Source organism: Crenobacter sp. CS_VA4 (assembly GCF_055597485.1).
In genome coordinates this window covers 1-55820 of sequence record NZ_JBVMAE010000020.1, presented here as the reverse complement: position 1 = coordinate 55820, position 55820 = coordinate 1, and the positions used below count along the sequence as shown (strand labels likewise).

At 60.7% G+C, this 55820-nt stretch carries 55 protein-coding genes, 1 tRNA gene and 1 riboswitch (1 of these 57 running past the window's edge); of the genes, 20 read left to right on the top strand and 36 right to left on the bottom strand.

The annotated features are described in order from the left end of the window. From metF to metK, 3 genes are all read right to left on the bottom strand, one after another. On the bottom strand, positions 1-404 hold the 5' end (the start) of the coding sequence (metF, locus tag ACZ2IA_RS17120) for a methylenetetrahydrofolate reductase [NAD(P)H] (RefSeq protein WP_470293800.1). 433 nt of this gene lie to the left of the window's left edge; the window shows 404 of its 837 coding nt (coding positions 1-404); the start codon lies at positions 402-404; its stop codon lies off the left edge, out of view. A gap of 402 nt (positions 405-806) precedes the next feature. Further along, entirely contained in the window at positions 807-2225 is a 1419-nt protein-coding gene (ahcY, locus tag ACZ2IA_RS17115; protein ID WP_470293799.1) for an adenosylhomocysteinase, read from the bottom strand. Between the two features lie 69 nt (positions 2226-2294). Beyond that, positions 2295-2360: riboswitch (S-adenosyl-L-homocysteine riboswitch) on the bottom strand. Positions 2361-2540: 180 nt separating this feature from the next. Further along, entirely contained in the window at positions 2541-3710 is a 1170-nt protein-coding gene (gene metK / locus ACZ2IA_RS17110) for a methionine adenosyltransferase (RefSeq protein WP_470293798.1), read from the bottom strand. Positions 3711-3792: 82 nt separating this feature from the next. On the opposite strand from metK, the gene ACZ2IA_RS17105 reads away from it, so the two are divergent. From ACZ2IA_RS17105 to ACZ2IA_RS17095, 3 genes are all read left to right on the top strand, one after another. Then, positions 3793-4683, top strand: a complete 891-nt coding sequence (locus tag ACZ2IA_RS17105; RefSeq protein ID WP_470293797.1) for a lysophospholipid acyltransferase family protein — start codon at positions 3793-3795, stop codon at positions 4681-4683. Next, complete coding sequence (locus ACZ2IA_RS17100; RefSeq protein WP_470293796.1) at positions 4684-5550, top strand: lipid A biosynthesis lauroyl acyltransferase; 867 nt, start codon at positions 4684-4686, stop codon at positions 5548-5550. A gap of 199 nt (positions 5551-5749) precedes the next feature. Next, a complete protein-coding gene (locus tag ACZ2IA_RS17095; RefSeq protein ID WP_470293795.1) occupies positions 5750-5932 on the top strand; it encodes a hypothetical protein in 183 nt (60 codons plus the stop codon). 74 nt (positions 5933-6006) lie between these two features. On the opposite strand, the gene ACZ2IA_RS17090 is transcribed toward ACZ2IA_RS17095, so the two are convergent. The 18 genes from ACZ2IA_RS17090 to tpiA form a co-directional block, all read right to left on the bottom strand. Further along, positions 6007-6303, bottom strand: a complete 297-nt coding sequence (locus ACZ2IA_RS17090; protein WP_470293794.1) for a DUF2818 family protein — start codon at positions 6301-6303, stop codon at positions 6007-6009. 116 nt (positions 6304-6419) lie between these two features. Then, complete coding sequence (nuoN, locus tag ACZ2IA_RS17085) at positions 6420-7874, bottom strand: NADH-quinone oxidoreductase subunit NuoN (protein ID WP_470293793.1); 1455 nt, start codon at positions 7872-7874, stop codon at positions 6420-6422. Between the two features lie 10 nt (positions 7875-7884). Then, the gene (locus ACZ2IA_RS17080; protein WP_470293792.1) at positions 7885-9378 is read right to left on the bottom strand and encodes an NADH-quinone oxidoreductase subunit M; all 1494 of its coding nucleotides are present in this window, start codon (positions 9376-9378) and stop codon (positions 7885-7887) included. A gap of 42 nt (positions 9379-9420) precedes the next feature. Beyond that, positions 9421-11472 carry an NADH-quinone oxidoreductase subunit L gene (nuoL, locus tag ACZ2IA_RS17075; protein ID WP_470293791.1) on the bottom strand — a complete coding sequence of 684 codons (2052 nt, stop codon included), beginning with the start codon at positions 11470-11472 and terminating at the stop codon, positions 9421-9423. Between the two features lie 35 nt (positions 11473-11507). Then, positions 11508-11813: an NADH-quinone oxidoreductase subunit NuoK gene (gene nuoK / locus ACZ2IA_RS17070; RefSeq protein ID WP_289830595.1), complete on the bottom strand. Its 306-nt coding sequence runs from the start codon at positions 11811-11813 to the stop codon at positions 11508-11510. 25 nt (positions 11814-11838) lie between these two features. Beyond that, positions 11839-12483, bottom strand: a complete 645-nt coding sequence (locus tag ACZ2IA_RS17065; RefSeq protein WP_470293790.1) for an NADH-quinone oxidoreductase subunit J — start codon at positions 12481-12483, stop codon at positions 11839-11841. Positions 12484-12492: 9 nt separating this feature from the next. Beyond that, positions 12493-12972 (bottom strand): NADH-quinone oxidoreductase subunit NuoI, encoded by a 480-nt coding sequence (gene nuoI, locus ACZ2IA_RS17060; protein ID WP_470293808.1) that lies wholly within the window; start codon positions 12970-12972, stop codon positions 12493-12495. A 29-nt stretch (positions 12973-13001) separates the two neighbouring features. Further along, positions 13002-14048: an NADH-quinone oxidoreductase subunit NuoH gene (nuoH, locus tag ACZ2IA_RS17055; protein WP_470293789.1), complete on the bottom strand. Its 1047-nt coding sequence runs from the start codon at positions 14046-14048 to the stop codon at positions 13002-13004. 3 nt (positions 14049-14051) lie between these two features. Next, positions 14052-16409, bottom strand: coding sequence for an NADH-quinone oxidoreductase subunit NuoG (nuoG, locus tag ACZ2IA_RS17050; protein WP_470293788.1), 2358 nt, complete (start codon positions 16407-16409; stop codon positions 14052-14054). Between the two features lie 3 nt (positions 16410-16412). Beyond that, complete coding sequence (gene nuoF / locus ACZ2IA_RS17045; protein ID WP_470293787.1) at positions 16413-17705, bottom strand: NADH-quinone oxidoreductase subunit NuoF; 1293 nt, start codon at positions 17703-17705, stop codon at positions 16413-16415. Next, the gene (gene nuoE / locus ACZ2IA_RS17040) at positions 17706-18179 is read right to left on the bottom strand and encodes an NADH-quinone oxidoreductase subunit NuoE (RefSeq protein WP_470293786.1); all 474 of its coding nucleotides are present in this window, start codon (positions 18177-18179) and stop codon (positions 17706-17708) included. After that, positions 18179-19432: an NADH-quinone oxidoreductase subunit D gene (locus ACZ2IA_RS17035; protein WP_470293785.1), complete on the bottom strand. Its 1254-nt coding sequence runs from the start codon at positions 19430-19432 to the stop codon at positions 18179-18181. The genes nuoE and ACZ2IA_RS17035 overlap by 1 nt, the downstream gene beginning before the upstream one ends. Continuing rightward, positions 19425-20018 carry an NADH-quinone oxidoreductase subunit C gene (locus ACZ2IA_RS17030; protein ID WP_470293784.1) on the bottom strand — a complete coding sequence of 198 codons (594 nt, stop codon included), beginning with the start codon at positions 20016-20018 and terminating at the stop codon, positions 19425-19427. Before ACZ2IA_RS17030 ends, ACZ2IA_RS17035 begins: the two co-directional genes overlap by 8 nt. 12 nt (positions 20019-20030) lie before the next feature. Further along, the gene (locus ACZ2IA_RS17025; RefSeq protein ID WP_289830603.1) at positions 20031-20507 is read right to left on the bottom strand and encodes a NuoB/complex I 20 kDa subunit family protein; all 477 of its coding nucleotides are present in this window, start codon (positions 20505-20507) and stop codon (positions 20031-20033) included. Then, positions 20498-20854, bottom strand: a complete 357-nt coding sequence (locus tag ACZ2IA_RS17020) for an NADH-quinone oxidoreductase subunit A (RefSeq protein ID WP_470293783.1) — start codon at positions 20852-20854, stop codon at positions 20498-20500. The genes ACZ2IA_RS17025 and ACZ2IA_RS17020 overlap by 10 nt, the downstream gene beginning before the upstream one ends. 96 nt (positions 20855-20950) lie before the next feature. Then, positions 20951-21036: transfer RNA gene (locus tag ACZ2IA_RS17015), tRNA-Leu, on the bottom strand. Between the two features lie 16 nt (positions 21037-21052). Continuing rightward, positions 21053-21403 carry a preprotein translocase subunit SecG gene (secG, locus tag ACZ2IA_RS17010; protein ID WP_470293782.1) on the bottom strand — a complete coding sequence of 117 codons (351 nt, stop codon included), beginning with the start codon at positions 21401-21403 and terminating at the stop codon, positions 21053-21055. Beyond that, positions 21369-22148 carry a triose-phosphate isomerase gene (gene tpiA / locus ACZ2IA_RS17005; RefSeq protein WP_470293781.1) on the bottom strand — a complete coding sequence of 260 codons (780 nt, stop codon included), beginning with the start codon at positions 22146-22148 and terminating at the stop codon, positions 21369-21371. Before tpiA ends, secG begins: the two co-directional genes overlap by 35 nt. Positions 22149-22310: 162 nt before the next feature. Here tpiA and pstS point away from each other — a divergent pair, with 162 nt between their 5' ends. From pstS to ACZ2IA_RS16980, 5 genes are all read left to right on the top strand, one after another. Continuing rightward, positions 22311-23348 carry a phosphate ABC transporter substrate-binding protein PstS gene (pstS, locus tag ACZ2IA_RS17000; protein WP_470293780.1) on the top strand — a complete coding sequence of 346 codons (1038 nt, stop codon included), beginning with the start codon at positions 22311-22313 and terminating at the stop codon, positions 23346-23348. Positions 23349-23496: 148 nt separating this feature from the next. Further along, positions 23497-24459 carry a phosphate ABC transporter permease subunit PstC gene (gene pstC, locus ACZ2IA_RS16995; RefSeq protein ID WP_470293807.1) on the top strand — a complete coding sequence of 321 codons (963 nt, stop codon included), beginning with the start codon at positions 23497-23499 and terminating at the stop codon, positions 24457-24459. Between the two features lie 17 nt (positions 24460-24476). Then, on the top strand, positions 24477-25325 hold the full coding sequence (gene pstA, locus ACZ2IA_RS16990) for a phosphate ABC transporter permease PstA (protein WP_470293779.1): 849 nt from the start codon (positions 24477-24479) through the stop codon (positions 25323-25325). Between the two features lie 12 nt (positions 25326-25337). Continuing rightward, complete coding sequence (gene pstB, locus ACZ2IA_RS16985) at positions 25338-26102, top strand: phosphate ABC transporter ATP-binding protein PstB (RefSeq protein ID WP_470293778.1); 765 nt, start codon at positions 25338-25340, stop codon at positions 26100-26102. 228 nt (positions 26103-26330) lie between these two features. After that, positions 26331-27803: an inorganic phosphate transporter gene (locus ACZ2IA_RS16980; protein WP_470293777.1), complete on the top strand. Its 1473-nt coding sequence runs from the start codon at positions 26331-26333 to the stop codon at positions 27801-27803. A gap of 550 nt (positions 27804-28353) precedes the next feature. Here the strand turns inward: ACZ2IA_RS16980 and recG are convergent. Beyond that, positions 28354-30399 carry an ATP-dependent DNA helicase RecG gene (recG, locus tag ACZ2IA_RS16975; RefSeq protein ID WP_470293776.1) on the bottom strand — a complete coding sequence of 682 codons (2046 nt, stop codon included), beginning with the start codon at positions 30397-30399 and terminating at the stop codon, positions 28354-28356. 856 nt (positions 30400-31255) lie between these two features. Here recG and ACZ2IA_RS16970 point away from each other — a divergent pair. Both ACZ2IA_RS16970 and ACZ2IA_RS16965 read left to right on the top strand, forming a co-directional pair. Then, positions 31256-31756 (top strand): hypothetical protein, encoded by a 501-nt coding sequence (locus tag ACZ2IA_RS16970; protein WP_470293775.1) that lies wholly within the window; start codon positions 31256-31258, stop codon positions 31754-31756. A 272-nt stretch (positions 31757-32028) separates the two neighbouring features. After that, complete coding sequence (locus ACZ2IA_RS16965) at positions 32029-32643, top strand: hypothetical protein (protein ID WP_470293774.1); 615 nt, start codon at positions 32029-32031, stop codon at positions 32641-32643. Positions 32644-32723: 80 nt separating this feature from the next. Here the strand turns inward: ACZ2IA_RS16965 and ACZ2IA_RS16960 are convergent, their stop codons facing one another. Beyond that, a complete protein-coding gene (locus tag ACZ2IA_RS16960; protein ID WP_470293773.1) occupies positions 32724-34469 on the bottom strand; it encodes an ATP-dependent nuclease in 1746 nt (581 codons plus the stop codon). 66 nt (positions 34470-34535) lie between these two features. On the opposite strand from ACZ2IA_RS16960, the gene ACZ2IA_RS16955 reads away from it, so the two are divergent. From ACZ2IA_RS16955 to ACZ2IA_RS16945, 3 genes are all read left to right on the top strand, one after another. Beyond that, positions 34536-35270 (top strand): recombinase family protein, encoded by a 735-nt coding sequence (locus ACZ2IA_RS16955; RefSeq protein ID WP_470293772.1) that lies wholly within the window; start codon positions 34536-34538, stop codon positions 35268-35270. Between the two features lie 2 nt (positions 35271-35272). Continuing rightward, positions 35273-35440: a hypothetical protein gene (locus ACZ2IA_RS16950; protein WP_470293771.1), complete on the top strand. Its 168-nt coding sequence runs from the start codon at positions 35273-35275 to the stop codon at positions 35438-35440. A gap of 94 nt (positions 35441-35534) precedes the next feature. Then, positions 35535-35840 (top strand): H-NS histone family protein, encoded by a 306-nt coding sequence (locus tag ACZ2IA_RS16945; protein ID WP_470293770.1) that lies wholly within the window; start codon positions 35535-35537, stop codon positions 35838-35840. Between the two features lie 57 nt (positions 35841-35897). On the opposite strand, the gene ACZ2IA_RS16940 is transcribed toward ACZ2IA_RS16945, so the two are convergent. Further along, positions 35898-37538: a P-loop ATPase, Sll1717 family gene (locus tag ACZ2IA_RS16940; RefSeq protein ID WP_470293769.1), complete on the bottom strand. Its 1641-nt coding sequence runs from the start codon at positions 37536-37538 to the stop codon at positions 35898-35900. A gap of 164 nt (positions 37539-37702) precedes the next feature. Between ACZ2IA_RS16940 and ACZ2IA_RS16935 the strand changes: the two genes are divergently transcribed. Beyond that, on the top strand, positions 37703-38299 hold the full coding sequence (locus ACZ2IA_RS16935) for a lysozyme inhibitor LprI family protein (RefSeq protein ID WP_470293768.1): 597 nt from the start codon (positions 37703-37705) through the stop codon (positions 38297-38299). 149 nt (positions 38300-38448) lie between these two features. Here ACZ2IA_RS16935 and ACZ2IA_RS16930 read toward each other — a convergent pair whose 3' ends face one another. From ACZ2IA_RS16930 to ACZ2IA_RS16895, 8 genes are all read right to left on the bottom strand, one after another. Continuing rightward, complete coding sequence (locus ACZ2IA_RS16930; protein WP_470293767.1) at positions 38449-38745, bottom strand: hypothetical protein; 297 nt, start codon at positions 38743-38745, stop codon at positions 38449-38451. A 12-nt stretch (positions 38746-38757) separates the two neighbouring features. Further along, positions 38758-38898 (bottom strand): hypothetical protein, encoded by a 141-nt coding sequence (locus ACZ2IA_RS16925; protein WP_470293766.1) that lies wholly within the window; start codon positions 38896-38898, stop codon positions 38758-38760. Between the two features lie 234 nt (positions 38899-39132). After that, positions 39133-40938, bottom strand: coding sequence for a recombinase family protein (locus ACZ2IA_RS16920; protein WP_470293765.1), 1806 nt, complete (start codon positions 40936-40938; stop codon positions 39133-39135). 268 nt (positions 40939-41206) lie between these two features. Then, positions 41207-41638 carry a DUF2147 domain-containing protein gene (locus ACZ2IA_RS16915; RefSeq protein WP_470293764.1) on the bottom strand — a complete coding sequence of 144 codons (432 nt, stop codon included), beginning with the start codon at positions 41636-41638 and terminating at the stop codon, positions 41207-41209. A gap of 105 nt (positions 41639-41743) precedes the next feature. After that, complete coding sequence (locus ACZ2IA_RS16910; RefSeq protein WP_470293763.1) at positions 41744-42490, bottom strand: metallophosphoesterase family protein; 747 nt, start codon at positions 42488-42490, stop codon at positions 41744-41746. 19 nt (positions 42491-42509) lie between these two features. Further along, entirely contained in the window at positions 42510-43352 is an 843-nt protein-coding gene (locus ACZ2IA_RS16905; RefSeq protein WP_470293762.1) for a PhzF family phenazine biosynthesis protein, read from the bottom strand. Positions 43353-43486: 134 nt separating this feature from the next. Further along, entirely contained in the window at positions 43487-43936 is a 450-nt protein-coding gene (locus tag ACZ2IA_RS16900; protein WP_470293761.1) for a hypothetical protein, read from the bottom strand. A 99-nt stretch (positions 43937-44035) separates the two neighbouring features. Next, a complete protein-coding gene (locus tag ACZ2IA_RS16895; RefSeq protein WP_470293760.1) occupies positions 44036-45064 on the bottom strand; it encodes a TRAP transporter substrate-binding protein in 1029 nt (342 codons plus the stop codon). A gap of 169 nt (positions 45065-45233) precedes the next feature. On the opposite strand from ACZ2IA_RS16895, the gene ACZ2IA_RS16890 reads away from it, so the two are divergent. From ACZ2IA_RS16890 to ACZ2IA_RS16880, 3 genes are all read left to right on the top strand, one after another. Continuing rightward, a complete protein-coding gene (locus ACZ2IA_RS16890) occupies positions 45234-47525 on the top strand; it encodes an ATP-binding protein (protein WP_470293759.1) in 2292 nt (763 codons plus the stop codon). After that, positions 47522-48127: a response regulator transcription factor gene (locus tag ACZ2IA_RS16885; RefSeq protein WP_470293758.1), complete on the top strand. Its 606-nt coding sequence runs from the start codon at positions 47522-47524 to the stop codon at positions 48125-48127. Before ACZ2IA_RS16890 ends, ACZ2IA_RS16885 begins: the two co-directional genes overlap by 4 nt. Before the next feature lie 748 nt (positions 48128-48875). Then, a complete protein-coding gene (locus ACZ2IA_RS16880; protein WP_470293757.1) occupies positions 48876-49487 on the top strand; it encodes a manganese efflux pump in 612 nt (203 codons plus the stop codon). Positions 49488-49681: 194 nt separating this feature from the next. On the opposite strand, the gene ACZ2IA_RS16875 is transcribed toward ACZ2IA_RS16880, so the two are convergent. The 4 genes from ACZ2IA_RS16875 to dusA form a co-directional block, all read right to left on the bottom strand. Continuing rightward, positions 49682-50068 carry a RidA family protein gene (locus ACZ2IA_RS16875; protein WP_470293756.1) on the bottom strand — a complete coding sequence of 129 codons (387 nt, stop codon included), beginning with the start codon at positions 50066-50068 and terminating at the stop codon, positions 49682-49684. Between the two features lie 8 nt (positions 50069-50076). Continuing rightward, positions 50077-51258 carry a radical SAM family heme chaperone HemW gene (gene hemW, locus ACZ2IA_RS16870; protein ID WP_470293755.1) on the bottom strand — a complete coding sequence of 394 codons (1182 nt, stop codon included), beginning with the start codon at positions 51256-51258 and terminating at the stop codon, positions 50077-50079. Beyond that, a complete protein-coding gene (gene rdgB, locus ACZ2IA_RS16865; RefSeq protein WP_470293754.1) occupies positions 51255-51848 on the bottom strand; it encodes an RdgB/HAM1 family non-canonical purine NTP pyrophosphatase in 594 nt (197 codons plus the stop codon). Before rdgB ends, hemW begins: the two co-directional genes overlap by 4 nt. A 383-nt stretch (positions 51849-52231) precedes the next feature. After that, positions 52232-53233 (bottom strand): tRNA dihydrouridine(20/20a) synthase DusA, encoded by a 1002-nt coding sequence (dusA, locus tag ACZ2IA_RS16860; protein WP_470293753.1) that lies wholly within the window; start codon positions 53231-53233, stop codon positions 52232-52234. Between the two features lie 205 nt (positions 53234-53438). Here dusA and rstA point away from each other — a divergent pair, with 205 nt between their 5' ends. The 3 genes from rstA to ACZ2IA_RS16845 form a co-directional block, all read left to right on the top strand. After that, complete coding sequence (gene rstA / locus ACZ2IA_RS16855; protein WP_470293752.1) at positions 53439-54161, top strand: two-component system response regulator RstA; 723 nt, start codon at positions 53439-53441, stop codon at positions 54159-54161. A gap of 3 nt (positions 54162-54164) precedes the next feature. Next, positions 54165-55493: a two-component system sensor histidine kinase RstB gene (gene rstB / locus ACZ2IA_RS16850; protein ID WP_470293751.1), complete on the top strand. Its 1329-nt coding sequence runs from the start codon at positions 54165-54167 to the stop codon at positions 55491-55493. A gap of 88 nt (positions 55494-55581) precedes the next feature. Next, on the top strand, positions 55582-55820 hold a 239-nt coding region (locus ACZ2IA_RS16845), incomplete at its 3' end, for a hypothetical protein (protein ID WP_470293750.1).

Sequence of the window (55820 nt, the reverse complement as noted above, 5' to 3'; positions counted from 1 at the left end):
ACTTCGACGTGGAACCAGTCGCCGTGCTCGGCGCGGATGAACTCGACCAGCTCGTTGGCGTAGCGCAGCTCGCCGATGCCGACCATGCCGGACGGGATGTCGCCGCGCAACGCGACCACGTGGCGGATGCCGTGGTTGCGGTATTCCTGCAGGATCTCGCGGATGTTCTCGCGGGTCGAGCCGATGCACGACAGGTGCGGTGCCGCTGCGTGGCCTTCGCCGCGGATCTCCAGCACCGCGGCCAGCGTGCCGTCGCGGGTGGTGCCGCCGGCGCCAAAGGTCACCGAGAAGAACTCCGGATTGAACTGCGCCAGCTGCTGGCGGGTGGTGCGCAGCTTGGCCACGCCCTCCGGGGTCTTCGGGGGGAAAAATTCGAAACTAAAGGTTTTTTTCTGCTCGCTCATGATCCCTGGCGGCACCGCTGTCCCAAGAGCCTGTTCAAAGTTTTTTTACGGACTGCGCTGGCCCGGCAAACGGCCAGATGCTAGGCGGGCGGCGATGGCCTTAGCCGTTCTAAGGTCAAGCCGACCAACAACGCAGCTGGCCGTTTGCCGGGCCAGCCCTTCGGGGCCGGCTCCTGTCGGCGCATCGCGTTGTCGTTCGTCCCTAGCAGTGAATGACACTGCGGCGGGACTCTCTCCTAGCGCTGCATCCGGCAGGAGCCGGCCGCAGCCGCAAAAAGACTTTGAACAGGCTCTAAGGCGCGGTGCTTCTCTCCACTTGTAGTTGCGTTCGGCCAACGTTGGCCGAAAAAAACGGACAAGGCATTCTACCCCGCCCTGTCCGTCTCGCTTTATACCTGCCGATTAATAGCGGTAGTGCGTCGGCTTATAAGGGCCTTCCTTCGGCACGCTGATGTAGGCGGCCTGTGCGTCGGACAGCACGGTCAGCTTGGCGCCGATGCGCTCCAGGTGCAGGCGGGCCACCTTCTCGTCCAAGTGCTTCGGCAGCACGTAGACCTCCTTGCCGTACTTGTCGCCGTGCTGGAAGATCTCGATCTGAGCCAGCACCTGGTTGGTGAAGCTGTTCGACATCACAAACGACGGGTGGCCGGTGGCGCAACCCAGGTTCACCAGGCGGCCTTCGGCCAACAGGATGATGCGCTTGGACGGTTGACCATCCTTGGGCGGGAAGATGATGTGGTCGACCTGCGGCTTGATGTTGTCCCACTGGTACTGGCGCAAGGACGCGACCTCGATCTCGCTGTCGAAGTGGCCGATATTGCAGACGATCGCGTTGTTGCGCATCTTGACCATGTGATCGTGGGTGATCACGCCGACGTTGCCGGTGGTGGTGACGAAGATGTCGCCCTGATTGCAGACGTCGTCCATGGTCACTACGCGGTAGCCTTCCATCGCCGCCTGCAGTGCGCAGATCGGGTCGATCTCGGTCACCCACACGGTGGCGCCCAGGCCGCGCAGCGACTGCGCGCAGCCCTTGCCCACGTCACCGTAACCGAGCACCACGGCGATCTTGCCGGCCACCATCACGTCGGTGGCGCGCTTGATGCCATCGACCAGCGATTCGCGGCAGCCGTACAGGTTGTCGAACTTGGACTTGGTCACCGAGTCGTTGACGTTGAACGCCGGGAACGGCAAGAGGCCGTCCTTCTGCAGTTGGTACAGACGGTGCACGCCGGTAGTGGTCTCCTCGGTCACGCCCTGGATGTGCGCCAGGCGCTTCGAGTACCAGTTGGCGTCCTTGTCGAGGTAGCGGGCGATCGCGGCGTACAGCGCCACTTCTTCCTCGTTGGTCGGCTTGGCGATCACCGAGCGATCCTTCTCGGCTTTGCTGCCCAGCAGCAGCAGCAGGGTGGCGTCGCCGCCGTCGTCGAGGATCATGTTGGCCGGCTGACCTTCCGGCCATTCGAAGATCTTGTGCGAGAATTCCCAGTATTCGTCGAGCGACTCGCCCTTGAAGGCGAACACCGGGATGTTGGCGGCGGCGATCGCGGCGGCGGCCTGGTCCTGGGTCGAGAAGATATTGCACGAGGCCCAGCGCACCTCGGCGCCGAGCGCCACCAGCGTCTCGATCAGCACGCCGGTCTGGATGGTCATGTGCAGGGAACCGGCGATGCGCGCGCCCTTGAGCGGCTTGCTGTCGCCGTAGTCGGCGCGCAGTGCCATCAGGCCCGGCATTTCAGTCTCGGCGATCGCCAGCTCTTTGCGGCCCCAGGCGGCGAGGCCCAGGTCGGCGACGTGAAAATCGGTGAATTGGTCAGCCACAGCGTTACTCCACGATGCGGCCGGATCAGGAGACGGCTCACCCGCCACCCCGGTATCCGGCAAGGGTTGGTTGGGTGAGCGCCGTTGGACTTTCCGGGCCTGGGGCCTAACGGCCTTGCAGCGCTCCCCGGAATCGGAGGCGATTATACGGCATCCCGGCCGGATATCGACAGCGTCGGGCGCTCGCCGGTGATCCGCGCGAGCCGACGTCAGCGCGAGCAACGGACGGCTTCCTGGCGGGTTCGGCCAACGTTGGCCGAAGCACAGACGAAAAAAACGGGCCAGCAGGCCCGTTTTCTTAAGCTCAAACAAGGATCACAGACCGGCGTCGGCGCGCAGCACGGCGGCCTTGTCGGTGCGCTCCCAGGTGAACTCCGGCTCTTCGCGGCCGAAATGGCCGTAGGCGGCGGTCTTGGTGTAGATCGGGCGCAGCAGGTCGAGCATCTTCACGATGCCTTTCGGGCGCAGGTCGAAGTGCTTGGCGACCAGCTCGGCGATCTGCTCGTTCGGGATCTTGCCGGTGCCGAAGGTATCGATCGAGATCGAGGTCGGCTGGGCCACACCGATCGCGTACGACACCTGGATCTGGCACTGGCGCGCCAAGCCGGCGGCGACGATGTTCTTCGCCACGTAGCGGCCGGCGTAGGCGGCCGAGCGGTCGACCTTCGTCGGGTCCTTGCCCGAGAACGCGCCACCGCCGTGCGGCGCGGCACCGCCGTAGGTGTCGACGATGATCTTGCGGCCGGTCAGGCCGCAGTCGCCCTGCGGACCGCCGATGACGAAGCGACCGGTCGGGTTGATCAGGAACTTGGTCTCCGGGGTGATCATGTCGGCCGGCAGCACCGGCTTGATGATGTCCTCGATCACCGCCTCGGTCAGCGTCTGGTGATCGATCTCCGGCGCGTGCTGGGTCGACAGCACCACGGTGTCGATGCGTTTGGGCAGACCGGTCTCGCTGTCGTACACGACGGTCAGCTGCGCCTTGGCGTCCGGACGCAGCCACGGCAGGCGGCCGTCCTTGCGCAGTTCGCTCTGGCGTTGCATCAGCCGGTGCGCGTAGTAGATCGGGAACGGCATCAGCGTCGGGGTTTCGTCGCAAGCGTAGCCGAACATCAGGCCCTGGTCGCCGGCGCCCTGGTCGAGATCGAGGCCCTCGCCTTCGTTAACGCCCTGGGCGATGTCCGGCGACTGCTTGTCGTAGCCGACCAGCACCGCGCAGCCGTGGTAGTCGAAGCCGAGATCCGAGCTGTCGTAGCCGATGCGCTTGATGGTGTCGCGCGCGACCTTGATGTAGTCGACGTTGGCCGTAGTGGTGATCTCACCAGCCAGCACCACCAGGCCGGTGTTCACCAGCGTCTCGGCGGCGACGCGCGCCTTCGGGTCCTGGGTAAAGATCGCGTCCAGAATCGCGTCCGAGATCTGGTCTGCTACTTTGTCCGGGTGGCCTTCCGAGACCGACTCGGAAGTAAACAGATATTCGCTCATTGTCTTGTATGTTCCCGCGTGAAGCCTGTGTCGCACTTGATGAGATGATAAAATAAGCCGCTTTCGACCACGTGACCGTTCAATGGCCCGCTTTGTACAGCTGTTGCTGACCTGGCTTGCCCACCTGCCGCTGCCATTGTTGCAACGTCTGGGCGCCGTCGCCGGGCGGCTGACCTATCATGCCTCCCCCCGCTTTCGTCAGCGGCTGAAGGATAATCTGGCATCCAGTAAAATCGTCCGAAACTATCAGGACTTTACTCGTTTCGTCAAACAGGTTGCCGATGAAACCGGCAAGGGTGCGCTGGAACTGGCGATCGCCTGGTGCCGCGAACCGGAGGCAATCGACCGGCTGGTCAAGCGTTGCGACGGCTGGGAACATGTCGAGGCGGCGCTCGCGCGCGGCGACGGCATCGTGTTCGTCACGCCACACGTCGGCAGCTACGACATCGCCGGCCGCTACGTCAGCAACCGCCTGCCCTTCCCGCTCACCGCGATGTACCGCCCGCCGAAACTCACTTGGCTCGAACCGGTGATGAACGCCGGACGGGTGCGCGGCAAGGGCAAGACCGCCCCGGCCAACGCTTCTGGCGTGCGCACCGTGGTGAAGGCGTTGAAACAGGGCGAGGCGACCATCATCCTGCCCGACCAGGTGCCGGGCAACGGCGAAGGCGTCTGGGCGCCGTTCTTCGGCCGGCCAGCGTACACGATGACGCTGGTGCCGCGGCTAGGCACGGTGAAGGGCGTCACCACGCTGCTGTTCGCCGGCGAGCGCCTCGCCAACGGCGCCGGCTTCGCGGTGCACATCGAGCCGCTGCCCGCGCCGTTCACCGGCGACAAGGACGCCGACGTCGCGCTGCTCAACCGCGCGGTCGAGGCGCTGATCCGTCGCTTCCCCGAGCAGTACCTGTGGAGCTACAACCGATTCAAATGCCCGGCCGGGGTCGAACCGCCGCCGGCTTCTGCGGAACACTGAATGAAACTCGCCTTTGCCATCCTCTGGCTGATCCACCTACTGCCGATCGCCGCGATCCGCGCCCTCGCCTGGCCGATCAGCCAGCTCGCCTACCTGTTGGCGCGCGAGCGGCGCAACGTCGGCATGACCAATATGCGGCTGTGTTTCCCGGAGCTGCCGGTGTCCGAGCACCGGCGCATCGTCCGCGCCAACTTCCAGCACATGACCCGGCTCTTGCTCGAGTACGGCGTGTGCTGGTACAGCCCGGCCGAGCGGCTGCGCTGGCTGGTCGACCTGAAGAACCTCCACTACGTCACCGAGCTGCGCGACGCCGGCCACGACGTGATCATCCTCTACCCGCACTTCACCGCGTTCGAGATGGGTTGCTACCGGCTCAACCAGGACGTCCCACTGGTCAGCGTCTACTCGCATCAGAAGAACCAGGCGATGGACGAGCAGATCTACAAGGGCCGCCAGCGCTACAACAACGTCAAGATCGTGTCGCGCCAGGAAAGCCTGCGCAGCATCATCAAGGCCATGCGCGCCGACCACACGCCGTTCCTCTACCTGCCCGACCAGGACTTCGGCCCGCGCGATTCGCTGTTCGTGAAATTCTTCCACACCGACGCGGCGACGATTCCGGGCCTGTCGCGGATCAGCAAGCTCGCCAATGCCAAGGTGGTGCCGGCGATCGCGCGGCGGGTCGGCAACCGCTTCGAGGTCGAGTTCTACCCGGCCTGGGACGAGTTCCCTACCGACGACGTGGCCGCCGACACCCGGCGGATGAACGCCTTCCTCGAGGAGCGCATCCGCGAATGTCCGGAGCAGTACTTCTGGCTGCACAAGCGCTTCAAGACTCGGCCCGAGGGCGAGGCGCGCTTCTACTAAGAGCCGCTAACAAAAACCCCTTGGCGTTGTTGTGCTGCCTTGCCGTACTACTTGTACTGTCTGCGACAGCACGACGAGCGCTGCCGCTTCGCGGAGTTCTGTTAGCGGCGCTAAGCCGACCGTCCGTCGGCCGCCGCTGCAGATGCAGATGGGCTGACCGATAAAGCGTTACCAATGACATAACGCTGAAGGGAGGACCATGGACATCAATGCACTGAACACCCAGAGCGGCAACGTGCTCGACCAGACGGCAATCTTCGCGATCAAGAAGCAGCGCGAAGCGGCCGAGCAGACCATCGGCTCGCTGGTCCAGGCCACCACCGAACAGATGAATCGCAACAACCCGGCCCATCTCGGTCAGTACGTCGACACCACCGCCTGACCGACCCCGCATGAAAAAACCGCCAGCGGCACGTGCCCTGGCGGTTTTCTATTCGGCCAACCCATGTCCACCGATCAGCTGTGCGGACGCTTCCAGAAGTAACGCAGCACGAAGCCCGGAAACGCGAACACCAGGAACAGCGCGAAGGTGGTCACGTAGAACTGCCAGTTCTGCGAGTGCACCGGGCCGAGCCGCGCCTCGAGCAGCCGCGCGAGGCCGCCGACCAGCAAGAACAGCACCACCAGCTCGAGCAATTGCCAGCCGAAATGCTTGTGCGTGAGCGACTTGACGCCGGCCAGCCGGCTGCTGACAAACGGCAGGTTGGCGGCCAGCACGGCCACGATCAACAGGGTGATGACGCTGACTTCCACGTAGTTTCCTCTTCCAGGTCCGGATTATTTGCCGACGCATCGCCCTCATGACAGCGGCGGCTGCGCCGGGGAGAACCCGGTCACAGCCGCCGTCAGGAACCACCGTCGCGGGCGGTTTACAGGGCGGTGAGCGACTGCTTCATCGCTTCGACACACAGCACCAGCAGACGTTCCGGCAGCGCGCCCAGCACCAACAGCGCCACGGCGTTGATCGACAGCACCAGCTTCATATCGCCGCGCACCACGATCGGGGTGGAGTCCTGCTGGTCGTCGAAGTACATGTACTTGACCACCCGCAGGTAGTAGAACGCGCCGATCAGCGACATCACCACCGCGACCACCGCCAGCCAGATCAGACCGATGTCGACCACCGACTTGATCACCGCCAGTTTGGCGTAGAAGCCGACCAGCGGCGGGATGCCCGCCATCGAGAACATCGCCAGCAGCATCAGGAAAGCGTACCAGCTGTTGCGCTGGTTCAGGCCCCTCAGGTCCTCCAGCTTCTCGCACTCGAAGCCGGCGCGCGACAGCGCGAGCAGGATGCCGAAGCCGACCAGCGACATCAGCACGTAGATGACAGTGTAGAACAGCGCCGCGCTGTAGCCCTCCGGCGTGCCGGCGATCAGGCCCAGGAGCAGGAAGCCCATGTGCGAGATGGTCGAGTACGCCAACAGGCGCTTGACGTTGGTCTGGGCGATCGCGGTGATGTTACCGATCGCCATCGACAGCACGGCGATGATCACCAGCATGCCCTGCCAGTCGGCGACCAGCGCCTCCAGGCCCTGCACCAGGATGCGCAGCACGAACACGAAGGCGGCCAGCTTCGGCGCGGCACCGATCATCAACGCCAGCGCAGTCGACGAACCCTGGTACACGTCCGGCACCCACATGTGAAACGGCACGGCACCGAGCTTGAACGCCAAGCCCGACACGATGAACACCAGGCCGAACACCAGCAGCACCCGGTTGGCCGTACCGCCGGCGATCGCCTTGGCGACGTCCTGCAGGTACAGCGTGCCGGTGGCGCCGTAGATCATCGACATGCCGTACAGCAACAGGCCCGAGGCCAGCGCGCCGAGCACGAAGTACTTCATCGCCGCTTCGGTGGCCGGGATTGAGTCACGTTGCATCGCGATCAGCGCGTACAGCGACAGCGACAGCAGTTCCAGCCCGATGTACAGCGACAGGAAGTGGGTCGCGCTCACCATCACGTTCATGCCCAACAGCGCGAACAGCGACAGGGTGAAGTATTCGCCCTTGAAGATGCCGCGGTCGGTCACGTACTGGCGGGTGTAGACCAGCACCACGAAGGTGGTGGCGTACATCGCCAGCTTGACGATGGCGCCCATCGGGTCGGCCACGAACATGTTCGAGAAGGTGTACACCGGGTACGGTGTATAGGTCGCCAGCTGCACCGCGGCACAGCCGAGCAGCGTCAACAGCGACAGGCCGTAGGTGATGCCACGCTTGGCGTCCGACACGAACAGGTCGACGATCAGGATCAGCGACACCGCCGCGAGCAAGAAAAGCTCAGATGCTGCCGGCATTAGGTTGAGATCAGCCCAATTCATTGAGTGTTCCTTAGAGCTTGCTTTGTGCGACGTGCGCGATCAGGTCGTTGACCGTCAGGTGCATCTTGGCCACGAACGCCTGCGGGAACAGGCCCATGCCGAGCACCGTGATCGCCAGTACGGCCAGGATCAGGAATTCGCGCTTGTTCACGTCCTTCATCTCGGCCACATGGTCGTTGGCCACGTCGCCGAAGATCACCCGCTTGTACATCCACAGCGTGTACGCCGCGCCGAAGATCAGCGTGGTGGCCGCCGCGAACGCGAACCAGAAGTTCACCTGTACCGCGCCCATGATCACCATGAACTCGCCGACGAAGCCGGAGGTGGCCGGCAGGCCGGAGTTGGCCATCGCGAACAGCATCATGAACGCCGCGAAGATCGGCATCTTGTTGGCGACACCGCCGTAGTCGGCGATGTTGCGGCTGTGCAGCCGGTCGTACATCACACCGATGCAGAAGAACATTGCGGCCGACACGAAGCCGTGCGAGATCATCTGCACCAGCGCGCCTTCGACGGCCCACTGGTTCAGGTTATTGCCGGTGAACATGAACAGGCCGAGCGTCACGAAGCCCATGTGCGAGATCGACGAGTACGCCACCAGCTTCTTCATGTCGGTCTGCACCAGCGCCACCAGGCCGATGTACACCACCGCGATCAGCGACAGGCCGATCATGAACGGCGCCAGCTCGCGCGACGCGTCCGGCAGGATCGGCAGCGCGAACCGCAGGAAGCCGTAGGCACCGATCTTCAGCGTGATCGCCGCCAGCACCATCGAACCGCCGGTCGGCGCTTCGACGTGCGCGTCCGGCAGCCAGGTGTGCACCGGCCACATCGGCACCTTCACCGCGAACGACAGGAAGAAGGCGATGAACAGCAGGATCTGCGTCGACAGCGCGATCTTCAGGTCGTGGTAGGCCAGGATGTCGAAGCTCTTGCCGGCCTGGTAGTACAGGTAGATGAACGCCACCAGCATCAAGAGCGAGCCGAGCAGCGTGTACAGGAAGAACTTGATCGACGCGTACACCCGGCGCGGGCCGCCCCAGACACCGATGATCAGGTACATCGGGATCAGCATGCCCTCGAAGAACACGTAGAACAGGATCGCATCGAGCGCGGCGAACGCGCCGTTGATCAGGCCCGACATGATCAGGAAGGCGGCCATGTACTGCGCGACGCGCTTCTCGATCACCTGCCAGCCAGCCATCACCACCATCAGGGTGGTGAAGCTGTTGAGGAGGATGAACAGCATCGAGATGCCGTCCACGCCCAGGTGGTAGTGGATGTTCAGCGCGTCGATCCACGGCTTCATCTCGACGAACTGCATGCCACCGTTCAGGTTGTCGAAGCCGGTGTAAAGCGGCAGCGAAACGGCCAGGCCGGCCAGCGCCCCGGCCAGCGCAATCCAGCGCGCCAGCGCGGCACGCTGGTCGCCACCGGTAGCGAGCACCAGAATGCCCGCCACGATGGGTGTCCAGACCGCCAGACTGAGTAGATTCTCGAACATGGTTGAGCCTATTGTATTTTTCTAATCCCTAGCGCCCGTGCATCAACGCAGGATGAGCTGGGCAAACCAGATCGTCACCAGCGCAAGCACCCCGACGATCATGGTAGTGGCGTAGCTGTAGATGAAGCCGGTCTGCAGGCGACGCACCACGCCGGAGAACGCGCCGACCAGCTTGGCCGTGCCGTTCACGATCAGGCCGTCGATCAGCAGCATGTCACCGACTTTCCAGAACAGCGTACCCAGCGCACGCGAGCCCTTGGCAAACACCGCGAAGTAGATCTCGTCGAAGTAGTACTTCTTCTCGAGCAGGGTGTTGACCGGGGCAAAGGTCGACTTGATCTTCGCCGGGATCTGCGGGGCCTTCATGTAGAACACCCAGGCGGTGACCACACCGGCCAGCGCCAGCCACAGCGGCAGACTGGTCAGCGAGTGCATCGCCATCGCCACCGGGCCGTGGAACTCTTCGGCCAACTCGGTCATACCCGGATGGCGGGCGGCATCGACCTGGATCACGCCCTTGAAGAAGTCGCCGTAGATCAGAGGCTTGATCGCGAAGTAACCGACCAGCACCGACGGGATCGCCAACAACACCAGCGGCAGCGTCACCACCCATGGGCTCTCGTGCGGCTTGTCGTCCGGACCGAGGCCATGGTGGTGGTCGGCCGTCACCTCTTCGTCATCGTGGTCTTCGTGATGGTCGTGGTGGGAACCGTGGTTCTCCATCCAGCGCTCCTTGCCGTGGAACACCATGAAGTACAGCCGGAACGAGTAGAACGCGGTCACAAACACGCCGGCCAACAGCGCATAGTGGGCGAAACCGGCGGCCGGCAGGTGCGAGGTCGCTACCGCCTCGATGATCGAGTCCTTCGAGTAGAAACCCGAGAAGAACGGCGTACCGATCAGCGCCAGCGAACCGACCAGCGAAGTGATCCAGGTAATCGGCATGTATTTGCGCAGACCACCCATATTGCGCATGTCCTGATCATGGTGCATGCCAATGATCACCGAACCGGCGGCGAGGAACAGCAGCGCCTTGAAGAAGGCGTGCGTCATCACGTGGAACATCGCCACCGAGTAGGCCGACGCGCCGAGCGCCACGGTCATGTAGCCGAGCTGCGACAGCGTCGAGTACGCGACCACGCGCTTGATGTCGTTCTGGACCACGCCGAGGAAGCCCATGAACAGCGCGGTGATCGCACCGGCCACCAGCACCACGTTCAGCGCGGTATCCGACATCTCGAACAGCGGGCTCATCCGCGACACCATGAAGATGCCGGCGGTCACCATCGTCGCCGCGTGGATCAGCGCCGAGATCGGGGTCGGGCCTTCCATCGAGTCCGGCAGCCAGACGTGCAGCGGGAACTGCGCCGACTTACCCATCGCACCGACGAACAGCAAGATGCAGGTCACGGTCAACAGCGACCAGTCGACGCCCGGGAAGATCTGGATGGTCTTGCTCGCCAGCGCCGGCGCGGCGGCGAACACATCGCTGTAGTTCAGCGAGCCGCCGAAGTACGCGAGCACCAGGCCGATACCCAACAGGAAGCCGAAGTCGCCGACGCGGTTGACCAAGAAGGCCTTCAGGTTGGCGAAGATCGCGGTCGGCCGCTTGAACCAGAAGCCGATCAACAGATACGACACCAGACCCACCGCTTCCCACCCGAAGAACAGCTGGATGAAGTTGTTGCTCATCACCAGCATCAGCATCGAGAAGGTAAACAGCGAAATGTAGCTGAAGAAACGCTGGTAACCCGGGTCATCCTGCATGTAGCCGATGGTGTAGATATGCACCATCAGCGACACGCTGGTCACCACCACCAGCATGATCGCGGTCAGCGAATCTACCAGGAAGCCGACGGAGAACTCGTAGCCCCCCACCGTCAGCCAGGTATACACCGGCGCGTTGAACACTTCCGCCTGCCCGGTAAGGAAGGCATGAAGCACCTTGAGCGACAGGGCAGCCGAAACGGCCACGCCAAGAATCGTCACGACGTGTGCCGCGCGACGACCGATCGCCCATCCAAACAAGCCTGCAATGATCGACCCCACCAGAGGTGAGAGCGCAATCAGCAGGTATAAGCTCATCATATCCATGCTTCTCTTGCTTTGTAGTTTGGTATCCGGTTGCCTTAACCCTTCAGGCGGCCCAAGTCTTCAACGTTGATGGTGTTCAGATTGCGGAACAGTACCACCAGGATCGCGAGGCCGATCGCCGATTCGGCGGCGGCCACGGTCAGGATGAAGAACACGAAGATCTGGCCTGCCGTGTCGGACAGGTAATGCGAGAACGCGATGAAGTTGAAGTTCACGGCGAGCAGCATCAGTTCGATCGCCATCAACAACACGATCACGTTCTTACGGTTCAGAAAGATGCCCAGCACGCTAATGGCAAACAGGATCGCGCCCAGCACCAGGAAGTGAGTCAGCGTCAGCACATTTACTCCCTAATTGTTATGGCCATCAGGCCTGTTGCTCGGCTGCGTCAGCGGTTTCCGGCTGGGCAGGCTTCTTCTCGGCATCCATCTTGACGATGCGCACGCGGTCTTCGCGACGCACCTTCACCTGGAGGCCCGGATCGACAGACTTGTTGTCCTTGCGCTTGCGCATGGTCAGCGCGATCGCGGCGACCATGCCGACCAGCAGCACTACCGACGCCAGCTCGAACGGCAGCAGATAGGTGGTGTAGAGCTGACGCCCCAGTTCCTTGACGTTGCTCGCGTCGGCAGCCAGCGGCGCGGCCGCCTGGAAGCTGCCGAGCTTCGCTTCCGGACTCATCAGGATCAGCGCCATTTCGCCGACCATGATCAGCGCCACCGTGCCGGCCAGCGGCAGGTTTCGCCAGAAACCGACACGCAGCTGCTCGAAATTGATATCGAGCATCATCACCACGAACAGGAACAGCACCATCACCGCGCCGACGTAGACCAGCACCAGCGTGATCGCCAGGAACTCGGCCTGCAACAGCAGCCACAGACCGGCGCTGGTGAAGAACGCCAGCACCAGGAACAGCGCGGCGTGCACCGGGTTCTTGGCGGTGATCACGCGGAGACCTGAGATGATCAGGATCGCCGACAGCACGTAAAACACTACAGTTTGAAAGTTCATGGCTTCCCCTTAGCGGTACTTGGCGTCGGCCGCTTTGTTGGCGGCGATTTCTGCCTCGTACTTATCACCAATCGCCAGCAGCATCGGCTTGGTGTAGTACAGGTCGCCACGCTTTTCGCCGTGGTATTCGAAAATGTGCGTCTCGACGATCGCGTCGACCGGGCAGGCCTCTTCGCAGAAGCCGCAGAAGATGCACTTGGTCAGGTCGATGTCGTATCGGGTGGTGCGGCGGGTGTTGTCTTCCCGCTGCTCCGACTCGATGGTGATCGCCAGCGCCGGGCACACCGCTTCGCACAATTTACAGGCGATGCAACGTTCTTCGCCGTTGGCGTAGCGGCGCTGCGCATGCAGGCCCCGGAAACGCGGCGACAGCGGCGTCTTCTCTTCCGGGAACTGCACCGTGATCTTGCGGGCGAACATGTGCTTGCCGGTCAGCGCCAGGCCCTTCACCAGTTCCACCAGCAGGAAGGTTTTGAAAAAATTTCGGATCATATCGATGCTCTTCTCTCAGGCCCGGTTCAATGCCACAGCGTCAGCGGGCTCATCATCCACGCGCCGAGCACGATCAGCCACACTAGCGTCACCGGGATGAACACTTTCCAACCCAGACGCATGATCTGGTCGTAGCGATAGCGCGGGAAGGTTGCGCGGAACCACAGGAAGCAGTACAGCACGAACGCCATCTTCAACGCCAACCAGCCGAAGCCGGAAGCGCCGAGGAAACCCCACGACGCCGGGAACGGCGACAGCCAGCCGCCCATGAACATGATCGAGGTCATTGCGGCGATCAGGATCATGTTGGCGTATTCGGCCAGGAAGAACACCGCGAACGCCATGCCCGAGTATTCCACGTGGAAGCCGGCCACGATTTCCGACTCACCCTCGGCCACGTCGAACGGGGCACGGTTGGTTTCGGCCACGCCCGAGATCAGGTAAACGACGAACATCGGGAACAGCGGGAGCCAGTTCCACGACAGCAGCGAACCGCCGCCGATGCCGTGCGCCTGCTGTTGCACGATAGTCACCAGGTTCAGACTGCCCGACACCATCAGCACGCTGACCAGGGCGCAGCCCATCGCGATCTCGTAGGACACGATCTGGGCCGCCGAGCGCATCGCGCCGAGGAAGGCGTACTTCGAGTTGGACGCCCAGCCGGCCACGATCACGCCGTACACGCCCATCGAGGTGATGGCCATGATGAACAGCAGCGACGCGTCGATGTTGGCGAGCACCAGGTGGTCGGTGAACGGGATCACCGCCCAGGCCGCCAGCGCTGGCATGATCGACAGCACCGGGCCGATCAGGAACAGGCTCCGGTTCGACTGCGTCGGCAGGATGATCTCTTTCATCAACAGCTTCACGCCGTCGGCGATCGGCTGCAACAGGCCGATCGGGCCGACCCGGTTCGGGCCGATCCGCAGCTGGATCCAGCCGATCACCTTGCGTTCGGCCAGGGTCAGGTAGGCCACCGCGAGCATCAGCGGGGCGACGATGGCGACGATTTTCAGCATGGTCCAGACGGTCAGACCAGCCTCGAGGCCCAGAAGGTTTTGCAGCAACTCCATCGCTTACCCTCGCTTGATTTCAATCGGGTCGAACAGACCGCCGAGCGCCACGGTGGCCGGATGGGCCGCCGCCAGACGCACGACACCCTGCGGCAGACCGGCGTCGGCACGGGCAATCACGCGCACTTCGGCACTGCCCTGCTTCACCACCACCGTGTCACCGTCGGCAACGCCCGCTTCGCGCAGCGTCGCCGGGTGGGCCGAAGCCTCCGGCGCGGCCGCGTGGCGGGTCGCCTGCAGCGACTCGGCGCGACGGGTGATCGCATCGACATGGAACATCGGCACGTCGGCAACGCGGATCAGACCGCCGTCGGCTGGGATCACGTTGGCCGAAACGCTCGCCAGCTGGTTGTTCAGCTTGCCGGCGATGTCGCCGGCGGCCGTCAGCTCGCCACGAATCTCTTCCACCGAGGTGTACTCGAAACCGGCCAGGCCGAGCAGGTTGCCCAGCACGCGCAGCACCTTCCAGCCAGGACGGGTCTCGCCCAGCGGACGCACCACGCCGTTGAACGACTGCAGCTTGCCTTCCATATTGACGAAGGAGCCGGCGGTCTCGGTGAACGGAGCGATCGGCAGCAACACGTCGGCGTAGTCGAGCAGGCCTTCGCCCTTGAACGCGGTGAACGCGATCACGGTGGCTGCCTGCTTCATCGCGGCGACGGCCGCCTGGCCGTCGTAGCTGTCGGCTTCGACTTCGGTGTTGAACAGCACGTAGGCCTTGCGCGGGGTCGCGATCATCTCGGCGGCGTCGACGCCGGCGGTCACCGCGGCACCGAACACGCCGCGCTTCGGCAGCACGCCGACCAACTCGGCACCAACGCTATTGCCGGCTTCGGCCAACACGCCGAAGCTCGCGCCGGTCAGACGGGCGATTTCCTGCGCCAGCGCGGTGAGGTCGGCGTACGCCGGGTTGTGCTGGGCGGCCGCGCCGAGCACCAGCGCGGCGGTTTCGCCGTTGGCGAGGCTCTGCGCAATGGCGCGGGCGGCGTCGGAGACGGTGACGGTAACCAGATCGATGGCGGTCTCGCCACCATTGATCTCGGCCACGGCCTTCAGCACCTGGGCGACGGCGTTGGCCAGCGCGCCCGGCGCAACGATCAACTTAGCCTTGACGTCGATCAGCAGATTGTCGTCGGCGCTGTGGATAATGTTGAGCTCGGCGCCCTTCTTCACCGCCTGACGTAGGCGAGCGGTCAGCAGCGGCTGTTCGCTACGCAAGGTCGAACCGATCACCAGCAGCGACTTGGCCGCGGCCAGCTCGGCAATGCTCGAACCCAGCCACTCGGCTCCCTGCTTGGCGGCGTCGGCGCGGAAGTCGCTGCGACGCAGGCGGTGGTCGATGTTGTGCACGCCGAAGTCGCGCGCCAGCTTCTGCAGCAGGAACAGCTCTTCGGTGGTCGAGTGCGCACCGGCCAACACGCCGATGGCGTCCTTGCCGTGGTCGGCCGACACGCCCTTCAGGCCCTTGACCACGTACTCGAGCGCGGTCTGCCAGTCGGTATCGTGCCACTTGCCGTCGAACTTGATCATCGGCGTCTTCAGACGCGCGGACGAGTTCAGCGCCTCGTACGAGAAGCGGTCGCGGTCCGAGATCCAGCACTCGTTGATCGCTTCGTTTTCCAGCGGCAGCACGCGCTTGACTTCGTGATCCTTGACCTGAACGATCAGGTTGGAGCCGAGGCCGTCGTGCGGCGCCACCGATTTGCGGCGCGACAGCTCCCACGGACGGGCGCTGTAACGGAACGGCTTGGAGGTCAGCGCGCCGACCGGGCACAGGTCGATCACGTTGCCGGAGATTTCCGAGTCCACGGTCTTGCCGAGGAACGGCATGATTTCCGAGAACTCGCCACGGTTGCCCATGCCGATTTCCTGGAAGCCACCGATCTCTTCGGTGAAGCGCACGCAGCGGGTGCAGTGGATGCAACGCGACATCTCTTCGGCCGACACCAGCGGACCCATGTCCTTGCCGACCACCACGCGCTTCTCTTCCTGGTAGCGCGAACCGCCGCCGCCGTAGCCGACCGCGATGTCCTGCAGCTGGCATTCACCGCCCTGGTCGCAGATCGGGCAGTCGAGCGGGTGGTTGATCAGCAGGAATTCCATCACGCCCTGCTGCGCCTTCACCGCCATGTCGGAATGCGTGTGCACCTTCATGCCGTCGGTCACCGGAGTGGCACAGGCCGGCAGCGGCTTCGGCGCCTTCTCCACTTCCACCAGGCACATGCGGCAGTTGGCCGCGATCGACAGCTTCTTGTGGTAGCAGAAGTGCGGAATATAGGTACCGACGGAGTGGGCGGCTTCCATCACGGTGCTGCCCTGCGGCACCGTCAGTTTCTTACCGTCAATTTCGATTTCAAGCATCGCTCAACACCATTTGTGATTCACCAGCGGCTTCTTGTGTTCGATCAGGTACTCGAACTCATTGCGGAAGTGCTTGGTGAAACTACGAACCGGGAAGACGGCGGCGTCGGCCAGCGCGCAGATGGTGCGCCCTGCCATATTGTTGCCGACCGAATCCAGCAATTCGAGATCGCCCGGACGGCCTTCCCCGTGGAGAATCCGGTGGATCACGCGGTACAGCCAGCCGGTGCCTTCACGGCACGGCGTGCACTGACCGCAGGATTCCTCGTGGTAGAAGTAGGCCAGACGCTCCAGCGCCTTGACCATGCAGACATGCTCGTTCATCACGATCACAGCGCCGGAACCCAGCATCGATCCCGCCTTGGAGATCGAGTCGTAGTCCATCGTGCACTGCATCATGATGTCGCCCGGCAGCACCGGCGCGGACGAACCACCCGGGATCACCGCCTTGAGCTTGCCGCCCTTCATGCCGCCGGCCATTTCCAAGAGTTCGGAGAACGGGGTGCCGAGCGGGATCTCATAGTTGCCCGGACGATTCACGTGGCCGGAGATCGAGAACAGCTTGGTGCCGCCGTTGTTCGGCTTGCCCAGTTCCAGGAACTTCTGCGCGCCGTCCTTGATGATGAACGGCACCGAGGCGAACGATTCGGTGTTGTTGATCGTGGTCGGCTTGCCGTACAGGCCGAACGACGCCGGGAACGGCGGCTTGAAGCGCGGCTGGCCTTTCTTGCCTTCCAGCGATTCGAGCAGCGCGGTTTCCTCGCCGCAGATGTAGGCGCCGTAGCCGTGGTGCGCGAACAGGTCGAAGTTGAAGCCGGAGCCGAGGATGTTCTCGCCGAGGAAACCGGCCTGACGGGCCTCATCCAGCGCCGCTTCGAACAGCTCGTAGGCTTCGAAGATCTCGCCGTGGATGTAGTTGTAACCGGCCTTGGCGCCCATCGCGTACCCGGCGATGATCATGCCTTCGATCAGCGCGTGCGGGTTGAAGACGATGATGTCGCGGTCCTTGAAGGTGCCCGGTTCGCCCTCGTCGCTATTGCAGACGACGTACTTGTCACCCGGGAACGAGCGCGGCATGAACGACCATTTCAGGCCGGTCGGGAAGCCCGCACCGCCACGGCCGCGCAGGCCGGAGCCCTTCACTTCGGCGATCACGTCTTCCTGCGGCATCTTGGCCGACAGGATGGACTTGAGCGCCTGATAGCCGCCGCGCGCCATGTAGGCGTCGAGGCGCCAGCAATTGGGATCGGACGTGTCGACCCCTTCGAAAATCACGCCATTGACGAAGATAGCCATTTATTCCAACTCCGCCAGTTTCTGGTCGATCGCTTCCGGCGTCATGAAGCTGCACATCTTGTGATTGTTCACCAGCAATACCGGTGCGTCGCCACAAGCGCCCATGCACTCCCCTTCCAGCAGGGTGTACTTGCCGTCGGCGGTGGTTTCCCCGAGGCCGATGCCGAGTTTCTTCGACAGATACTCGGCCGCATCCACGCCGCCCGACAAGGCACAGGGCAGATTGGTGCAGACGGTCAGCTTGTACTTACCGACCGGCTTGAGGTTGTACATGTTGTAGAACGAAGCCACTTCGTAGGCCGCCACCGGCGCGATGCCGATGTAGTTGGCGACGAACTCGATGGTTTCGGTGGCGAGCCAGCCCTGCTCCTGCTGCGCGATGCGCAGCGCGCCCATCACGGCGGAACGGCGCTGGTCGGCAGGGTATTTGGCGAGCTCGCGGTCAATCAGAGCGAGCGATTCTGCGGACAACATCAGCGGTCAATCTCCCCAAACACGATATCCTGCGTACCGATGATCGCGACCACGTCGGCGATCATGTGACCGCGGCTCATTTCGTCCAGAGCCGCAAGGTGAGCGTAGCCCGGCGCGCGGATCTTCAGGCGGTACGGTTTGTTGGCGCCGTCGGACACGAGGTAAATGCCGAATTCGCCCTTCGGGTGCTCCACCGCCGCGTAAGCCTCGCCCTCCGGCACGTGCATGCCTTCGGAGAACAGCTTGAAGTGGTGGATCAGCTCTTCCATGTTCGACTTCATCGATTCGCGCGACGGCGGCGCCACCTTGTGGTTCTCGGAAATCACCGGACCCGGGTTGGCGCGCAGCCACTGGATGCACTGCTTGATGATGCGGTTGGCCTGGCGCATCTCTTCGATGCGCACCAGGTAACGGTCGTAGCAGTCGCCGTTGACGCCGACCGGGATGTCGAAGTCCATGCGATCGTAGACGTCGTACGGCTGCTTCTTGCGCAGGTCCCATTCGATGCCCGAACCGCGCAGCATCGGGCCACTGAAGCCCAGTTGCAGCGCGCGCTCCGGCGTCACCACACCGATGCCGACGGTCCGCTGTTTCCAGATACGGTTGTCGGTCAGCAGGGTTTCGTAGTCGTCGACGCACTTCGGGAAGCGGTCGGCGAAGTCCTCGATGAAATCGAGCAGCGAACCCTGGCGGTTGGCGTTCAGCTCGGCGATCGCCTTGGCATTGCGGATTTTCGACGCCTTGTATTTCGGCATCGTGTCCGGCAGGTCGCGGTAGACGCCGCCCGGACGGAAGTACGCCGCGTGCATGCGCGCGCCCGATACCGCCTCGTAGCAGTCCATCAGGTCTTCACGCTCGCGGAACGCGTACAGGAACACCGTCATCGCGCCGATGTCGATCGCGTGCGCACCGATCCACAACAGGTGGTTCAGGACGCGGGTGATCTCGGCGAACATCACACGGATATACTGGGCGCGCAGCGGCACGTCCACGCCGGTCAGCTTTTCGATCGCCAGGCAGTAGGCGTGCTCGTTGCACATCATCGACACGTAGTCGAGACGGTCCATGTACGGCAGCGACTGGATGTAGGTGCGGGTTTCGGCCAACTTCTCGGTGCCGCGGTGCAACAGGCCGACATGTGGGTCGGCGCGTTCGATCACTTCACCGTCGAGTTCCAGCACCAGACGCAACACGCCATGCGCGGCCGGATGCTGCGGACCGAAGTTCAGCGTGTAGTTACGGATGTTAGCCACCGTAGTTCTCCTCGCGAATGATGCGCGGCGTGATTTCGCGCGGCTCGATGGTCACCGGCTGGTAGACCACGCGGGCCTCGGCCGGGTCGTAGCGCATCTCGACATAGCCGGACACCGGGAAGTCCTTGCGGAACGGATGGCCGACGAAACCATAGTCGGTCAACAGACGACGCAGGTCGGGGTGGCCGTCGAACACGATGCCGTACAGGTCGAACGCTTCGCGCTCGAACCAGTTGACGCCGTTCCAGACGCCCACCAGCGATGCGACCACCGGGAAGTCGTCGTCTTCGGCGAAGGTGCGCAGGCGCAGGCGCCAGTTGTGCTTGATCGACAACAGGTGGCAGACCACGGCGAAGCGTGGACCGTCCCACGGCTCGTCGCGGTAGGCGCTGTAGTCCATCCCGCACAGGTCGATGCATTGTTCAAAAGACAGATCGGCGTGATCGCGCAACGTGGTGGCCACGTCGGTCAGATCCGCCGCCTTGCAAACGATAGTCAGCTCGTCAAGCGCAAGCGTGGCCGAGACCAGCTTGCCGCCCAGGGCCTGCTCGACTACCGACTTGAGCGCTTCCAGTTTGGAGGCCATAGACGTAGTACCTTAACGGGCGATGGTGTAGGTGCGTTTGATCTTGTTTTGCAGCTGGATGATGCCGTACAGCAGAGCCTCGGCCGTCGGCGGACAGCCCGGCACGTAGACGTCGACCGGCACGATGCGATCACAGCCGCGCACTACCGAGTAAGAGTAGTGGTAGTAACCACCGCCGTTGGCACAGGAGCCCATCGAGATCACCCAGCGCGGCTCGGCCATCTGGTCGTAGACCTTGCGCAGGGCGGGCGCCATCTTGTTGCACAGCGTGCCGGCCACGATCATCAGGTCGGACTGGCGCGGACTCGGGCGGAACACGATGCCGAAGCGGTCGAGGTCATAACGCGACGCGCCAGCGTGCATCATCTCCACCGCACAGCAGGCCAGGCCGAAGGTCATCGGCCACAGCGAACCGGTACGGGTCCAGTTGATGAGCTTGTCTGCCGTCGTGGTGACGAAGCCCTTCTCGAGAATTCCTTCTACTCCCATTCCAGGGCCCCCTTTTTCCACAAATAGACAAAGCCAATCGTCAGGACGGCGATGAATTCAACCATCACGCCGAAACCGAACATGCCAAGCTCTTTGAACACCACGGCCCACGGAAACAGGAAGGCAATTTCCAGATCGAAAAGGATGAAGAGGATCGCGACGAGGTAGTACCGCACGTCGAACTTCATGCGCGCATCTTCGAAGGCTTCGAATCCGCACTCATAAGGCGAGAGTTTCTCAGGGTCGGGCTTATTAGGCGCAAGAATCCTACCCAGCAGAATAGGACCGACGCCGACCAAGAGCCCGACGATGACAAACAACAAGATGGGAAAGTAATTTTGCAGCATTTCCCGAACACCCCTAAAAAAAGGAGGTCGCTGACCCCCTTGGCTCCAAGTAAAAAACGCCACCGGGAAGACTCCCGGTGGCGTTTTTTTGAATGATGGTGCCGACAGTGAGACTCGAACTCACACAGCCTACGGCCACTACCCCCTCAAGATAGCGTGTCTACCAATTTCACCATGTCGGCACATACATAAACTGTTTTACTCCGGTATTTTGCTACCGGTAGGTTTGCTGTTCGCAGCGCCGCTCGGGATTTGCGGAGCTGCTTGTTGTTCTACCTTGCCAGCCATCACGCCCAGATCGCTTTTTCCGCCCCCAGACAGATAAGCGAGACCCAACGACGTGGCAAAAAATACTACAGCCGCCATAGCGGTGGTACGACTCAAGAAATTGGCCGAACCGGTTGCACCAAACAGACTGCCCGACGAACCGCCGGAACCGAATGCCGCACCCGCATCTGCACCCTTGCCGTGCTGCATCAGGACAAGAATAATGATGCTGATCGCAGAGATCAGGTTAACAACCCAAATTAGCGTCTTGAGAATTTCCATACTTTATCAACTTTTCGGCGGTTTCGCAAATCTTTCGGAACGCGCTGGCATCGAGTGAGGCACCTCCAACCAGCGCACCGTCTACGTTCGGCGTTGACAGAACCGCGTCTGCGTTCTCTGCCTTGACGCTACCGCCATAGAGGACGCGAATACTATCAGCCCCCTTGGCGTTTTGCAATACCCATTGCTTGATATACGCGTGCATCGCGGCAATCTGCTCGATCGTCGCGACCTTGCCGGTGCCGATCGCCCAGACCGGCTCGTACGCCACCACCAGATCGCCGCTCGCGCGTCCGACCAATACCTCGAGCTGCGCCGCGATCACCACCTCGGCTTGCCCGACTTCGCGTTCGGCCAAGGTTTCACCGACGCACAACACCGGCACGATACCGGCGCTACGCGTCGCGTCGAACTTGGCACCCAACAGGCTGTTGCCCTCGCCGAAGTACTGGCGACGCTCCGAGTGGCCGATCAACACATAGTCGGTCGCGAACTCGGCCAGCATCGCCGCGGACACTTCGCCGGTGAACGCGCCGTCGTCGGCAAACTGGCTGACGTCCTGCGCCGAGAGCGACAAGGGCTGGCCGGCCAGCTGTTCTGCAACGTCGGAGAGGTACACTGCCGGCACCGCGACGCTGACCCCACTCCGGTTACAGGCGGGCTCTTGCAGCAGTGCGGCGAGCAAGGCACGGTTGGCCGAACGACGGCCGTTCATCTTCCAGTTTCCGATGACCAGTTTGTCCATGAATGCGCCTGTATATAGGTAAAGTTGGCGGCATTGTATAGAAGGGATATGCGCAGCGTCCAACCGGCCGGCCCGGCGACAATCGACTACGTGTAATATTTCTGAAAAGAACTGCGACTAGGATGCGCCCATCACAACTCACGCCGCTAACTTGGAGTTCGCATGAAAACCACCGTTCGTTTGGCCGCATCGCTTGTCCTGTCGACCGCTTTCGTCGGTTCGGCCTTTGCTGCCGACATCACCGGCGCCGGAGCCACCTTCCCGTACCCGCTGTACGCCAAGTGGGCCGAGGCCTACAAGGGCAAGACCGGTAACAACATGAACTACCAGTCGATCGGCTCGGGCGGTGGCATCAAGCAGATCCAGTCGAAGACCGTCGACTTCGGCGCGTCCGACATGCCGCTGAAGCCGGAAGAACTGGAAAAATCCGGCCTGCTGCAGTTCCCGACCGTGATCGGCGGCGTGGTGCCGGTGGTCAACGTGCCGGGCGTGGGCGCCGGCCAACTGAAGCTGACCGGCCCGCTGCTGGCCGACATCTACCTGGGCAAGGTGTCCAAGTGGAACGACCCGGCGCTGGCCAAGCTGAACCCGAGCGTGAAGCTGCCGGACCAGAAGATCACCGTGGTGCGTCGCTCGGACGGCTCGGGCACCACCTTCCTGTTCACCAACTACCTGTCGAAAGTGTCGCCGGAGTGGAGCAGCAGCATCGGCTCGAACACCGCGGTGAGCTGGAAGACCGGTGTCGGCGGCAAGGGTAACGAAGGCGTCGCCAACTACGTGACCCGCATCAAGGGTTCGATCGGCTATGTCGAGTACGCTTACGCCAAGCAGAATAAGATCGCCCACGCTTCGCTGCAGAACGCCTCGGGCAGCTTCGTGCAGCCGGACGACGCGACCTTCAAGGCCGCGGCCGCCAACGCCGACTGGAAGAAGGCACCGGGCTTCTACCTGATCCTGACCAACCAGCAGGGCAAGGACAGCTGGCCGATCTCGGGCGCGACCTTCATCCTGATGCACAAGAAACAGGACAAGCCGGCACAGGCCGAAGAAGCACTGAAGTTCTTCGACTGGGCGTACAGCAACGGCGACGGCATGGCCCAGAAGCTTGACTACGTGCCGATGCCGGCCGCCACCAAGACGCTGATCCGCGACAGCTGGAAGCAAATCAGCGACGCCAATGGCAAGGTGCTGTGGAAGTAATTCGCCCCTGAGCGGGTCGTCGGTCGAGCCCGATCGACAACCGGGCGAAAAGGCCGGGGATACCCTCCCCGGCTTTTTGTCTTAACTCTAAGAGCTTTGCATGGACAAGTACCCGAACGAGCAATACCTGCAGCGTCAAGAGCTTGGCATGGGCAAGTATCAGAACGCGCAACACCTGCAGCGCCAGCTGTTGCTCGACAAACTCTTCCGATTGCTGACCCGCAGCTTCGCCTTCCTGGTGTTGGTGCTGCTGGTCGGCATCCTGCTGTCGCTGCTGGTCGGCGCGCTGCCGAGTATCGAGGCGTACGGTTGGCGCTTCCTCACAAGTAGCTCCTGGGACCCGGTCGGTAGCAAGTTCGGCGCGCTGGTGCCGATCTACGGCACGCTGGTGACCTCGTTCATCGCGCTGTTGATCGGCGTGCCGGCCAGCTTCGGCATCGCCTTGTTCCTGACCGAGCTGTGCCCGGTGTGGCTGAAGCGCCCGCTCGGCATCGCGGTGGAACTGTTGGCCGGCATTCCGTCGATCATCTACGGCATGTGGGGCCTGTTCGTGTTCGCGCCGTTCTTCGGCGAGCATATCCAGCCGTGGCTAATCGAGCACGCCGGCGAGTGGCCGCTGGTCGGTTTCCTGTTCCAGGGCGCGCCGATGGGCATCGGCATCTTCACCGCCGGCCTGATCCTGGCGATCATGATCATCCCGTTCATCGCCTCGGTGATGCGCGACGTGTTCGAGATCGTACCGACGATGCTGAAGGAATCGGCGTACGGCCTGGGCTCCACCACCTGGGAAGTGGTGCGTTACGTGGTGCTGCCGTACACCAAGACCGGCGTGGTCGGCGGCGTGATGCTCGGCCTGGGCCGCGCGCTCGGCGAGACGATGGCGGTCACCTTCGTGATCGGCAACTCGAGCAACCTCGCCACCGGCCTGTTCGAGCCGGGCAACTCGATCGCCTCGTCGCTGGCCAACGAGTTCGCCGAAGCGAACGGTAAGCTGTACCTGGCCTCGCTGATCGAGCTGGGCCTGATCCTGTTCTTCATTACCTTTGTCGTTCTTGCCTGCTCCAAGCTGCTGCTGTTGCGCCTGAAGAAGCAGGAAGGCCGACCGACCTGACGCGAGACTCCTAGATAATGAATCCCGCCATCTATCGGCGTCGCCGTTTCGTCAACGCGTTCAATATGGCCGCGTCGATGTTCGCCATGTTGTTCGGCCTGTTCTGGCTGGCCTGGATCCTGTGGACGCTGTTCGCGCACGGCTTCGCCGGCCTGACGCTCGACGTGTTCGCCCAGAGCACCCCGCCGCCGGGCAGCGCCGGCGGCCTCGCCAACGCGATCTACGGCAGCCTCTTGATGACCTTGTTCGGCACACTGTTCGGCACGCCGGTCGGCATCCTGGCCGGCGTCTATCTGGCCGAATTCGGCCAACGCGGCTGGCTCGCGCCGGCCACCCGTTTCATCAACGACATCCTGCTGTCGGCGCCGTCGATCGTGATCGGCCTATTCGTCTACGAGGTGTACGTGATCTCGGTCGGCCACTTCTCCGGCTGGGCCGGCTCGTTCGCGCTGGCATTGCTGGTGATTCCGGTGGTGGTGCGCACCACCGAGAACATGCTGCGCCTGGTGCCCAACAGCCTGCGCGAAGCGGCGGCGGCGCTCGGTGCGCCGCAGTGGAAGGTGATCATGCAGGTGACGCTGCGCTCGGCCAAGGCCGGGGTGATCACCGGCGTCCTGCTGGCGGTGGCGCGGATTTCCGGCGAGACCGCGCCGCTGTTGTTCACCGCGCTGAACAACCAGTTCTGGAACAGCAATATGAACCAGCCGATGGCCAACCTGCCGATGGTGATCTTCCAGTTCGCGATGAGCCCGTACGAGGACTGGCACACGCTGGCCTGGGCCGGTGCCTTGCTGATCACCCTGTCGGTACTGACCCTGAACATTCTTGCTCGCTGGCTCGCCAGCCAGAAAACCGCTTCGCATTAAGGCTTGACGGACATGACCATCAACACCACCAAGCTCCAGGTCAACGACCTGAACTTCTACTACGGCAATTTCCACGCGCTCAAGGGCATCAACCTGCAGATTCCGGCCAAGAAGGTCACCGCCTTCATCGGCCCGTCCGGCTGCGGCAAGTCGACGCTGCTGCGCACCTTCAACCGGATGTTCGAGCTGTATCCGGGCATGCGCGCCGAAGGCGAAATCCTGCTCGAGGGCGACAACATCCTCGGCAGCAGCATCGACGTGAACCTGCTGCGTGCCAAGGTCGGCATGGTGTTCCAGAAGCCGACGCCGTTCCCGATGTCGATCTACGACAACGTTACCTTCGGCGTGAAGCTGTACGAGAGCCTGTCGCGTTCCGAAATGGACGACCGGGTGGAGTGGGCGCTGAAGAAGGCGGCGCTGTGGGAAGAGGTGAAGAACAAGCTCAAGCAGTCGGGCAACTCGCTGTCCGGCGGTCAGCAGCAGCGTCTGTGTATCGCCCGCGCGGTGGCGTCGAAGCCGGAAGTGCTGCTGCTCGACGAACCGACCTCGGCGCTCGATCCGATCTCGACCGCGCACATCGAGGAGCTGATCCACGAGCTGAAGGAGGACTACACCATCGCGATCGTCACCCACAATATGCAGCAGGCCGCACGGGTGTCCGACTACACCGCCTATATGTATCTGGGCGAGCTGATCGAGGTGGACGACACCGACCGGATCTTCACCGCGCCGAAGAAGAAGGCGACCGAGGATTACATCACCGGCAAATTCGGCTAAAAAAAAGTCGGCCGAAGTCTTGACAACCCCCGCCCGACGCGGGGGTTTTTCGTTATTTATTAGCCGCTTAGCCGGCTACCCAGACGTAATAACCCTCCATCCGTCAAGGATTGCCAGCCCCGGCTGTGCGATTCGCACCAACGCCGTAGCAAAGTTGACTTATCCACTTGACGCAACCGGCCCAGCCGCCAACAATCGCGCCTTCTTTAAAACATATGCGTAACAGTCATGCTGGACCTCTTTTCAGGGTTGGACATGTATGTGGCCATAACCCTGGTCCTGTCGTTGGGATTTGTCCTCGCCTTCGAGTTCATCAATGGCTTTCACGATACCGCCAACGCGGTCGCGACCGTCATCTACACCCAGTCGATGAAGCCGCAGCTGGCCGTGGTCGCGTCCGGCCTCTTCAACTTCCTTGGTGTGCTCGCCGGCGGCCTGGCTGTTGCCTACGCCATCGTGCACCTGCTGCCGGTCGACCTGCTGGTTTCGGTCAACACCGGCAAGGGCCTGGCGATGGTGTTCGCGCTGCTCGCCGCGGCGATCATCTGGAACCTCGGCACCTGGTACTTCGGCCTGCCGGCGTCGAGCAGCCACACCCTGATCGGCGCCATCCTCGGCGTCGGCATCACCAATGCGCTACTCAACCACGGCGCGGCGGCCGACGGCATCAACTGGGCGAAGGCCATCGACGTCGGTATGTCGCTGTTGGTCTCGCCCTTGGTCGGCTTCCTGGTCGCCGGCATCCTGCTGGCGCTGCTGCGCCGCTTCATGCCGCTGTCGAACGTGCACAAGTCGCCGTTCCAGCGTCAGCAGATCGAGGGCCGCAAGCACCCGCCGTTCTGGACCCGCTTTATGCTGATCCTCTCGGCGATGGGCGTGAGCTTCGCGCACGGTTCGAACGACGGCCAAAAGGGCGTCGGCCTGATCATGCTGGTGCTGATCGGCATCGTACCGGCCAAGTTCGTCGTCAATCTGGACAGCACGCCGTACCAGATCGAACGCACCCGCGACGCCGCGCTCCACCTGCAGAGCTTCTACAACAGCAACCAGGTGCTGATCGCCAACACCTACCCGGCCAAGGCCGACAGCGCGGCGAGCGCGGCCGGCAACGACCACTGCCGGCTGGCCGACACCAATGAGCGGGTCCATACGCTGCTCGGCCTGCTCGGCGACACCCCGAGCTACCGGCGCCTGAGCGCCGCGCAGCGCTGGGAAGTGCGTACCAACCTGCTGTGTCTGGACGAGTCGGCCAAGCTCGCCGCCAAGCTGCCGGGGCTGAAGGAAGCCGACAAGCAGCACATCGCCGAGCTGCGCAAGGACCTGTCGGCTACGACCGAGTACGCGCCGCTGTGGGTGATCCTGGCGGTGGCGACCGCGCTCGGCGTCGGTACGATGATCGGCTGGAAACGCGTGGTACTGACCGTCGGCGAGAAGATCGGCAAGAAGGACATGACCTACGCCCAGGGCGTCTGCGCGCAGCTGACCGCGGCGGTGTCGATTGGCCTCGCCAACCTGTTCGGCATGCCGGTGTCGACCACCCATGTGCTGTCGAGCGGTGTGGCCGGCACCATGGTCGCGGAACGCGCCGGCCTGCAGTGGTCGACCATTCGCAACATCCTGCTCGCCTGGCTGTTCACGCTGCCGGCTTCGATGGGGCTGGCCGCCGGCCTGTACTACGGCGCGACGCTGTTGCTCGGCTAAGGTCGGCCGAGCACCCAGCACAAAGCCACCGCTCGCGGTGGCTTTTTTCTTGAGCCGCTAACGAGCGCATAGCCGAGTTTCTGCGTAGCTAAAACCCTCCCGGTGTTGTTGCCCTGCCGTACTACTTGTACGGTCTGCGGCAGGGCGGCGAGCAGAACCGCTTCGCTGGGTTTTGTTAGCGTCTCTTATTTATTGCATTTTGCATTCGGCCGGTTTGAGCCAGGTCAAGCGCTCGTGCCGGAACCATTGATGGCCATTTTATAAAAAAACTAATATGGCGGGGCTTCATCATGGTTTCTCCTTTGTTGTTTGCAGCAATCCCTTTCGCCCCAGCTCCTCCGTCGGGGCCTTTTTTTGGCCGATCCGCCGCGGCTGTCGACACTTGCCTTTCTATGAAAATTCTTTTTTATTTAATTCTTGAAGAGAAGATAAATAGCTTCTACCATGGCAGCTCATTCATCATGGTTTCTCCTTTTTGTTGCTTACCACAACAAAGCCGCCCCGACTGCTTCGTACCAGTTCGGGGCGTTTTTTTTGCCTGCGGCCGGCGTCAGGCCTTGAGGAACTGCTCGCGTCCGGCCAGCCAGCGCGCCAGGTGCGCCTCGGCCTCGTTCGGCCAACGTTTCAGCATTTCCGGCGCCAGCTGGCGCGCCTCTTCCAGCAGTTCAAGATCCTCTTCCAGATTGGCGAAGCGCAACATCGGCAGGCCGCTCTGGCGCGCGCCGAGAAACTCGCCGGGGCCGCGGATATGCAGGTCCTGGCGGGCGATCTCGAAGCCGTCGGTGTTCTCGAAGATCACCTTCAGCCGCGCCTTGGCGAGCTCGGACAGCGGCGTCTCGAACAGCAGCACGCAGACGCTCTTGGCGCTGCCGCGGCCGACCCGGCCGCGCAGCTGGTGCAACTGAGCGAGCCCCATCCGTTCGGCGTGCTCGATCACCATCAGGCTGGCGTTCGGCACGTCTACCCCGACCTCGATCACCGTGGTCGCCACCAGCACCTGCATCCAGTTGCCGGAGAACTGCCCCATCACCTCGGCTTTCTCACTAGCCTTCATCCGACCGTGCACCAGGCCGACCGCGAGTGGCGCCAAATCCTCAGTCAGTTGCTGGTGGGTGTCGACAGCAGTTTGTAGCTGCAGCGCTTCCGACTCCTCGATCAGCGGGCAGACCCAGTAGGCCTGGCCGCCCGCGGCGCAGGTGCGCCGCACGTAGTCGACCACCTCGTCGCGGCGTGCCGCACCAACCAGCTTGGTGACGATCGGGGTGCGGCCGGGCGGCAGCTCGTCGATCACCGACACGTCGAGGTCGGCGTAGAAGCTCATTGCCAGCGTGCGCGGGATCGGCGTCGCCGACATCATCAGCTGGTGCGGCTCGCCGCCCTTGTCCTTCAGCGCCAGGCGCTGGCCAACGCCGAAGCGGTGCTGCTCGTCGACGATGGCGAGGCCGAGGTTCTGGAACGCCACGTCGCCCTGGAACAGCGCGTGGGTGCCGACCGCCAGCCGGGCGCGGCCGTCGGCCACCGCGGCGAGCGCCTCGGTCTTCTGCTTCTTCTTCAGGCTGCCGGACAGCCAAGCCACCTCGATGCCGAGCGGCGCGAGCCAGCCGGACAGTTTCAGGAAATGCTGCTCGGCGAGGATTTCGGTCGGCGCCATCAGCGCCACCTGGAAGCCGGCCTCGATCGCCGCAAGCGCCGCCATCGCCGCGACGATGGTCTTGCCGCTGCCAACGTCGCCCTGCAGCAAGCGATGCATCGGGTGCGGCTTGGCGAGATCAACGAGGATTTCACCGACCACTTTCTGCTGCGCACCGGTCAGCGCGAACGGCAGCGTGGCCGTCAACTGACCACGCAACTCGCCGTGATCGGCGATCACCGGCGCGCGCCCCTGGCGGCGGGCGCGGTACGCGAGCCGCATCGACAGCTGCTGCGCCAAGAGCTCGTCGAACTTCAGCCGCTGCCAGGCCGGCAGGTTCGGGTCGGTCAATGCCTTGGCGGAAAAGTCGGGAGTCGGCGAGTGCAAGAGCCGCACCGCGTCGGCGAACGGCACCAGGTCCAGCTTCTGGCGGATCTCGATGGGCAGGGTGTCGGCCAGCGATTGCGCCTTCAGCTCGCTCTGCACCAGGCGGCGCAGCACCGGCTGGGTCAGGCCGTTGACGGTCGGGTAGATCGGCGTCAGCCGCTCGGCGAGCGGCGCCCCCTCCTCCACCTCGCGCAGTTTCGGGTGGACCATCTCGTCGCCGTGAAAGCCGCGGCGGACCTCGCCGAGCGCGCGAATGCGTTTTCCCTTGGCGAGTTGGCGCTGCTGCGAGGGGTAGAAGTGGATGAAGCGCAGCACCAGCGTGCCGCTGCTGTCCTCGATCTGTACCACCAACTGCTTGCGCGGCTTGAACTGCACCTCGGCGGCGATCACCTCGCCCTCGACCAGCACCGGCGAGCCGTACGGGGCGTCGACGATGCGGAACAGATGGGTTTCGTCCTCGTAGCGCAGCGGCAGGTGCAGCACCAGGTCGAAGCGGCTACGCAGGCCGAGTTTTTCCAGTTTCTTGGCGGTGGCCGGGGCGGCCAGCACCGGCTGGCGGGCAAGGTCGATGGCGTTCATGAGGGGGATTGTAAGGGATTCGTCGTGATTGGGCGGGGATGCGGGTGGTTTTCACTCGTTATCGTTATGAAATTGGTGGCATTTGTGAAAAGGGTAGCGTTGTCGGTCTCGCCCGACTGGCGACCTCCTTTCTTTGCTTCGCCAAAGAAAGGAGGCAAAGAAAGGCGACCCCACGACGCCGGCCCGCTTTGCGGGCTACCCTGCGGGCGCCACGGCCAACGGGCGGCTGCGCAACTCGCGCCGACTGCGTCGGCACTCGGACAGTGCTCGCCGACACCTCCCGTTGACCGTGACGTCCTCGGCGGCGTCGAAGGGGATTTGGTGGTCGTGGGTGGCCGTTGTGAATCAGACAGGTAACTCTGTTTTGAGGGTTGGGATCGTAACTGTGGATAAAACCGCAGGTGGTGCTGTTGCTGTGGATAAATGGCAAGATTGACCGAAAGCGCTGATGCTCGATCCGGCCGGATAAGACAGGCTTCGGCCAACCTTAGTGAATAGTGAATCAGCCCGCAGACCACAACGGCTTTTAAACCTTTACGAATCCGACTACGCCGCAATCGTCCTGCCCGTCCCCTTTGCGCTGCCGAGCGATCGTCAAGCGGCCGGGTCTTAAGCCGCCGCTTGTTCGAGTGGGCGGACGTTAGCCGCCCGCGAGTTCGGCGGCGCCTGGCCGCTTGGCAGGCGTGAGGGAAGCCGAAGGCCAGGATATGTGGGTCTATTAACCACTGTTTATGTCATTGACAAAAACTACGAACAATGTATAATGTCAAATCATTTTTCAATCATAAGTAAAGGCTGGTACTCACGTCATCCACTGAAAGTACCTAGATTTGTTCAACACACTAAAGGTACTTCCATGGATTATATTGAATACCAGCATGAGCAATCCGTTGCTCACTTTCTTGTCCAGCAGTTTCTCGCCTCTGCCTCCACTGGCAACCATCTAGCAGTAGTTCTTACCCTAAAACAGGGTATCCGTTTGTACGGGTCGATTTGGGAACCAATTACCAGATTGGAATGCGAAAGGCTCGCCGAAGAGATTCTTAAGCGGCTAAACCGTGCAGTCTTTGGCAAAGCCTATCAACGATTTCATAAGAAAGTGAAAGTGCTTTGCTCTCTAGAAGGCGAAACTTCAGGGCAACGTTTGCACCTAAACTTTGCAATAGAAATACCTGACGGGCGTAGCAAGAAAGAGGTCGAGAAAAAATTTGAAAGCAGTCTAAATGGGCTACGTTGGATCGAGGGGCGCCGTAAATTTATTAAACCTGTAGAAGCCCTTGAAGAATGTAATCGCTGGGCTGGCTATATAAATAAAGAACCGAATTCAGCACTAATTAATCTTTGTAATTTTTCATAAGTACTCACGAAAAATGAAACTCAACAATTTGTACTCCCCGCCTTCATCTACCCCCACCCATGGTGGGGTGTCCCTTTGCATAAGCATGTGGACTTCATTTTTCCTATCGAGCTTGTCGGTGCGTGTTAGTCATCCTAGCTACGGAACTATCGTTGAAGATGAGAGCACCAAACAAGGATCGCATAACTGCACCTTGTTAAGGGTAGGTATTGTCTAAAGAAACGTAACTGTTATGAAGTACCCTGCCAATATTAAATCCTTGATGCTGAAAAATGATCGACATAAAGACAATCATATCTCTTTTTAGAAAATCATACACATCATTCATTATTCTAGTAGTTTTAGGTAGTGTCTTGCTGGTATGGTTCTTTAATGAATATAAGGCTCTTTTGCAACAAAGAGACGACCTATCAGGTCAGTTAAAATCCGTTGCAGAGCAGAAAATAAATTTTGAGCGATATAAGTCAGAGCAACTAACAGACCTTAATAAACGTACCTTAGATCTTGATAAGAAAGAATACATTCTTAATCAAGAGATAGAGAAATACCAAGGTCAGGTTAGTACACTGAAACAACGGTATAATGATATTACTGTTGCCGCTGCAGAACTGGGGCGAGAGAAGGCTTCTGTTAGCCAGATTCAACTTACTAAAGAAGCAGAAGTAAAAATACAAACCCTGATGTCCGAGTTCTCGGCACTTGGTGTCGACTTGGATGAACAAGTGCACTGTGATGATCAAGCCGGTCAGCAGCGATATAATAGAGCAAAAGCTAAATTTTCAGAGATAGAAGCAGTTGTAGATGCAGCCGGCTTAAGACAGAAATACAGTGGTTTTTTGTTTCATAATAGAGGCCCCGCCTATCTTGGCTGCACCAGGCTGAAGTAGCTCTCCCTTCATTGTTAAAAGTAAAGCCCCAAATGGGGCTTTACTTTTTTTTATCTAACGAATGGATGTAATCTTTCCGATCAGCCATTCGCTTCATGAACAAACTTTACCAGTTGCTTGATTTGCTTATCAAGGTCGAAGCAGTCTAATTGTGCTTTTGATTTCTCCACTTCTCTAGCGATCTTAACTTTGTCGACATTATCATGTACTTTCCCTTTGCCATCCACAAAGGGAAGTACATGCTCATACTTTCCCGTGGCTAACTGTTTAGAGTATCTTCCGTCATAAACAGTAGCTAATGCTACTTCCATCGTTGCTTGGTCAACATAATTTTCTATCTCTCTTCCTGCTGTTACCCATGCGAAGCCAGGCCCCTTGTCAAACTCTTCGATGACTCTCTTTTTGGTTCCATTGAGAGGCTTTTGAGCGCTGGACTTATCACTATCGATTAAGATTACAGCATTCCTGTTGATTCTACGAAGTGAAATGAACTCAGTAACGTCAGGATCTTCAGCGCTTAAATGACTTAATAATCTTCCACCATAGAACATAATCGAGTAATGAATTCCCTCTACTAGATCAGAGTCTATACATGAAATCCAATGTCGTACGTAAATTCTATCAGAGGGACCCTCGACCCAAATAATCGCATTGGACTGCAGAATGTCCGATGCGCGATATCCTAAGTCCCTGCAGATCCCATGTTTTAGAGCCGATGTTGGTGCGTGACTAACCTTTGTCTCACCATCATGATTCGTTACATGGAAGATCTGCGCATTAAATCCATCAATAAAAGAAGCCGAATGAGTAGCGATGAAATATTGATTTGAAGTATTGTCAATCAAATACCTCATGAACTTCCGTTGTAATAATGGGTGAAGGTGAATCTCTGGCTCTTCGATACACACTACACTGTTACTTGTTAAAGTACAGAATGCAGCCATCATGATGACTTCATGAATACCCGTCCCTAATGAGGAAAGAGGCAATACCTTATCACTCATATGAACAAGAATATGCTCGCGATCATGTGGTATTTCTATTCTTGCCGACTCGTTATCTGTCACCGCCCTAAGGAACTGGTTGATTTTTTCAAAGGTATCTCTTTTCCAAAGCTCGGTAAATTTCGGGTTTTGTAACTCCGCAAGTTTATCAATTACCCCCTTGCCGCTATAATCGTCAAATTCCTCGCCTTTTTGTCCGACTTCCCTTATTGCAGGTATCAAAACAACACTAGGAATATTAAGTTCTGTATGGTTTAGAAGTGCGCTTAACGTGCCAGGTATCCAGTGTTCCCTCAAGTCCCCATCTCCGAGACGTGTTAAGGCCGCCCAAATATGTTGCCACTGTTGTGGTGCTAACTTATTAATTAATGCGGACTCATCAGCGTAGCGAAGCTTAACTAAGCCTTGTACTGGATCAAGGTCAATCCAAACAAGGTCATCCCTTTCAATGGCTGATAATACTATCTTGATATAATCAAGAATAGCTGACGAATTACGATTAGTTTTATAATCCTTTAACGAAGGAAATTCAAAAAGATGTGAAGGGATGCCAATGGAAAATGAGGTTTGATACAATGAGGCACCAAGGTGCAAGTCTAATGGGTCGATATTAAAATTAGACCTTGATCCTGTCGGCCTTTTTTTGCTAAAAGAAATGCAGTCACGTAGGTACTTGGCAATGAAAATCAGGATGCACGACTTGCCGGCATTGTTGGGGCCAATGAATATATTGATGTTGCCAAATTGGCTAATAACTTGTTCACTTGACCCAATGCCTCGAAAGTTTTTCAAAGAAATGCCATGTATAAACTTTTGCAGCATGTCAGCTCCGGCGGATGGTGATTAAATATACGGCGTGCTTCATAACTTCGCAGGCGAGTAGATTGATTGGAACATGGTACAGCCAACTTTGTCCAAAAGGTTCACCTTTTGGTCCATCTCAGCTCTTCATCGTTGCTTGGTGGACCATTGCTGTTGATTTCAAATTTGGTCCATGAAATAATTTGGTCCAACGTAAATGAACCAGACAGTGAGGCCAGCATGGCAGTGATTGGCTATCTGAGAGTCAGCACCGACGACCAGACAACAGAGAATCAGAAGAAAGCCATCGAGGAACGCTACAAGGTGGACAGATGGTATGCGGATGAAGGCGTTTCCGGCAGCGTAAAGGCTCTAGAACGGACTGCTTTCAAATCGATGTATCAAGACTACCTTCGAGACGAAGATATGCTGATAGTGGCTGCTGTGGACCGTCTAGGGCGGGATACGATCGATGTTCTCAGTACAGTCAATGCGTTGACCGATAAAGGGGTCCACATCATCAGCTTGCGAGAAGGTTTCGATCTGTCGACCCCAATCGGGAAAGCGATGTTGACTATGCTGGCGGCAGTGGCTGAACTAGAAAAAGCAAACATCAAAGAACGTCAGATGGCTGGAATAGTCAGAGCCAAGGCGGAAGGTAAGGTGTGTGGCAGGAAGAAAGCCATCGATGATGCTGAGGTGGTGGCTTGGCGTGCTGCGAATCAAGCCAGCATCAAGACGACGGCTGAGTTCTTTGGTATTGGCACCAGTAGCGTGAAACGTGCCCTCTTAGCATACAAAATTCGTGAGGCAAGGCCCTAACAATGAACGATATTCAGCGCGAGAACAATCTGGTTGAGAATTTGCTTCTGGTTCATCGTATCATCGGTGGCTTTACAGGCTTACAAAAGCCTGACGAGATGAACTATCTGGGCAGCGAACGTTGGCATGATAACTGCTTCGCGACTCACGAAGGCTCAGATCTCTCATGATTGCCTAATCAGATCAGACACATAACATAGAAGCGTCAGCGTTACTGACCGCCACATGATCGATTACCACCGACTTTCTTACCAAGGAAAACACATGGACCTCAAAAGTCTGGACTACCCGCAGCTGATCGCTCTGAAAAACGATGTTGAGCGTGAGCTGAAGTCCCGCGAGAGCGAAGAGAAGGCCAAGGCCAAGCGGCAGATCATGGATCTGATCAAGACCTATGGCCTGAGTGCAGATGAAGTGCTGGGCAAGGCTAAGAAAGAGCGTGCCCCGGTTGAAGCAAAGTACCGCAACCCGGCTGATGCGACTCAAAATTGGTCCGGCCGTGGCCGTAAGCCGCTCTGGGTACAACGACTGTTGGATACGGGCAAGTCACTAGAAGATCTGGCGATCTAATCACTCTTTGCACTATATATTTAAAAAACCCCACACAAGTGTGGGGTTTTTTAAACCTTATTCCACTTTTATTTTTTGCTTCTCTGACCTTGCTGGAATAACTATATCTAAAGCTTTCCATAGCATTTTATGTATGTGAATCGATGAGCTACCTTTGTATTGACCTTCCGACACACCTCTGTCGTCAAGGTATGACCAACTAACTTTATCTGTTGCCTGTGGCTTAATTCCAATTGCAGATGTTGTGTATAAAATGCAGAGTAGTTTTATTAATAATGCGCTCTGACTTTTTTTGCCATCCACATAATCAGTTATTAACGCTGAAAGTGGGTCATCGCTTTGTAGGTCAATCCAGCTCTCAGTGATTTCATTCTCTAGCTGATTTTTTGTTATCTCGGTGAATTTAAAACTTGGCTGTCTACTTCTTAGTATTGACAGGTAGTCGTAGAAGTTTGGATATGCAGCACTCCACTCATCAGCTAAAGACCTTAGTCGACCATTAGAGTATTTTTTTTCTGCATCTTGTACTATTGAAGGTGACACATACTCTTTTCCTTCACAGAGTTCAATGCAGCAGTTAACAAAAGCAATAACATCTCTAGGCCTATTCAGCGTCCTCTGGATGACATAATCGATAGCAGTTTCACCTCTCACGCTACCACGAAATGCCTCATCGAATGTTACTTTCTTTTGAGTGTACTGTTCCCGTATTAGTTTTTCGATGCGCAGATCAAGCAACTGTTTTAGTTGGTGCGGCTTCCACCTCAAGTTCAAGAATAATGACTCATACTTTTCCTCTTGAAATCCCGCATCTCTTGTTTGGTCAAAAACTCTTCTCAGTAAATCCTCCCGCAAAGAAACAATTATTTTTACTGGACGAACTCGCTGAAATGATTTTACCGTCTCAATCAATGCCCTTATCAGCTTCAATCTGATTTTCTCATCCACCCAGGACTCGTCAAGTCGATCAATCACAATGTAATATCTATGTTTTTGATCAGTAAATATCTCATCTGCTAAAAGTGAAACGATTTCACCGAGCTCACGGACTTGGTTTTGATTGACTATTGTTTGTGCTTTATGAACAATTTCTGCCTTAACCTCTTCATTAAGGGCTTTTGCCCCAGCAAGGTTTAAAGAGAAAGATTGAGCACTAGATCCAATGCTTGAAGTAAGTTTACTCTCTAGCTTGCTCGTGAACTCTTTGACGCGCATTTCTGTGTCTTGCCAAAACTGACTCCCCCATGACTGCATATAATCGATTGCTTTCTTTTTCGCTTCATCGCGCTCGAATATGCCCAACAGATTGTTAAGGAATCCTGACGGGTCTTTTTGAGATATTCTGTACTTCTTTTTCAATAATTCAACTACAAAAACATGCTTCCATAGTAATTGATAAAACAAGTCCAGCTTGACGCCGGCTGTTTCGAAAAATTGAATAATGTCAGAGTTGGAAACAAAATTAAGCGATAGCTCTTCAGCCTTGATCTCTATTGCATTCTCTGAAGTTTCTTTTAGTCTTGATAATAGCGCGCTTTTGCCCGCCCCAACTCGTCCAATAACGAGTCTTTTCGGATCATTGCAATCTAAAAGTACATCTAGATCACCAGTATCAAAAAAGCAGTCTCTCAGAAATCGTTCATCAGACTCTGCATCCATTGCACCAATGGAACTATTTCTTTTAAAAACATATCTCATTATTAACCTACCCCTCTTTTTTTATTGCCCCATGAGAATCTCTTCCCATGTGACTAATACATTGATAGCGGTTTCTGATTTCCGTTGAGAAGGCATTGTTTGCAATATTAATTTAGCATAAAATATGCTAATTTGAATAACTATCTTCTCTACAAGGAACCGCCATGAGTGGCAATGTGCTAGCCAGAATCTTCTTCATCAACACCGCTCTACAGTTCACCGCCTGGACCTCGGGCCGCATCACCCTAGGCCAGTTCCTCTGGCGTGGGATCATTAAGCCCGCACTGTTCTGGGTGGTCGTTCTAGCGATCGTCTGGGGCATCGTGATTGGCGTGATGCTCCACAACAATGAACCCAAATCCAGCCGAGCCAAAACCGTTCCGACCAGCGAACGAGTCGTTGAACCGGTGCACTCGGAACCAGTGCCCGAAGAGCCCCAGCCGAAGGTACAACGTCCAGTGATGACGACTGACAAGGCGCCTGAAGCCGTACCTGTGCCCCAAGCGGAGACCGCTGTAGCAGAGTCTGGAACGCAGTCCACCATGCCAGAGATGGCCACCTTGAAGGCGCTGGATGATGAAATCAATGCGGTCTGGAAAGAGGTAAGACATACGCTGCCAGAAGAAGCTTACATCCAGCTTCGGGCGGAACAACGCGCCTGGGTCAAAGCAAAAGACCGCGAACAGGATCCATCTCTCAGAGCGAAGATGTACGAGTTTCGGATTCGTGAGCTGAAAGAGCGGATTCAGCAGTACCAGTAGCGCAACGGATTTGTGCAAATGACAAAGCCCGACCCCTTTCAGGGGGTGGGCTTTTTACAACGTAGCTACCTACGCGCACTTCCTAAAATACGAAGAAACAGTGAACCGCTTTTTGCAATTTCTTATTCGTTTTTGCCTGAGCTAAAGCGCTATGGTAATCTGCGCCCATGCTTCGGGTCGGTAACTGATTCGTTAAGTGAATCCCACTCTGCCATCGCTGCGCCCGCATAAGACTCAATAGAGTAAAGAGTTCCTTCTAGAGACTCAGTTCTCTTTTTTAAGTCATTTAGAGACGATTGAATGTCTTCTAGTCGCATCCTTGCGTCATCCATATTGATTAGCACTAGTTTGGCAGCCAGCGTAAATCTACTGACGTAGTACCAAACCGTGATCAGTAACATGGTCAGAATAACCAGCCCGATTTCCACTAGATCGATGAGTCCCATCTCCGCTCCAATCTAACTGAGAAGCTTGGACTTCTTGCGCTGTTTCTTTGACTGCTTCACTGTATCATCCGGTGTCTCATCTTGAGACTTGTGCTCCAGTAGCAGCATCGCCCGTCGTAGGTCCTGGACGTTCTCTTGCAGCAGTTCCTTCATAGCTCGCTCACTGGCCAATTCGGGCTGCAGGCGCTAATTCTCAGAATTGCTTTGCAAGGTCTTTGAAGCAGCTGTAGCTGCTACAGGTTGAGTGGTTTTCTTGTTAGACACGCGTACCTCCATCAATGCAACTGAAGAGCTATGAAAATAGTAAGCCGCACAAAGAAAATCAATGCTAATGTTCTTGATGGTGCACAGTTTCCAGTTCAGCTCTAGCTCTCAGTCTGCAGCCGATTACTCGCTTAACATCTCTGTATCGCCGAATGATTTTTCAATCCAAGGAAAAAATGCAGAGGGTTCTTCATTTAGCATTTCATCATAAGTCATCGCATTGTCAAATTTGTGCTTATAGCCATGTGAACTGGTCGGATCAAGAACAATGGTCACTACTCGGCCAGACTTGAATATAACTCCATAAGATTTTGATTTGTCGAGATATTTCTGTGATTGGTAGTTTAGCAATCGCTCACGTAGTCCCACATCCGGTTCATTCTCTTGTAGAAATGTGGCCATTTTTGCCTGTTGACTTGCCCTGAAAGGCTCACTCCCTTTGGGGTAGATGACGATCTGCTCGACCAGTTCGCGAATGCGTTGTTGCAGGCTGGATCGCACTGTTCCTTTTTGATCGCCTTCCAGATCCTGTAATTGGGCGATCAAACTCAATGACTCGGTTGCATTGGTGCGAATGCGTTCTGGGGCTCGGGTGAGCTCAGCTTGCTTCGCCTCCAGCAGATCAATCGCTTCCGTCAAATGTGCAACATCGGTCTCCAAGATGGTAATCCGTTCAATAATGGCTCTAGGTGGGCTGCTGCTGACCTCGTCTTCAATCGCACTCATCCATGTTTCTATCTTCCTCTGCTGATCTTGTCGCTGAGCGCGTAACGCGATCAGTTGCTCACCCAGTACCTTCAGTTCATTGTCGTCTTGCTCTTGGGCGAGCAATGAGGCTAGGCCAACCTCATGGGCGAAGTGGAAGAACGTCTGTTCCAAGTCGGCATAAGGAAAACCACTGCCCACATTGCAACCTAGCCCCCGACGTGCGCTGTCGCAGACCAGATATTTGCGATTCATGCTGCCGCGATCTCGCAGTGAAGCACTGCCCTTGCAATAGCCACACCGAACTGTGCCAGAGAACAAGTTCGCGACATGAACGCCTCGCCGTCCACCTTTGAAGCGTCTTGGCTTCAACGAGTCTTGTACCGCGTTGAACAGTGCCAGGGTGATGATCGCTGGGTAGTAGTCCTCAATGGAGGGCAACTGGATGCGTTGGTTGTCCTTCAAGATTGTGGGGGTCATCTCCCCTAGAACAGCCCGGTTGGCCCAGAGCTTCTGGATGTAAGACTTGTGCCACGTCTTGGTTCGACCCCAGGTCGGGGTTTTCAGCTCGTTCAGTTTGCGGACTACCGCGTCTGCCCCATACCCCTCGACCGCCCACTGATAAATCTGCTGGATCACCTGGACCCGCTCTTCGATCGGCTCAAACTCATCACGCTCGGCACTGAGCTTGAGCCAAAGCGGGCATTTGCTGCTCATCTTGGTGACGGGCGCCTGTGTCCGCTTGGCCTGCCACACGGCTTTCGAACGCTGGCTTTTGATCTCAGACTCTTCGTGCGCCCGGATCATGACTAGTAGGCTCATGATCAGTTGATAGGGGGTATCGCTGATGGACTGCGAAGAATACGTCTGCTGATCGGCCAGGGTGACAATGGTTACCCCTAGCTCCAAGATTTCCTGGAACAGCGCGAGTGCCGTGAAGATATCGGCTCGGGACAGCCGATCCAGAGATTCGACCAGCAGATAGGCATTTGCCGGAATTTTGCCAATCTTCACGGCATCAATGAAGCGCCGTAGGTTACCGGTTTTGGCGTTGTCAGCATAGAAAGCAGAAACCCCAAGATCTTTGAAGGAATCGGTGCACAGATCAAGATCGTGGGTTTTGGCATAGCTTATGGACAGTTCCAGCTGCCGCCGTTCACTGTCGCCATGCGTCTGTTGCTCGGACGACATGCGGATGTAGGAATAGGCTTTTTGTTGTGGCATGAAATGCCCTTTCTATCAATGTTGTGGTCATTTTGACAGAGAGGGTTAATAGATCCAAACAGTAGCGCATCGGGGTCGCCTTTTCTTTGGGTACTTTCTTTTGGCGAGACAAAAGAAAGTACCTCGCCTGTCGGGCGAGACCGACAAGGTCCCAGATCTCGCGAACCGTACCTACAAGCACTCCTAACCTCCAAAAACAAAAACGGACGCCGCAGCGTCCGCCTTCTCATCCTTGAGACCAATCCCGACAAGGTTGGCCGAACAGTTCTTACTGGCGTTCCCACACCTGGGTGCGGCCCAGCAGCGACACGCCGAGGAAGCCGCGCACTTCCAGCTTCTTGCCGCCGTCGACCAGCTTCATCTTGGCGCTGTAGACCTTGCCCGATTTCGGATCGAGGATCTTGCCGCCTTCCCAGCCGTCGCCGTCCTTCTTCAGGCCCCACAGGATGTTCATGCCGTTGACCGGCTTGTCCTTGCGCTCGCCCTCGCACTTGCTGCACAGCACGTCCGGGTTGGCGAACAGCTTGACGATCTTGCCCGACAGCTCGCCGCTGCCGTTTTCGCTGATCTGCACCAGCGCCTTGGCCTGCTTGGTCTCGTCGTCGATAGTCTTCCAGGTGCCGGACGCGGTCTCGGCAAAGGCATGAGCGGCAAAGCCGGCTAGCAGCGCGGCGGCGGCGACCATTTTCAGCTTCTGCATCGTGAACTCTCCCTCGTGGTGGAACGTATGTTTTAAGTAGCAGCTCTAGACTGCACGCGCAAGCATGCAAGCAAGCGCCGGCAGCGTCAATAGCCTGCACAACGCTCAGGCATAGCCGCTGGCCAGCCAGCGCGCCCAGTCGTCGCTGCCGTTGGCGAGGGCGCAGTCGACCGCGGCGCGCCAGTCGTAGGCGACCCGATGCAAGGCGATGCTCCAGCCATGCGCGGTGCGTTCGCACACCGCGTAGCTGGCGTGCGGACTGCCGGTCTCGGAGCGGTGAAAACCGCCGTCGTCGTCGTCGTACGCCGGCAGACCGACGCTGCCCGGGTTGACGATGACCGGCCCGTCGGCCAGCGTCATCATGCGCGGCTGGTGACTGTGGCCGCACAACAACAGGCTGGCCGCCGGGTCCAGCCCGGCGAGTCGGGTCCGCACCTTCTCGGGGCGTGCCAGCACCAGCCGTTCAGCGGCGATCTCGTCGAGCAGATACGTCAGGTCGTCGGAGGGGATGCCGTGGCTGAGCTGCACGTCGCCGAGCATCAGCCCGGCCGGCAGCGCGGCGAGCCAGGCGCGTTGCGCCTCGGTGGTCGCCTCGTAGGCGAACTGGTCGGCCGCGCCGCCCGGCGCGTCGGCACAGGCGAGCAGCTGGCGCTCGTGGTTGCCGCGGATGGTCGGCAGATCGAGCGCCATCAGCCGCTCGGCGGTTTCGCGTGGTTTCAGCGGCCCGGATAGGATGTCGCCGAGGTTGACGATGTCGCGGATGCCCTGCGCCGCGACGTCGGCCAGGACCGCGTCGAGCGCCCACAGATTGCCGTGGATGTCGGACAGCGCGGCAAAACGATCGAGGCTCATGGTGAAATCTCCTAGTCTGTCAGTCCGGCAGGTGGAAACTGCCGTCGGCGACGTCGATCACCCGGCCGCCGACCCGGGTCTGGCCCGCCGCGTCGACCGACAGGTACAGTACGTTCGGCCGCTTGATCGCCGCGCCCTGCTCGATGCGCCACGCCAACGGCGCCAGCCCCTGCAGCGCGCACCAGCCGCCCAAATTGGCGCAGGCCGAGCCGGTGCCCGGGTCTTCGATCACCGCGCCGAGCTGTTCGAAGAACAAGCGCACGGTGGCGACGTTGTCTTCCACGTGCCAAATATAGGCCACGCTGCGACCGGGGCGTAGCATCGCCCGCGGCTTGAACAGCAGCGGATCGGGACGCGCCGCCAGCACCGCCGCCGAGCTCGCCAGCCGGATCAGCAGCTGCTCGGAACCGGTGTCGACCCACTCCGGGTCATGGGCGACATCCGACTCGGCAAGACCCAGCATCTCGGCGGCGGCGACGCGGCTCAAGTCGGCCGGACGGGTCGTCGCGGCGTTGGCCAACAGCGTGTAGACGCCGTCGGCGTGCGCCAGCGGGATCACCCCGGCGCGGGTTTCCAACGCGAAGTTATCCTTCAGGCCGCGCTCGCCGTGCAGGACCGCGGCGCTGCCGAGCGTCGGGTGGCCGGCGAACGGCAACTCGTAGCTGGGGGTGAAGATGCGCAGCGCCGCGTCGGCACGCTCGCTCGGGAACACGAACACGGTTTCGGACAGGTTGAACTGGCGCGCGATCAGCTGCATCGTCGCGTCGTAGAGGCCGCGCGCGTCCGGGAACACGGCAAGCGGGTTGCCGCCGAACGGCTGTTCGGCGAACACGTTGAGCAGGCGGTAACGGTAGGTGGTCATGGAGGTCCTCAAAACACATAGTCGAGCCGCTAACAAAGCCCAGCGAAGCGGTTCTGCTCGCCGCCCTGCCGTAGACAGTACGAGAAGTACGGCAAGGCAGGGCAACAACGCCGGAAGGACTTTGTTAGCGGCGATCAGGCGCAGCCGGCATCGGCCAGCTGCCGCTGCAAGCGGTTCTGGGCGGTATCGAGCCGGCGGCGCTGCGACTCCTTCGTCGCCCGGCCTTGCCGAACCGTCAGACTGGCGAGCTTGCCCTGCAGCTGGCGGCAATGGGCAGCCTGACTACGCGCCTCGGCGGTGGCTTGGCGCTCGCGCGCGGCGCGCTGCTTGGCCTGTTTACCGGGCGCGGCGGCGACGTCGCGACGGTAGTCGACCAGCGCTTCGTCGCGACCGGCGCCGGGGTCGACCACGCTGAACGCGCCGGACGGGCGTGCCTCGGCGCGGCTGCCGGTCGGGCAATAGTCGGCCACGTAGCTGACCGCACCGTGCGCGTCGACGCAGCGCTGCGCTGCCGCGCTCGCCGGCCCCGCCGTCACGACCAGTACCACGCCCAGCATGCCGCCGAGCCGTCTTGTCCATGCCATCGCTCGCCCTCCAAAATCGATTGGTTTGTCATGAAATTACCATGAAAAACGCCCCGGGCGGGGCGCTAGGCGGTGTGATCCGATTGCGGCGTGGCCGGTTCACGGCGCGGCGTGGAAACCGGTGTCCTGGTAGATCTGCTGCAACAGCTCGGGGCCAATCCGGTCGGCCATCCGCGCGTGCACCGGCAACAGCTCCCGCTTGAACGCGGCGCGCTCGGCCGGGGTCGGCTGATAGACGGTGGTAGTGCCGGCGGCGCGCACAGCCGCCAGCGCCTGCTCGTTCTGCTGACGGGCGATCCGGTTCTCGTAGACGGTGGCGTCGCGCAGCGCCCCTTCCAGCGTGGTGCGCAGCTCGGACGGCAGGCCGTCCCAGAACTTCTTGTTGACGATCACCGCGTAGCCGAGAAAGCCGTGCCCGGTCAGCGCCAGATGCTTCTGCACCCGGTAGGCGTGGCTGGTATAGAAGTTGGACGGCTCGAGCTCGGTGCCGTCGACCACGCCGGCCTGCAGCGCCGGGTAGACGTCGGCGAACGCCAGCACCTGCGGCACCGCGCCGAGCGTGCTCACCTCCTCGTCGAGCACCTTGGACGACTGGATGCGGATGCGCAGCCCCTTCAGGTCGGCCGGGCTATGGATAGCCGTGTTGGCCGAAAAGTGCTTGAAACCGTTGTCCCAGTAAGCCAGGCCCTTGATGCCCTTGGCTTCGAGCCGGCTGAACAGCAGCTTGCCGACCCGCCCCTGGGTGATACGGTGCACAGAATCGTAGTCGTCGAACAGGTATGGCAGGTCGAACGCCTCGAACTCCTTCACGCCGAGCGGCGCGAACTTGGCGAGGCTGGGCGCGAGCATCTGCACCGAACCGAGCTGCAGCGCCTCGAGCTCCTCCTTGTCCTTATAGAGCTGGCTGTTCGGGTACACCAGCACCTTGACCCGGCCGTGGCTGCGCTGTTCGGCCAACGTTTTGAAATACTCGACCGCCCGGCCCTTCGGCGTGTCCGGCGCCACCACGTGGCTGAACTTGATCACGATGGGCGAACGCTCGACGTGCGCCGACAACCAGGCCCAGCCGCCGCCGATCGCCAGTGCGACAGTCACGAGGCCTGCCAGTAGGATATGCTTGCGCGGCATGGCCGCCTCTCCTTCAATTCATTAACAGACTGCGGTGACGCCGGCGTTCGGCTGGCATCGCATAGGTCCGAGGCCATCCAACCACGCCGGCCGGCACGCCGTCATTCGGGTTTTCCCTAATGCCGCCGTGCGGTCAGCCATGCATGATACCGGCCATTCCCACTCTGTCATGTCGCCGATGCCGCACCGCCCCTCTTTCTCCCCCAGCACGCCGCGTCCGAGCCGGCTGTGGTGGCTCGCCGCGCTGGCGCTGGCCGGCCTGCTGGCCGCGCTGGTACAGCTGGCGAACCTGGTCTGGCAGGACTCGAAGAACAGCCAGCGCGACAGCCTGGTGCAGGACGTGCTGTGGTCCGAACAGGCACTGCGCCTGCACTTCACCTCGCTGCAGGAATGGGGTACCCAGCTGCTCGGTGAGATCCAACAGCACCGCCTCGATGCCGAGACATTCCGGCGCCGCGGCGCCTTCCTGATGCGCGAGAACCACGACGTGGTGCAGGTGGAGTGGCTGGGCGCCGACGACCAGCGGCTGTGGCAGGTCGGCGAGCGGCTGCCGGTAGCCCCGGCGCTGCTCGACACCGCACGGCGACTGGCCACGCCGCGCTACGGCACGGTGTACCGGCACGGCCACGAGCGCTTCGTCGACCTGGTGCTGCCGGCGATCGCCGCCGACGGCACACCGCGCGGCACGCTGCGCCTGAGCATCGAGCTGAACGCGCTGCTGCAGAGCCAGATACCCTGGTGGATCGCCGAGAAGTACCAGCTCAGCCTGGTCGACCTCGGCGACAACGTGATCGCCAGCCGTTCGGCGTTGGCCGAACCGGTCGGCACGCTCAGCCACGAGATCGAGCTGACCCCGCCCGACGGCGGCATGCGGCTGCGCGCCAGCTCCTACATCACCAGCCTCGGCGTGGCGCTGCCGCTGCTGGCGATCCTCAGCACGCTCTTGACCGTGCTGCTGCTCGCCAGCCTGTGGAAGATCCGCCAGCACATGCGCCGCCGCCACGAGAGCGAGGACGCGCTGCGCGCCGAGGTGACCTTCCGCGCCCAGATCGAGGACTCGATGCGCAACGGCCTGTTCGTGCTGGCGCCGGACGGGGCGGTCGTGCGCGTCAACCGCGCGTTTTGCGCGATGACCGGCCTGAGAGAAACCGAACTGCTCGGCGAGCAGCCGCCGTACCGCTTCTGGCCGGACGGACAGCCGGCCCTGCTCGCCTCCTTGCGCGACGGCACGCTGCCGGCCGACGGCTTCGAGCTGACCTGGCAGCACGCCGACGGCACGCCGTTCGACGTGCGGCTGTTCGTCGCGCCGCTGGCCGGCAGCACCGGCGGCTGGCTCGCCACCTGCTACGACCGCACCGAGATGAACCGGCGCCGCCAGGCGATCATCGACACCGAGCTGCGCTTTCGCACCGTGCTCGACGGCCTCGATGCACCGGTCGGCGTCGCCGCCGCCGACGGCCAGGCCCTGGTGTTCGCCAACCGCGCGCTGCTCGAGCTGTTGCCGGCGATCCACCCGGACGTCTCCGAGCCGTTCTGCCTGGTGATCCCGAGCCTCGATCGGCTGCGCGACACGCCGGTCAGCGAGCACGACATCCAGTTCCACGGCAGCGAGCGGCTCTACCACCTGCACCGCCGCCGCATCGCCTGGGTCGACGGCGAGCCGGCCTGGCTGAGCATCTTCACCGACGTCACCGAGAGCCGTCGCTTGGCCGAACGCGAGCGCGAGCACAGCGAACGGGTGCAGGCGACCTCGCGGCTCTTGACGATGGGCGAGCTCGCGTCGACGCTGGCGCACGAGATCAACCAACCGTTGGCGGCGATCGCCAGCTTCGCGTCCGGCTCGGTGCGCAAGCTGGAAAACGACGAGCTGAGTCCCACGCAGGCCGGTCAGGTGATGGGCCGGATCGCCGACCAGGCGCGCCGCGCCGGCAAGGTGATCCAGGGCATCCGCAGCTTCGTGCGCCAGCGCGAGCCGGCGCTGGCGCCGACCCGGCCGCAGACGCTGCTCGACTCGGTGCTGACCCTGGTCGGGCCGCGGTTGCGCCAGCAGCAGATCGCGGTGACGCGGCGCGTTTCGGCCAACCTGCCGCTCGACATCGATGCGGTGCTGATCGAGCAGGTGCTACTCAACCTGCTGAACAACGCCGCCGATGCGCTGCAGGACCCGGCGCGCCACGGCCGCGGCTGGATCGAGATCCGCGTCGACGCCGAGGACGACGGCCAGCGGCTGCGCTTCGAGGTGATCGACAACGGCCCGGGCCTGCCCGACGGCGTGCTGCCGCAGCTCTCCGCACCGTTCTACAGCAGCAAGATCGACGGCATGGGCATCGGCCTAAGCATCTGCCGGTCTATCGTCGAATACCATCGCGGCGCCTTCGGCTACCGCCCGGCCGATGGCGGCGGCAGCTGCTTCTGGTTCGTGCTGCCCTTGAGTTCCGCCAATGAGGAGTCCCCCCGATGAACGAACAATTGCCGGTGATCATCGTCGACGACGACGACGCGGTGCGCGAATCGCTGCTGTGGCTGTGCGAGGCGCAGGGCCTGGCGGTGGAGGGCTACGCCTCCGGCGAAGCGCTGCTCGCCTCAGGCCGCGCCGCCGAGGCGGCCTGCCTGGTGCTCGACATGCGGCTGTCCGGCATCAGCGGGCTGCTGCTGTTCGAGCAGCTGAAGGCGGCCGGCGCCTACTGCCCGCCGGCGATCTTCCTGACCGGTCACGCCGACGTGCCACTGGCGGTGGCGTCGCTGAAGCTCGGCGCGGTCGACTTCCTGGAGAAGCCGTTCGACGACGAGGTGCTGCTGGCCCGGATCGAGCAATGTCTCGCCAACGACGCGACGTTGCGTCGCCAGTACCAGCAGCAGCAGCGGGTGCGCCAGTCGCTGGCGCTGCTGACCGAGCGCGAGCGGCAGGTGATGGAGCTGGTGCTGAAAGGCCAGCTGAACAAGCAGATTGCCGACCAGCTGGCGATCAGCATGAAGACGGTCGAGGTGCACCGGGCGCGGGCGCTGGAGAAGATGGGGGTGAAGTCGGCGGTGGAGTTGGCGAGTTTGTTGCGGGATGCGTGAGGAGCGTTGCGGGTCTCGTCCGACGGGCCATGCGATTCATCGATCGATCGCAGCAGTCGTGAGCATTGCAGCAGCGCCGGCCCCTCCCCCCCGCCGGGCGGGACCGGCGCAACCACAGCCCTCCCCCACGTTGGCCGAACGAAGCAGGTTGTCCTGCCACCACTGCCCTTCAACACAGCCCTTTCACTCTCGGGGGGCTGGCACTGCAGCCTACGGGCAGGAACTGCAACTGCGCGGAAAATGCCGGTGAAAAGCGCCAATGAATCCGGCGCCAAACCCACCCGCCTGTCCAATCGACCCCAACCACTTGTTACGAGCGGTTCTGGCCAGCCGCCTAACGTCCCGGATCGGCCAGAAGCTGCGGGGCATTTTGAAATGACGTTTGCAATCCCCTCATTGACTATATTGACTTTTTGCCGCCTCGAAAGACCGTGTCCGGCCAACGGCGGTCGCTAGGAATACGCTACTGTAGTACTCAAGCGCACGCTGTCGTCCCGGCATTGCCCTGACAGCGTGTGCTTCGCCAGTGCACAGAGCTTCGTCTTGGGCCGCGTTCTGGCTTCCCCTCCCCCGGTGCACGCGCTACTGGAAATCGAGCGTCAACTGGCGTCGCAAGAGAAGTCGTTGATGTTGTTGCCAATGGACTCTGGAGCATTGAGTACCTACGTGGCCCAATAACCGGCGACGCTCGTTGGACAGTCGGGGTGAACGTGCACAATGGACACAACCTTCATAATGGGTCATTGCGATGCACCACTTTCTCTATGCTTTTGCGATTGCACTCGCCAACAACGTTGACAACATCGGAGCAAGGATTGCTTACAGCATCGGGGGGGTAAAGATCAGTCTTCCCATAAATCTTTGGATTACGGCGATTACCTTTGTCATCTCTTTTTTTGCCGCATTCTTGGGCGCCAAGTTGACGGGATCTCTTGGAGCGCAATTCGCCTCCTTGATCGCCATGGTGATCCTGGTCGCACTCGGGTTGTGGATGATTATAGATTCATTCCTGAAAGCGAAGCGCAGTCGTAATTCTGTTCGGGGCAATTCGAAAAACATCTGGGGCGTCCTGCTTAATCCGGAAAAGGCAGACAGGGACCATTCGAAACATATTGATTTCAAGGAAGGGACTCTCCTTGGCATCGCTCTGTCGATAAACAACATAGGCGGGGGCTTGAGTGCCGGAATGATGGGCCTGAACGCGTTCCTGGTGGCCTTCTTATCTGCCGCGCTCAGTTTTGTTGCCCTTTGGGCGGGAAATCACCTTGCGGAACTGTTTATCAAGTGGAAGATTGCTGACAAGGCTACGGTAGTAGGGGGCGTGATACTGATAGCGATCGGTATAGAGCAGTTTTTCTAATTGTGTGCCGAGCGAGTCCGGCGCTTGCCTCGCGGTGAATCACGAAGCCGAGTGCGCCCCCACAGCAGCAGCGCGGCGGCCGGTAAGATCGCCAGCCACGGCCAGCTCATCTCGGGCAGCCCCATCCACTCTCCTTAACATGCAGGCAAAAAAACGCGCCCCTCGGGGCGCGCTTCGTTGAATCTGGGATCCGCTTATTCGCCGAGCACCAGCACCGCTTCGGCTTCCACCTGCACGCCCTTCGGCAGGCTGGCCACGCCGACCGCGGCACGGGCCGGGTACGGCTGGCTGAAGTACTGGCCCATGATCTCGTTGAAGGTGGCAAAGTTGCCGAGATCGGTCAGGTAGGCGTTCAGCTTGACGATCTGGTCGAGCGAACCGCCGGCGGCTTCCACCACCGCCTTCAGGTTCTTGAACACCTGGTGGGTCTCGGCGGCGAAACCGCCTTCGACCACCTGCATGGTCGCCGGGTCGAGCGGGATCTGGCCCGACAGGTAGACGGTGTTGCCGGCCTTCACGGCCTGCGAGTAGGCGCCGATGGCGGCCGGGGCATTGTCGGTATGGATGATGGTCTTAGCCATTTCTTGGGTCACTCCTTGAGGAACAAGGTCAGTAAATCGTTGAGGAAGCGCTGCCCGTGCAGGGTCGGCCGAATATGGGTCAGATCGCGCTCGATCAGCCCCTGCGCTTCGGCGTCGCGCAGCGCCGGTTCGATCAACACTAGCGGCAAACCGGTGCGCTCGGCAAACAGCCGCGACTTGAAGCCGCCGGTCAGGCGCAACAGGTTCATCATGAATTCGAACGGCAGGTCGTTGCGGGCGATCTTGCCGCGGCTCTGCGTCGGGTTTCCTTCGGCCACCGCCTTCAGGTACGCGGCCGGCTGCTTGTAGCGCATCGAGCGCTCGATCCTGTCCGGATAGCTGATCTTGGCGTGCGCGCCGGCGCCGATGCCGAGGTAGTCGCCGAACTGCCAGTAGTTGAGGTTGTGGCGGCTCTGCCGGCCCGGCTTGCAGAACGCCGACGTTTCGTAATGCTCGAAACCCGCGTCGAGCAAACGCTGCTCGATCGCCTCCTGCATGTCGGCCGACAGCTCGTCGTCGGGCAGGTTGGCCGGCGGCTGGGCGGCGAACAGCGTGTTCGGCTCCAGGGTCAAATGATAGGCCGACAGGTGGGTAATGCCGTACGACAAGGCGGTGTCGAGGTCGGCCAAGGCCTGCTCCAGCGTCTGGTGCGGCAAGGCGTACATCAGGTCGAGATTGACGTTGTCGAAGTGGGTCAGCGCGATCTCGACCGCGCGGCGCGCCTCAATGCCGTTGTGGATCCGGCCGAGGCTGGCGAGCTTGGCCGGCTCGAAGCTCTGGATGCCGATCGACAGCCGGTTGACGCCGGCGTCGCGAAAGCCCTTGAACTTGTCCGACTCGAAGGTGCCCGGGTTCGCCTCCAGGGTGATCTCGGCGTCCGGGTCGATGCGCAGGCGCGCGCGCAGGCCCTGGATCAGCGTCTCCATCGCACTGGCCGACAGCAGGCTCGGCGTGCCGCCGCCGATGAACACGGTGCGCACCGGCCGGCCCCAGACATTGGGCAGCTCGGTTTCCAGGTCGGTCAACAGGGCTTCGACGTAGCCGACCTCGTCGAAGCCGCCCTTCACCTCGTGCGAGTTGAAGTCGCAGTACGGGCACTTGCGCACGCACCACGGCACGTGCACGTACAGCGACAGCGGCGGCAGCTCGCGCAGGCCGCCGAGCATCGGCGTCAGTGCGATCGTGCTCATGCGAAGGTTTCGAGTTTCTTCAGCAGCGCCGCCAGTGCCTGGCCGCGGTGGCTGATGCGATTCTTGAGCTGCGGATCGAGCTCGGCGACGGTCGCGCCGTGTTCGGCCAACCAGAAGTACGGGTCGTAGCCGAAGCCGTTGTCGCCACGCGGCGCGTCGACCACTTCGCCGAGCCAGATGCCGTCGGCGATGATCGGCTGCGGGTCGTCGGCGTGGCGCACCAGCACCAGCACGCAGGTGTACCAGGCGCGGCGGTTGCTCTGCCCGGCCAGCTTCTCGACCAGCAGCGCGTTGTTGGCCGCGTCCGACTTCGGCTCGCCGGCGAAGCGCGCCGACAGCACGCCGGGCGCGCCGCCGAGCGCCTCGACGCAGATGCCCGAGTCGTCGGCCAGCGCCGGCAGGCCGGTGAGGCGGCTGGCGTGGCGGGCCTTCTCCAGCGCGTTCTCGACGAAGGTGAAGTACGGCTCGTCGGCTTCGGGCACGTCAAGCTCGCCCTGCGGGATCAGCGTGATGCCGAGCGGCGCGAACAGCGCGGAAAACTCCTTGAGCTTGCCGGCGTTGTTGCTGGCGAGGACCAGGCGGTCGAACATTTCAAACTCCAATATTGAGGCCGGCGAAGCATCGCTCCATCGGCACGAACTGCAGGCATTCTAACAGACGGAGGTAGGCTCAGAGCCGCTCACAAAACTCAGCGTAGCGACCTTGGCTAGGCGTGCTGTCGCAGAAAGTACAAGTAGTACGGCAAGGCAGCACAACAACGCCAAGAGGGCTTGTGGGCAGCTCAGCCGCCGACCTTCACCTCCGCCCACCGCCTGGTCACCATGCAGCGCTCATTCGGGCTCGCGGGCTCGGCTCGCGCCGCACCGTCCATTTCGCGGCGGCGGCCGGGCTCGAGTTGATCACCGGGAGTAGCCACGGAGGAAATACAAAGGCGAAGCCACCCGGGCTTCGCCTCGACGATCGGATGGCCCGGCTAACGCGTCTCGCCGTTGACCGCGGCGCGCGCGGCGAGCAGCAACTCCGGGCCGGCGTTCTTCAGCAAAGCCGAATCGGACAGCATCCGGCGCCACTGCCGCGCACCAGGCACGCCCTGGTACAGGCCGAGGATGTGGCGGGCAATGTGGCGCAGCTGAGTGCCGCGCCCGGCGGACAGCTCGCGCTCGACGTAGGGCAGCAGCGCTTCGACCACATCGTCGCGGCTGAGCACCGGACGCTCGTCGCCGTAGTAGCGCGCGTCGAAATCGGCCATCAGGTACGGGTTGTGGTAGGCCTCGCGGCCGATCATCACGCCGTCGATCTCGCCGAGGTGCTCATCGGTTTCGGCCAAGGTCTTGATGCCGCCGTTGATCAGGATCTCCAGCTCAGGACGCTCCTGCTTCAGGCGGTAGACGTAGTGGTAGCGCAGCGGCGGGATCTCGCGGTTTTCCTTCGGCGACAGGCCCTTCAGAATCGCGTTGCGGGCGTGCACCACGAAGGTGGTGCAGCCGGCCGCGGCGACCGTGTCGACGAAGCCGCGCACGAACTCGTAGTCCTCGACACTGTCGATGCCGATGCGGTGCTTCACCGTCACGTCGATAGAGCAGGCGTCGCGCATCGCCTTGACGCAGTCGGCGACGAGCCCCGGTTCGGCCATCAGGCAGGCGCCGAACGCGCCCTTCTGCACCCGCTCGGACGGGCAGCCGACATTCAGGTTGACCTCGTCGTAGCCCCACTGTTCGGCCAACTTCGCGCAGCGCGCCAAGTCGTCAGGCTCGGAGCCGCCCAGCTGCAGCGCGAGCGGGTGCTCGGCCTCGTCGAAGCGCAGGAAGCGGTCGGCGTCGCCGTGCAGGATCGCGCCGGTGGTCACCATCTCGGAGTAGAGCCAGGTATGGCGGCTGATCAGGCGGGCGAAGTAGCGGTAGTGGCGGTCGGTCCAGTCGAGCATCGGGGCGACGGACAGGCGGCGCGACGGGCGGATAGCGGAGAATTCGGTCATCGACAAACGGCGTGCAGCGTTATGTGGACAGCCACCCGCATTACTCGATGGGCGAGGCCGGCCGTAAAGCGCTGAATAAAAACAGAGAATTGTCCTCCGTGCCGGCCGCTGCCGTCAAGGCGGGCGCGGGTGCGGCTTGAGCCGGCCGACGCCACGGGCGATACTCGAACGATTGAGCGTCACGCACTACTAAAGGAATCCACGCATGAGTCACCGCATTGTGTTTGTCGAAGACGACCCGGAACTGGCCGGGCTGATTTCCGACTTCCTGTCGCGCCACGATCTGGACGTCCAGGTCGAACCGCGCGGCGACACCGCGCTGGCGACCATCCTCGACGCGAAACCGGACCTGGTGCTGCTCGACATCATGCTGCCGGGCAAGGACGGCCTGTCGGTGTGCCGCGAGCTGCGCCCGCAGTTCAACGGCCCGATCGTGATGCTGACCTCGCTCGACAGCGACATGAACCAGATCCTCGGCCTGGAGCTGGGCGCCAACGACTACATCCTGAAGACCACGCCACCGCCGGTGCTGCTGGCGCGCCTGCGCGCCCAGCTGCGCGACTACCGGCCGAGCACGCCAGCCGAGGCGGTGCCGCAGAGCAGCGCCAAGAACTCGCTGCAGCGCCTCTTGTTCGGCCAGCTGGCGATCGACCCGGTCAGCCGCGACGTGGTGCTGGAAGAAGAGCTGATCACGCTGTCGACCGCCGACTTCGACCTCTTGTGGCTGTTGGCCAGCCACGCCGGCGAGATCCTCAGCCGCGAGACGCTGCTGAAGGCCCTGCGCGGCGTCAGCTACGACGGCCTCGACCGCAGCGTCGACGTGGCGATCTCGCGGCTGCGCAAGAAGCTCGGCGACAACCCGAACGAGCCGTTCCGCATCAAGACGGTGCGCAACAAGGGCTACCTGTTCTCGCCGTCCGGCTGGTAATCCATGCGCAAACTATTCATCCAGTTCTATCTGCTGCTGGTCACCTGCTTCATCGTCGCGGTGATCATGGTCGGTGCCGTCTACAAGCAGGCGGTCGACAAGGTCGGCGAGCGTTACCTGTCCGACCTGCTGCGCACCTCGCTGTCGCTGATCGAGGCCGAGCTGAAGGGCGTGCCGCCGCAGATGTGGGGCGAGATGCTGGCGCGCGCCGACAACGACCTGTCGTTCCACATCAAGGTCGAGCCGCTGTCGCAGTACAGCCTCGACGACGAGTCATACCAGGCGCTCGCCAACGGCGACATCGTGATGATCGAGGACAGCTACCTGTTCCTGCAGCGCATCTCGAACAGCGACTACGTGCTGGTGGCCGGGCCATTGCGCTACCTGTTCTTCCTGCACCAGCTCAAATGGTTCGACTACGCCTTGCTCGCCTTCGTCGGCCTGTCGCTGGCGCTGCCGGTGTTCCTGTGGATGCGACCGCACTGGCGCGACCTGATGGCGCTGGAGCGCGCCGCCACCCGGCTCGGCGCCGGCCAGTTCGACACCCGTGTCAACCTGGCGGAGCGCTCCGGCGTTGCTCGTTTGGGTCTGGCCTTCAACCGCATGATTGACAGCATCAACGAGCTCTTGGCGAGCAAGAAATCGCTGACCAACGCGGTGGCGCACGAGTTGCGCACCCCGCTGGCGCGGCTGCGCTACCGGCTGGCGCTGCTCGAGAACACCGACACCGCGGCGATGGAGCGCGATCTGAATGCGATCGACTCGCTGATCGAGGAATTGCTGCTGCACGCCCGGCTCGACCGACCGGAGATGACGCTGGCGCTCAGCCAGCTCGACGCGGTGCCGTGGGCGCGTAGCCGACTCAGCGACATCGGCGCGATCGCGCCGGAGCTCGACTGGGTACTGGTCACCGACGCGGCCACGCCGCTGAGCCTCCAGGCCGACAAGCACCTGCTCAGCCGCGCGCTCGACAACCTGTTGACCAACGCGCGCCGCTACGCGCACAGCACGGTGCAGGTCAGGTTGGCCGAAGACCGCCAGGGCTGGGTGCTCAGCGTCGAGGACGACGGCCTGGGCATCCCGGCCGAAGACCGCGACCGCGTGTTCGAGCCGTTCGTGCGTCTGGACGAGAGCCGCGCCCGCCATACCGGTGGCCATGGCCTGGGTCTGGCGATCGTCGCCGGCATCGCCCGCGCGCATCATGGCAGCATCAGCGTCGACAGCGACGGCCCGCTCGGCGGCGCGCGCTTCACGCTGCGCTGGCCCAAGCCCGATGCCGTAGTAGTACATTCAGTTACATCGGGAAACATACCCGCTACAGACGATCGTTGAAGGGCGCCCTTAGACTTCGCCCCCATGGAAAGCCGGCCCTGGCTCAGGAACCGGCACCTCACTTAGAACACGATCTCTGGAGTTAAGCATGAAAAAGCTGTCCGTTCTCGCCCTGGCTGCTGCCCTTGGCCTGGCTTCCACCGCTGGTTTCGCCGCTGAAACCAAAGCCGCTGCTCCGGTTGTAAAGACCGCTGCTAAGAAAACCACCAAAGGCGCCTCGGCCCCGGCTGCTCAGAAAGCCCAAGCTGCCAAGAAAGCCGTGAAGAAAGCCGCTTCGGCTCCGGCCCAGAAAGCTCAAGCTGCCAAGAAAGTAGCTAAGAAAGCTGC

Excerpts from the sequence above, each read along its gene's own strand:
- hemW (WP_470293755.1), bottom strand. The coding sequence starts at position 51,258 with ATGAGCACGATCGCACTGACGCCGATGCTCGGCGGCCTGCGCGAGCTG.
- pstS (WP_470293780.1), top strand. The coding sequence starts at position 22,311 with ATGAAAACCACCGTTCGTTTGGCCGCATCGCTTGTCCTGTCGACCGCT.
- pstA (WP_470293779.1), top strand. The coding sequence starts at position 24,477 with ATGAATCCCGCCATCTATCGGCGTCGCCGTTTCGTCAACGCGTTCAAT.
- ACZ2IA_RS16905 (WP_470293762.1), bottom strand. The coding sequence starts at position 43,352 with ATGACCACCTACCGTTACCGCCTGCTCAACGTGTTCGCCGAACAGCCG.
- secG (WP_470293782.1), bottom strand. The coding sequence starts at position 21,403 with ATGGAAATTCTCAAGACGCTAATTTGGGTTGTTAACCTGATCTCTGCG.
- tpiA (WP_470293781.1), bottom strand. The coding sequence starts at position 22,148 with ATGGACAAACTGGTCATCGGAAACTGGAAGATGAACGGCCGTCGTTCG.
- ACZ2IA_RS16970 (WP_470293775.1), top strand. The coding sequence starts at position 31,256 with ATGGATTATATTGAATACCAGCATGAGCAATCCGTTGCTCACTTTCTT.
- ACZ2IA_RS16965 (WP_470293774.1), top strand. The coding sequence starts at position 32,029 with ATGATCGACATAAAGACAATCATATCTCTTTTTAGAAAATCATACACA.
- nuoF (WP_470293787.1), bottom strand. The coding sequence starts at position 17,705 with ATGGCTATCTTCGTCAATGGCGTGATTTTCGAAGGGGTCGACACGTCC.
- ACZ2IA_RS16930 (WP_470293767.1), bottom strand. The coding sequence starts at position 38,745 with ATGGGACTCATCGATCTAGTGGAAATCGGGCTGGTTATTCTGACCATG.
- ACZ2IA_RS16945 (WP_470293770.1), top strand. The coding sequence starts at position 35,535 with ATGGACCTCAAAAGTCTGGACTACCCGCAGCTGATCGCTCTGAAAAAC.
- ACZ2IA_RS16910 (WP_470293763.1), bottom strand. The coding sequence starts at position 42,490 with ATGAGCCTCGATCGTTTTGCCGCGCTGTCCGACATCCACGGCAATCTG.
- ACZ2IA_RS17080 (WP_470293792.1), bottom strand. The coding sequence starts at position 9,378 with ATGTTCGAGAATCTACTCAGTCTGGCGGTCTGGACACCCATCGTGGCG.
- pstB (WP_470293778.1), top strand. The coding sequence starts at position 25,338 with ATGACCATCAACACCACCAAGCTCCAGGTCAACGACCTGAACTTCTAC.
- ACZ2IA_RS16895 (WP_470293760.1), bottom strand. The coding sequence starts at position 45,064 with ATGCCGCGCAAGCATATCCTACTGGCAGGCCTCGTGACTGTCGCACTG.
- ACZ2IA_RS16920 (WP_470293765.1), bottom strand. The coding sequence starts at position 40,938 with ATGCCACAACAAAAAGCCTATTCCTACATCCGCATGTCGTCCGAGCAA.
- pstC (WP_470293807.1), top strand. The coding sequence starts at position 23,497 with ATGGGCAAGTATCAGAACGCGCAACACCTGCAGCGCCAGCTGTTGCTC.
- metK (WP_470293798.1), bottom strand. The coding sequence starts at position 3,710 with ATGAGCGAATATCTGTTTACTTCCGAGTCGGTCTCGGAAGGCCACCCG.
- recG (WP_470293776.1), bottom strand. The coding sequence starts at position 30,399 with ATGAACGCCATCGACCTTGCCCGCCAGCCGGTGCTGGCCGCCCCGGCC.
- rstB (WP_470293751.1), top strand. The coding sequence starts at position 54,165 with ATGCGCAAACTATTCATCCAGTTCTATCTGCTGCTGGTCACCTGCTTC.
- ACZ2IA_RS17025 (WP_289830603.1), bottom strand. The coding sequence starts at position 20,507 with ATGGGAGTAGAAGGAATTCTCGAGAAGGGCTTCGTCACCACGACGGCA.
- ACZ2IA_RS16950 (WP_470293771.1), top strand. The coding sequence starts at position 35,273 with ATGAACGATATTCAGCGCGAGAACAATCTGGTTGAGAATTTGCTTCTG.
- ACZ2IA_RS16980 (WP_470293777.1), top strand. The coding sequence starts at position 26,331 with ATGCTGGACCTCTTTTCAGGGTTGGACATGTATGTGGCCATAACCCTG.
- ACZ2IA_RS16960 (WP_470293773.1), bottom strand. The coding sequence starts at position 34,469 with ATGCTGCAAAAGTTTATACATGGCATTTCTTTGAAAAACTTTCGAGGC.
- nuoN (WP_470293793.1), bottom strand. The coding sequence starts at position 7,874 with ATGAATTGGGCTGATCTCAACCTAATGCCGGCAGCATCTGAGCTTTTC.
- ACZ2IA_RS17065 (WP_470293790.1), bottom strand. The coding sequence starts at position 12,483 with ATGAACTTTCAAACTGTAGTGTTTTACGTGCTGTCGGCGATCCTGATC.
- ACZ2IA_RS16915 (WP_470293764.1), bottom strand. The coding sequence starts at position 41,638 with ATGCAGAAGCTGAAAATGGTCGCCGCCGCCGCGCTGCTAGCCGGCTTT.
- ACZ2IA_RS16900 (WP_470293761.1), bottom strand. The coding sequence starts at position 43,936 with ATGGCATGGACAAGACGGCTCGGCGGCATGCTGGGCGTGGTACTGGTC.
- nuoE (WP_470293786.1), bottom strand. The coding sequence starts at position 18,179 with ATGTTGTCCGCAGAATCGCTCGCTCTGATTGACCGCGAGCTCGCCAAA.
- ACZ2IA_RS16935 (WP_470293768.1), top strand. The coding sequence starts at position 37,703 with ATGAGTGGCAATGTGCTAGCCAGAATCTTCTTCATCAACACCGCTCTA.
- ACZ2IA_RS17020 (WP_470293783.1), bottom strand. The coding sequence starts at position 20,854 with ATGCTGCAAAATTACTTTCCCATCTTGTTGTTTGTCATCGTCGGGCTC.
- rstA (WP_470293752.1), top strand. The coding sequence starts at position 53,439 with ATGAGTCACCGCATTGTGTTTGTCGAAGACGACCCGGAACTGGCCGGG.
- ACZ2IA_RS16890 (WP_470293759.1), top strand. The coding sequence starts at position 45,234 with ATGTCGCCGATGCCGCACCGCCCCTCTTTCTCCCCCAGCACGCCGCGT.
- ACZ2IA_RS16875 (WP_470293756.1), bottom strand. The coding sequence starts at position 50,068 with ATGGCTAAGACCATCATCCATACCGACAATGCCCCGGCCGCCATCGGC.
- ACZ2IA_RS17105 (WP_470293797.1), top strand. The coding sequence starts at position 3,793 with ATGGCCCGCTTTGTACAGCTGTTGCTGACCTGGCTTGCCCACCTGCCG.
- ACZ2IA_RS16885 (WP_470293758.1), top strand. The coding sequence starts at position 47,522 with ATGAACGAACAATTGCCGGTGATCATCGTCGACGACGACGACGCGGTG.
- ACZ2IA_RS17100 (WP_470293796.1), top strand. The coding sequence starts at position 4,684 with ATGAAACTCGCCTTTGCCATCCTCTGGCTGATCCACCTACTGCCGATC.
- ACZ2IA_RS17095 (WP_470293795.1), top strand. The coding sequence starts at position 5,750 with ATGGACATCAATGCACTGAACACCCAGAGCGGCAACGTGCTCGACCAG.
- nuoL (WP_470293791.1), bottom strand. The coding sequence starts at position 11,472 with ATGGATATGATGAGCTTATACCTGCTGATTGCGCTCTCACCTCTGGTG.
- ACZ2IA_RS16940 (WP_470293769.1), bottom strand. The coding sequence starts at position 37,538 with ATGAGATATGTTTTTAAAAGAAATAGTTCCATTGGTGCAATGGATGCA.
- nuoH (WP_470293789.1), bottom strand. The coding sequence starts at position 14,048 with ATGGAGTTGCTGCAAAACCTTCTGGGCCTCGAGGCTGGTCTGACCGTC.
- ACZ2IA_RS16925 (WP_470293766.1), bottom strand. The coding sequence starts at position 38,898 with ATGAAGGAACTGCTGCAAGAGAACGTCCAGGACCTACGACGGGCGATG.
- ACZ2IA_RS17030 (WP_470293784.1), bottom strand. The coding sequence starts at position 20,018 with ATGGCCTCCAAACTGGAAGCGCTCAAGTCGGTAGTCGAGCAGGCCCTG.
- dusA (WP_470293753.1), bottom strand. The coding sequence starts at position 53,233 with ATGACCGAATTCTCCGCTATCCGCCCGTCGCGCCGCCTGTCCGTCGCC.
- ACZ2IA_RS16880 (WP_470293757.1), top strand. The coding sequence starts at position 48,876 with ATGCACCACTTTCTCTATGCTTTTGCGATTGCACTCGCCAACAACGTT.
- nuoG (WP_470293788.1), bottom strand. The coding sequence starts at position 16,409 with ATGCTTGAAATCGAAATTGACGGTAAGAAACTGACGGTGCCGCAGGGC.
- rdgB (WP_470293754.1), bottom strand. The coding sequence starts at position 51,848 with ATGTTCGACCGCCTGGTCCTCGCCAGCAACAACGCCGGCAAGCTCAAG.